The sequence below is a fragment of the Paenibacillus sp. J53TS2 genome (genome assembly GCF_018403305.1).
Classification (GTDB): Bacteria; Bacillota; Bacilli; order Paenibacillales; family Paenibacillaceae; genus Fontibacillus; species Fontibacillus rhizolycopersici.
Map to the genome: position 1 here is coordinate 461,370 of NZ_BOSK01000002.1, position 57,086 is coordinate 518,455.

56 protein-coding genes (2 of these 56 cut by a window edge) are annotated in these 57,086 nt (G+C 53.9%); 25 read left to right on the forward strand and 31 right to left on the reverse strand.

Going from position 1 to position 57,086, the window contains the following annotated elements; all coding sequences use genetic code 11:
- The 3 genes from KJS42_RS06680 to KJS42_RS06690 all read right to left on the reverse strand — a co-directional run.
- On the reverse strand, positions 1-69 hold the 5' portion of the coding sequence (locus tag KJS42_RS06680; protein WP_213622375.1) for an MFS transporter. The gene continues 1,155 nt to the left of window position 1, outside the view; only the first 69 of its 1,224 coding nucleotides appear in the window; the start codon lies at positions 67-69; its stop codon lies off the left edge, out of view.
- Positions 70-86: 17 nt separating this feature from the next.
- The gene (locus KJS42_RS06685) at positions 87-1,118 is read right to left on the reverse strand and encodes an ROK family transcriptional regulator (protein WP_213622376.1); all 1,032 of its coding nucleotides are present in this window, start codon (positions 1,116-1,118) and stop codon (positions 87-89) included.
- A gap of 100 nt (positions 1,119-1,218) precedes the next feature.
- Positions 1,219-1,755, reverse strand: a complete 537-nt coding sequence (locus KJS42_RS06690; protein ID WP_155604713.1) for a hypothetical protein — start codon at positions 1,753-1,755, stop codon at positions 1,219-1,221.
- A 107-nt stretch (positions 1,756-1,862) separates the two neighbouring features.
- Between KJS42_RS06690 and KJS42_RS06695 the strand changes: the two genes are divergently transcribed.
- The gene (locus KJS42_RS06695; RefSeq protein ID WP_155604712.1) at positions 1,863-2,780 is read left to right on the forward strand and encodes a phosphatidate cytidylyltransferase; all 918 of its coding nucleotides are present in this window, start codon (positions 1,863-1,865) and stop codon (positions 2,778-2,780) included.
- A 110-nt stretch (positions 2,781-2,890) separates the two neighbouring features.
- Complete coding sequence (locus tag KJS42_RS06700; RefSeq protein WP_155604711.1) at positions 2,891-3,415, forward strand: isoprenylcysteine carboxylmethyltransferase family protein; 525 nt, start codon at positions 2,891-2,893, stop codon at positions 3,413-3,415.
- 20 nt (positions 3,416-3,435) lie between these two features.
- On the opposite strand, the gene KJS42_RS06705 is transcribed toward KJS42_RS06700, so the two are convergent.
- The 3 genes from KJS42_RS06705 to KJS42_RS06715 all read right to left on the reverse strand — a co-directional run bounded on the left by KJS42_RS06705 (position 3,436) and on the right by KJS42_RS06715 (position 5,875).
- The gene (locus KJS42_RS06705; RefSeq protein ID WP_213622377.1) at positions 3,436-4,152 is read right to left on the reverse strand and encodes a zf-HC2 domain-containing protein; all 717 of its coding nucleotides are present in this window, start codon (positions 4,150-4,152) and stop codon (positions 3,436-3,438) included.
- Complete coding sequence (locus KJS42_RS06710; RefSeq protein ID WP_213622378.1) at positions 4,149-4,637, reverse strand: RNA polymerase sigma factor; 489 nt, start codon at positions 4,635-4,637, stop codon at positions 4,149-4,151. The genes KJS42_RS06705 and KJS42_RS06710 overlap by 4 nt, the downstream gene beginning before the upstream one ends.
- Before the next feature lie 140 nt (positions 4,638-4,777).
- Entirely contained in the window at positions 4,778-5,875 is a 1,098-nt protein-coding gene (locus KJS42_RS06715) for an MBL fold metallo-hydrolase (RefSeq protein WP_213622379.1), read from the reverse strand.
- 227 nt (positions 5,876-6,102) lie between these two features.
- On the opposite strand from KJS42_RS06715, the gene KJS42_RS06720 reads away from it, so the two are divergent.
- Both KJS42_RS06720 and KJS42_RS06725 read left to right on the forward strand, forming a co-directional pair.
- A complete protein-coding gene (locus tag KJS42_RS06720; RefSeq protein WP_244868402.1) occupies positions 6,103-6,819 on the forward strand; it encodes a glycosyltransferase family 2 protein in 717 nt (238 codons plus the stop codon).
- The gene (locus tag KJS42_RS06725) at positions 6,819-7,514 is read left to right on the forward strand and encodes a glycosyltransferase family 2 protein (RefSeq protein ID WP_213622381.1); all 696 of its coding nucleotides are present in this window, start codon (positions 6,819-6,821) and stop codon (positions 7,512-7,514) included. The genes KJS42_RS06720 and KJS42_RS06725 overlap by 1 nt, the downstream gene beginning before the upstream one ends.
- Before the next feature lie 57 nt (positions 7,515-7,571).
- Here the strand turns inward: KJS42_RS06725 and KJS42_RS06730 are convergent, their stop codons facing one another.
- The 3 genes from KJS42_RS06730 to KJS42_RS06740 form a co-directional block, all read right to left on the reverse strand.
- Positions 7,572-9,062: a protein adenylyltransferase SelO gene (locus tag KJS42_RS06730; RefSeq protein WP_213622382.1), complete on the reverse strand. Its 1,491-nt coding sequence runs from the start codon at positions 9,060-9,062 to the stop codon at positions 7,572-7,574.
- A 55-nt stretch (positions 9,063-9,117) separates the two neighbouring features.
- Positions 9,118-10,290, reverse strand: a complete 1,173-nt coding sequence (locus tag KJS42_RS06735) for an MBL fold metallo-hydrolase (RefSeq protein ID WP_306433129.1) — start codon at positions 10,288-10,290, stop codon at positions 9,118-9,120.
- Positions 10,291-10,396: 106 nt separating this feature from the next.
- The gene (locus KJS42_RS06740) at positions 10,397-11,383 is read right to left on the reverse strand and encodes an SseB family protein (protein ID WP_244868403.1); all 987 of its coding nucleotides are present in this window, start codon (positions 11,381-11,383) and stop codon (positions 10,397-10,399) included.
- Between the two features lie 322 nt (positions 11,384-11,705).
- Here KJS42_RS06740 and KJS42_RS06745 point away from each other — a divergent pair, with 322 nt between their 5' ends.
- The 3 genes from KJS42_RS06745 (at position 11,706) to KJS42_RS06755 (ending at position 13,298) form a co-directional block, all read left to right on the forward strand.
- On the forward strand, positions 11,706-12,062 hold the full coding sequence (locus tag KJS42_RS06745) for a hypothetical protein (protein WP_213622384.1): 357 nt from the start codon (positions 11,706-11,708) through the stop codon (positions 12,060-12,062).
- 29 nt (positions 12,063-12,091) lie between these two features.
- The gene (locus KJS42_RS06750) at positions 12,092-12,859 is read left to right on the forward strand and encodes a class I SAM-dependent methyltransferase (RefSeq protein ID WP_213622385.1); all 768 of its coding nucleotides are present in this window, start codon (positions 12,092-12,094) and stop codon (positions 12,857-12,859) included.
- 166 nt (positions 12,860-13,025) lie between these two features.
- On the forward strand, positions 13,026-13,298 hold the full coding sequence (locus KJS42_RS06755; protein WP_213622386.1) for a hypothetical protein: 273 nt from the start codon (positions 13,026-13,028) through the stop codon (positions 13,296-13,298).
- 637 nt (positions 13,299-13,935) lie between these two features.
- Here KJS42_RS06755 and KJS42_RS06760 read toward each other — a convergent pair.
- From KJS42_RS06760 to KJS42_RS06775, 4 genes are all read right to left on the reverse strand, one after another.
- Positions 13,936-14,268: a nucleotide pyrophosphohydrolase gene (locus KJS42_RS06760; protein ID WP_213622387.1), complete on the reverse strand. Its 333-nt coding sequence runs from the start codon at positions 14,266-14,268 to the stop codon at positions 13,936-13,938.
- 199 nt (positions 14,269-14,467) lie between these two features.
- On the reverse strand, positions 14,468-14,929 hold the full coding sequence (locus tag KJS42_RS06765) for a DoxX family protein (protein ID WP_213622388.1): 462 nt from the start codon (positions 14,927-14,929) through the stop codon (positions 14,468-14,470).
- A 43-nt stretch (positions 14,930-14,972) separates the two neighbouring features.
- Complete coding sequence (locus KJS42_RS06770) at positions 14,973-15,434, reverse strand: DUF2269 family protein (RefSeq protein WP_213622389.1); 462 nt, start codon at positions 15,432-15,434, stop codon at positions 14,973-14,975.
- 6 nt (positions 15,435-15,440) lie between these two features.
- Complete coding sequence (locus KJS42_RS06775) at positions 15,441-16,055, reverse strand: TetR/AcrR family transcriptional regulator (RefSeq protein ID WP_213622390.1); 615 nt, start codon at positions 16,053-16,055, stop codon at positions 15,441-15,443.
- A gap of 137 nt (positions 16,056-16,192) precedes the next feature.
- Here KJS42_RS06775 and KJS42_RS06780 point away from each other — a divergent pair, with 137 nt between their 5' ends.
- Positions 16,193-16,717, forward strand: coding sequence for a ClbS/DfsB family four-helix bundle protein (locus KJS42_RS06780; RefSeq protein ID WP_213622391.1), 525 nt, complete (start codon positions 16,193-16,195; stop codon positions 16,715-16,717).
- Between the two features lie 14 nt (positions 16,718-16,731).
- On the opposite strand, the gene hprK is transcribed toward KJS42_RS06780, so the two are convergent.
- From hprK to KJS42_RS06800, 4 genes are all read right to left on the reverse strand, one after another.
- Positions 16,732-17,649: an HPr(Ser) kinase/phosphatase gene (gene hprK / locus KJS42_RS06785; RefSeq protein ID WP_213622392.1), complete on the reverse strand. Its 918-nt coding sequence runs from the start codon at positions 17,647-17,649 to the stop codon at positions 16,732-16,734.
- A gap of 15 nt (positions 17,650-17,664) precedes the next feature.
- Positions 17,665-18,462 (reverse strand): AAC(3) family N-acetyltransferase, encoded by a 798-nt coding sequence (locus tag KJS42_RS06790; protein ID WP_213622393.1) that lies wholly within the window; start codon positions 18,460-18,462, stop codon positions 17,665-17,667.
- Complete coding sequence (locus KJS42_RS06795) at positions 18,459-19,280, reverse strand: sugar phosphate isomerase/epimerase family protein (RefSeq protein WP_213622394.1); 822 nt, start codon at positions 19,278-19,280, stop codon at positions 18,459-18,461. The genes KJS42_RS06790 and KJS42_RS06795 overlap by 4 nt, the downstream gene beginning before the upstream one ends.
- A gap of 175 nt (positions 19,281-19,455) precedes the next feature.
- Positions 19,456-20,010 carry a TetR/AcrR family transcriptional regulator gene (locus KJS42_RS06800; protein WP_213622395.1) on the reverse strand — a complete coding sequence of 185 codons (555 nt, stop codon included), beginning with the start codon at positions 20,008-20,010 and terminating at the stop codon, positions 19,456-19,458.
- 186 nt (positions 20,011-20,196) lie between these two features.
- On the opposite strand from KJS42_RS06800, the gene KJS42_RS06805 reads away from it, so the two are divergent.
- The 5 genes from KJS42_RS06805 to KJS42_RS06825 all read left to right on the forward strand — a co-directional run bounded on the left by KJS42_RS06805 (position 20,197) and on the right by KJS42_RS06825 (position 27,545).
- The gene (locus tag KJS42_RS06805; protein WP_483311272.1) at positions 20,197-21,675 is read left to right on the forward strand and encodes a DHA2 family efflux MFS transporter permease subunit; all 1,479 of its coding nucleotides are present in this window, start codon (positions 20,197-20,199) and stop codon (positions 21,673-21,675) included.
- A 495-nt stretch (positions 21,676-22,170) separates the two neighbouring features.
- A complete protein-coding gene (locus KJS42_RS06810; protein ID WP_483311273.1) occupies positions 22,171-24,420 on the forward strand; it encodes a bifunctional 2',3'-cyclic-nucleotide 2'-phosphodiesterase/3'-nucleotidase in 2,250 nt (749 codons plus the stop codon).
- Between the two features lie 217 nt (positions 24,421-24,637).
- Entirely contained in the window at positions 24,638-25,501 is an 864-nt protein-coding gene (locus tag KJS42_RS06815) for an EAL domain-containing protein (protein WP_213622397.1), read from the forward strand.
- 27 nt (positions 25,502-25,528) lie between these two features.
- Positions 25,529-26,467, forward strand: coding sequence for a GGDEF domain-containing protein (locus KJS42_RS06820; protein ID WP_213622398.1), 939 nt, complete (start codon positions 25,529-25,531; stop codon positions 26,465-26,467).
- A gap of 130 nt (positions 26,468-26,597) precedes the next feature.
- Complete coding sequence (locus tag KJS42_RS06825; RefSeq protein WP_213622399.1) at positions 26,598-27,545, forward strand: DUF4405 domain-containing protein; 948 nt, start codon at positions 26,598-26,600, stop codon at positions 27,543-27,545.
- Positions 27,546-27,598: 53 nt separating this feature from the next.
- Here the strand turns inward: KJS42_RS06825 and KJS42_RS06830 are convergent, their stop codons facing one another.
- The 6 genes from KJS42_RS06830 to KJS42_RS06855 all read right to left on the reverse strand — a co-directional run bounded on the left by KJS42_RS06830 (position 27,599) and on the right by KJS42_RS06855 (position 35,244).
- On the reverse strand, positions 27,599-28,084 hold the full coding sequence (locus KJS42_RS06830; protein ID WP_155604688.1) for a pyridoxamine 5'-phosphate oxidase family protein: 486 nt from the start codon (positions 28,082-28,084) through the stop codon (positions 27,599-27,601).
- Between the two features lie 188 nt (positions 28,085-28,272).
- Positions 28,273-30,657, reverse strand: coding sequence for a phosphoketolase family protein (locus tag KJS42_RS06835; RefSeq protein ID WP_213622400.1), 2,385 nt, complete (start codon positions 30,655-30,657; stop codon positions 28,273-28,275).
- Between the two features lie 266 nt (positions 30,658-30,923).
- Positions 30,924-31,652, reverse strand: coding sequence for a GntR family transcriptional regulator (locus KJS42_RS06840; protein WP_155604687.1), 729 nt, complete (start codon positions 31,650-31,652; stop codon positions 30,924-30,926).
- Between the two features lie 508 nt (positions 31,653-32,160).
- Positions 32,161-33,108 carry an SMI1/KNR4 family protein gene (locus KJS42_RS06845; RefSeq protein WP_213622401.1) on the reverse strand — a complete coding sequence of 316 codons (948 nt, stop codon included), beginning with the start codon at positions 33,106-33,108 and terminating at the stop codon, positions 32,161-32,163.
- Between the two features lie 98 nt (positions 33,109-33,206).
- The gene (locus KJS42_RS06850; RefSeq protein ID WP_213622402.1) at positions 33,207-34,130 is read right to left on the reverse strand and encodes a PadR family transcriptional regulator; all 924 of its coding nucleotides are present in this window, start codon (positions 34,128-34,130) and stop codon (positions 33,207-33,209) included.
- A 430-nt stretch (positions 34,131-34,560) separates the two neighbouring features.
- Positions 34,561-35,244 (reverse strand): histidine phosphatase family protein, encoded by a 684-nt coding sequence (locus KJS42_RS06855; protein ID WP_244868404.1) that lies wholly within the window; start codon positions 35,242-35,244, stop codon positions 34,561-34,563.
- Between the two features lie 114 nt (positions 35,245-35,358).
- Between KJS42_RS06855 and KJS42_RS06860 the strand changes: the two genes are divergently transcribed.
- Positions 35,359-35,979, forward strand: a complete 621-nt coding sequence (locus KJS42_RS06860) for a TetR/AcrR family transcriptional regulator (RefSeq protein ID WP_213622403.1) — start codon at positions 35,359-35,361, stop codon at positions 35,977-35,979.
- 315 nt (positions 35,980-36,294) lie between these two features.
- On the forward strand, positions 36,295-36,939 hold the full coding sequence (locus tag KJS42_RS06865; protein ID WP_155604683.1) for a peroxiredoxin-like family protein: 645 nt from the start codon (positions 36,295-36,297) through the stop codon (positions 36,937-36,939).
- Here the strand turns inward: KJS42_RS06865 and KJS42_RS06870 are convergent.
- Entirely contained in the window at positions 36,926-38,824 is a 1,899-nt protein-coding gene (locus tag KJS42_RS06870; protein WP_213622404.1) for a heavy metal translocating P-type ATPase, read from the reverse strand. The two genes, KJS42_RS06865 and KJS42_RS06870, sit on opposite strands and share 14 nt — an antisense overlap.
- Positions 38,808-39,044 (reverse strand): heavy-metal-associated domain-containing protein, encoded by a 237-nt coding sequence (locus tag KJS42_RS06875; RefSeq protein ID WP_155604681.1) that lies wholly within the window; start codon positions 39,042-39,044, stop codon positions 38,808-38,810. Before KJS42_RS06875 ends, KJS42_RS06870 begins: the two co-directional genes overlap by 17 nt.
- Positions 39,045-40,073: 1,029 nt before the next feature.
- On the opposite strand from KJS42_RS06875, the gene KJS42_RS06880 reads away from it, so the two are divergent.
- The 3 genes from KJS42_RS06880 to KJS42_RS06890 all read left to right on the forward strand — a co-directional run bounded on the left by KJS42_RS06880 (position 40,074) and on the right by KJS42_RS06890 (position 43,350).
- Positions 40,074-41,327, forward strand: coding sequence for a saccharopine dehydrogenase family protein (locus tag KJS42_RS06880; RefSeq protein WP_059041383.1), 1,254 nt, complete (start codon positions 40,074-40,076; stop codon positions 41,325-41,327).
- Between the two features lies 1 nt (position 41,328).
- Positions 41,329-42,456 (forward strand): carboxynorspermidine decarboxylase, encoded by a 1,128-nt coding sequence (gene nspC / locus KJS42_RS06885; protein ID WP_193418919.1) that lies wholly within the window; start codon positions 41,329-41,331, stop codon positions 42,454-42,456.
- Between the two features lie 174 nt (positions 42,457-42,630).
- Positions 42,631-43,350 (forward strand): DUF4386 domain-containing protein, encoded by a 720-nt coding sequence (locus KJS42_RS06890; RefSeq protein ID WP_213622405.1) that lies wholly within the window; start codon positions 42,631-42,633, stop codon positions 43,348-43,350.
- Here KJS42_RS06890 and KJS42_RS06895 read toward each other — a convergent pair.
- Complete coding sequence (locus KJS42_RS06895) at positions 43,347-43,940, reverse strand: Crp/Fnr family transcriptional regulator (RefSeq protein ID WP_213622406.1); 594 nt, start codon at positions 43,938-43,940, stop codon at positions 43,347-43,349. The genes KJS42_RS06890 and KJS42_RS06895 overlap by 4 nt on opposite strands.
- Before the next feature lie 349 nt (positions 43,941-44,289).
- Here KJS42_RS06895 and KJS42_RS06900 point away from each other — a divergent pair, with 349 nt between their 5' ends.
- From KJS42_RS06900 to KJS42_RS06925, 6 genes are all read left to right on the forward strand, one after another.
- Positions 44,290-48,270, forward strand: a complete 3,981-nt coding sequence (locus KJS42_RS06900; protein WP_244868405.1) for a carbohydrate-binding protein — start codon at positions 44,290-44,292, stop codon at positions 48,268-48,270.
- A 131-nt stretch (positions 48,271-48,401) separates the two neighbouring features.
- Positions 48,402-48,647 carry a spore gernimation protein GerQ gene (locus KJS42_RS06905; RefSeq protein ID WP_213622407.1) on the forward strand — a complete coding sequence of 82 codons (246 nt, stop codon included), beginning with the start codon at positions 48,402-48,404 and terminating at the stop codon, positions 48,645-48,647.
- A 13-nt stretch (positions 48,648-48,660) separates the two neighbouring features.
- Positions 48,661-49,047, forward strand: coding sequence for a spore coat protein (locus KJS42_RS06910; protein WP_193418917.1), 387 nt, complete (start codon positions 48,661-48,663; stop codon positions 49,045-49,047).
- Positions 49,044-50,180, forward strand: a complete 1,137-nt coding sequence (locus KJS42_RS06915; RefSeq protein WP_213622408.1) for a zinc-dependent alcohol dehydrogenase — start codon at positions 49,044-49,046, stop codon at positions 50,178-50,180. The genes KJS42_RS06910 and KJS42_RS06915 overlap by 4 nt, the downstream gene beginning before the upstream one ends.
- A 33-nt stretch (positions 50,181-50,213) precedes the next feature.
- On the forward strand, positions 50,214-50,432 hold the full coding sequence (locus tag KJS42_RS06920; protein ID WP_155604674.1) for a hypothetical protein: 219 nt from the start codon (positions 50,214-50,216) through the stop codon (positions 50,430-50,432).
- Positions 50,429-50,725, forward strand: a complete 297-nt coding sequence (locus KJS42_RS06925; RefSeq protein WP_155604673.1) for a spore coat protein — start codon at positions 50,429-50,431, stop codon at positions 50,723-50,725. The genes KJS42_RS06920 and KJS42_RS06925 overlap by 4 nt, the downstream gene beginning before the upstream one ends.
- A 78-nt stretch (positions 50,726-50,803) precedes the next feature.
- Here the strand turns inward: KJS42_RS06925 and KJS42_RS06930 are convergent, their stop codons facing one another.
- The 5 genes from KJS42_RS06930 to KJS42_RS06950 all read right to left on the reverse strand — a co-directional run bounded on the left by KJS42_RS06930 (position 50,804) and on the right by KJS42_RS06950 (position 56,065).
- Positions 50,804-51,475, reverse strand: coding sequence for a GNAT family N-acetyltransferase (locus KJS42_RS06930; protein ID WP_155604672.1), 672 nt, complete (start codon positions 51,473-51,475; stop codon positions 50,804-50,806).
- 16 nt (positions 51,476-51,491) lie between these two features.
- Entirely contained in the window at positions 51,492-52,169 is a 678-nt protein-coding gene (locus KJS42_RS06935) for a GNAT family N-acetyltransferase (RefSeq protein WP_155604671.1), read from the reverse strand.
- Positions 52,170-52,207: 38 nt separating this feature from the next.
- Positions 52,208-53,065 (reverse strand): carbon-nitrogen hydrolase family protein, encoded by an 858-nt coding sequence (locus KJS42_RS06940; protein WP_213622409.1) that lies wholly within the window; start codon positions 53,063-53,065, stop codon positions 52,208-52,210.
- Between the two features lie 113 nt (positions 53,066-53,178).
- Positions 53,179-53,865 carry a DNA/RNA nuclease SfsA gene (sfsA, locus tag KJS42_RS06945; protein ID WP_213622410.1) on the reverse strand — a complete coding sequence of 229 codons (687 nt, stop codon included), beginning with the start codon at positions 53,863-53,865 and terminating at the stop codon, positions 53,179-53,181.
- A 172-nt stretch (positions 53,866-54,037) separates the two neighbouring features.
- Entirely contained in the window at positions 54,038-56,065 is a 2,028-nt protein-coding gene (locus KJS42_RS06950) for a beta propeller repeat protein (RefSeq protein WP_213622411.1), read from the reverse strand.
- A 258-nt stretch (positions 56,066-56,323) separates the two neighbouring features.
- Between KJS42_RS06950 and KJS42_RS06955 the strand changes: the two genes are divergently transcribed.
- Positions 56,324-57,086 carry the 5' portion of an NCS2 family permease gene (locus KJS42_RS06955; protein ID WP_213622412.1) on the forward strand. It continues 527 nt past the right edge of the window, so only the first 763 of its 1,290 coding nucleotides appear in the window; its start codon is at positions 56,324-56,326; the stop codon falls past the right edge of the window.

Genomic DNA, 57,086 nt, shown 5'->3' on the forward strand with positions numbered 1-57,086 from the left:
CAGCAGCGAGTCGGGCAGCCCCAAGCTGATGAATGCCAAATAGATAATCAACAAAAAGAATGTCGCCATGTTTCAATCTCCTTCTCCTATCCGCTTGTCGAAATCATCAATTGTCGTCCTAGATGCTGCAGTCCATTCAAATAATCCCGCCGCCAATCGCTCATCATTAGCCGAGGCAGATGCTCGGCTGGAACGTACCGCGCACTCCTTGCCTTGATTTCGTTCAGCAAGAACACGCTAACTTCATCATGGCAAAACACTATGGTATGCGGGTTGATCAATGCGGTACAGGTCGCGACCAGACGGCTGACCGCATCCACTCCTGCGGTGCCTATTCTGGCCTGGCCGGGCCCAAGATGGGGCCGCGCCTGTAAGGCCTGGCCGAAATTCTTTTCCTCATATTGAGGAACGTAAGAAACTTCTCCTGTGAAGAACGTGCTGCCTCGAACGACATCGCCGTTGATCAAGATCCCTGACCCCGGTCCATTCTGACCGAAATAGAGATAGACCAGTGAGGGATTATCGCTCGTATCGAGATGATGGTAATACCCCAGCACCGCGGCGTTCATGTCGTTCTCCACGATAGCGGGAAGTCCAAACCGCTTCTCCAGAGCGCCCTTCAAATCGAAATTTTGGAGCGCACCGTAGGCCGGGATATGAATGATCCGCCCTTGATTGACCGCCCCCGGAACGCCGATTGCCAGCGAACGAATCTTTGGAAATCGGCTCATTTGCTCCTCAATCAGCTCGGCCAGACTGTCGCCTGCATCTCCCAGCATGCTGGGGGCGTGGCCCTCTTCCTTCACTTCGCCGGAGCAATTATAGATGACGTAATTCGTTTCCGTTCGCTCGAGAAATACAGCAAGCCCCAGCATGACATCCGGATTGTACACATACCGCTCCGCCCGCCTGCCGCCGCTGGAATCGTCCATCCCGATGGCCGTAATCTCCCCGGCCTCCTTCAATTCGGCCAGAAACTTGCTGACCGTCGGAAAGCTGACGCCCAATTTCCCGCTTAGCTCCGCCTTCGTCGCGCTGCCCATGGCCAGCAAGGTGGAACGGATGCCGCTGCGAATTACCTGCTTCATCTCTTTAGGTGTAGCCGGCAGCTCGTTCATGGGGCACCTCCTTCCACTTTTTAAACAACTTTAATAAGTTGATATCAGGGTACCACAACCCTACGGGGAGAGGAAGGGGACGGAAGAAATTTTCTCTATTCTACGGCTCGTATTCGCTTAGCTTTCCTTCATAAATAAGCTGCAGCCGGTCGCACTGCCGAAAATCATCCGGCGTCACCAACGCAGAAAGCTTGTTCCATAGCTTGATCCCCGACCGCTCCAGAATTTCCGCAACGAATTGCGAGCAGAAATACGAGTTGCTGAACTCGATCGGCTCCTTCAAGGCGATCCCAATGATACCTAGGATGTTGTATAAGAACTTTTGCCGCTTGCGGATAAACAGCTGGAGCACGCGCTCCATTTTCTCCACCTCGCGCGGGGTGACCTTCAATTCGTAGATGACACAGGTTGTGTTCGGATATTTGCTGAATGTACCGGTCTTGATATCCTCTTTCACAAATCCGCCGTTCAGCGGGTTGTTCGGGTGTTTCCGCCCAAAGCTATACAGCTCCGACAGCTCGCGGTTAAACGAGATCGAAGCATGATTATAGGGCGCTCTTGTGTATCCCTTGATCATTTTGGTGAAGAGCGTACCCGTATTCGTTAGCAAAATAAACACCGAGCGATCCGCGGCCATCGACTTTAATTCCCCTTATCTACGGTAGACTATTTGTAGACTATTCCTCCATAATAACATATGATTCCTTTGGTGGAATCTACCTCCTAAGGAAGTTGGGATTTAGCATGTTAAACCCTCTGCAATGGACGATGATCGTGATCTTTGTGGTCTTGGCGGTCATTCATTCCATCTGCTTTATACAGGACCGGAAGCATCCCGGCGAGGGGTTCCCGGCCTTTCGGCAACGCCTGCGCACCTGGTGGGGCATGTGGCTGATCCTCTGCCTCGCGACCTTGTTTAATCCGGTCGTTTCGCTGCTGGCGGTGATGCTGCTGTCTTTTTTCGCGTTAAAAGAATACTTCTCCATGATCCGTTCGCGTAAATCCGAGCGTCGGCTGTTCTTATGGGCGTATCTGGCGATTCCCGCGCAGTTTTACTGGATCCTGATCGAGTGGTACGGCATGTTTATCGTTTTTATCCCGGTGTACGTGTTCCTATTCCTGCCGCTCCCCCGCATGATTAACAAAGGAACGGCCGGATTCTTGCGCAGCGTCAGCCGGGTCCAGTGGGGACTGATGCTGATGGTGTTCGGTCTGAGCCATCTCGCGTATTTCCCGTTCGCCACGCCGCAATATGGTGCGGGACTGGTGCTCTTCCTGGTTGTCCTAACCCAGTTAAACGATATCGCCCATTATGCGGCTTCCTCGTATCTCGGCAAGCGCAAGGTCGTGCCAACGGCGAATCCGTACGTAACCTGGGAGGGCTTTGTTTGCTCGTTTGCGGTGACGTCCATCGCCGCTTCCCTCTTGGCCCCGATCCTGACGCCGCTGGGTTCCAAGTTTGGCTTGTTCGCAGGCATGCTAATCGGGCTGGGCGGCTTTATCGGCAGCACCACCGTCTCCGTCCTGAAACGGGATTTGCTCATCGGCGACGACGACAAAGCGCAGGCCTTGAAGAAGAGCTACCTGAGCCTGGTCGACAGTCTGACGTATACCTCGCCGATCTTTTTTCACGTGACGCGTTATTTCTTTGATTTCATGTAGGATGATGAAGTCCTGGCCGACGCCTGAAGCGCCTTTTTAACATAACCCTAACATTCAGGCAGTATAGTGGATAAGCGTCTCTCATTCGCACGACCTAAGGAGGAACAGATATGGTGACCGGCATGATTCTGATTGTACTTACTTTGCTGCGCATCCCTTCGGCCATCATCTCAGGGCGCAACGAAGCTCGAATCAAAGCACACGGGGGCCTCGAATACGGCAAGACCAACAGCCGTGCGCTCATCGTCGTGCAGTTTCTGATTTACCTCGGCACGATGGGTTATGCCTTCATCGAGGAAGTACCTATCGGCACGCACACCTATATCGGCCTGGCCGTATATGTATTCGCCATGGCGGTGCTTGTGTATGTCATCCGTACGCTCGGTCGCTTTTGGACCTTCAAAATCTATATTGCCAAAGGCCACCAGCTCGTGGAAACCCCGCTGTTCAAGCGCATCAAGCACCCGAACTATTATTTGAACATTATCCCGGAGGTGCTTAGCTTCGCGATCATTTCCCAGGCCTGGATCGTGTTTACGCCGTTGTTCATACTGCATCTGATCACCTTGTTTAACCGCATTCGGTTGGAGGAGAAAATCATGAAGCAGACGTTCCGGGAGTATGGAAAGGGATGAGGGGCTGACGGTGTCGCCCCTTAGTTAAACTGGAACTGTGCTTCAAGCGCGGCACTTGCCGGAGGCAGCTCGATTCCTTGTTCCCAGAGCAGAATCGGCTCTTCCGGTGAACCATAATAAATCGCCCGGACATCGGGTGACTTGCCCATCGCTTTCCGGTTGGCGCGGATTTGTTCAAGATTGAGGGTATCGTACGTGTTCGCAAGGGATATGTCGGCGAATTTCCGCGTTTTGATCAACGGACGAACCGGAACCAAGTATAACCGGTCGTCATCCCATACCCCTTTGACCTGGTTAACGGCGTAACCGTCCGTCATTTTAACGTGGTAAGCAATTCTTCCGTTGTGCAGTTGGCTCACCTCCGTGATCCGAATGACTTTCGAAGGGACCCGCGTGATGTTCCACTCCGTTAGACCTAAATACCCCAAATAGAGAATGGCGCAGGCCGCCGCAGCCAGCAGAAATCCTCTGACGAAGGCAAATGTCTTGGAACGTTTCCAGGAGGCCTGGATCCGTCTTAACCCGTTCTCCTCCAACTGCCGAGCATTCAAGCTCGTTCCCGGACCGCTTTCCGGGAGGGGCAACGCGATGTCCCCGCTCATTTGATCCAGCAGCTCCCTGCATTCAGCACACGTAGTGAGATGTTCTTCCACCAAAGCCCGGGAAGCCGAGCTGCACACCTTATCGTAATAGAGCGGCAGTAAATCCTGAATGACCTCGCACGAGATCCGACTCATCCTTGTTCCTCCTTCCACAATCCTCTGATTTTGTACTTGGCGCGGTGAAAGATCACCCGGGCCCAGCTTTCGGTTCTTCCGAAGATTTGGGCAATTTGATCAAACGACAATTCCCCGAAGACCCTTAACATAAACACTTCCTTATAGGGTTCGTCCAGGCCATGCAACAACTTATGCAGGTGCAGGGCTTCCGTCTTGTCAACGAACCGTTGCTCGAAGCTGATCCGGCCGTCGGCACGCTCCAAGCTCCCTTCCGGGTCCAACCTTCTCTGCTTGTCCAGATAAGTGAAATACGTGTTCTTGGCAATTTGACATAACCAAACGCTTATTTTGCTAGTGCCCTGGAACCGATCCAGCTGCTGAAGCGCTTTGAAGAACGTCTCTTGCGTAATCTCCTCCGCCACCTGCTCATTTCGGCTTAACGACAAGGCAAACCGATACACGTCCCGAAAATAAACATCATAAATTTGTTCAAGTTCGTCCAAGCGTTCACCACCTTACCCAACATAAGACTCGCAGATCGTGATTTCGTTACAACCTTTATGAAAATAAAAAACGGCCCCCCCAAGGCGCAAACCCTTCTCGGGCGAAGCCGCTAATTGTTTGTTTGCTGGCAGGCTGCCGTTTAGGCCCACCAAGCCTCCTTGGGGTAGGCCGGGTCTCCGATATCCACCGGCTCGCCGATTTTCGGCGTGGCGACGGGCACGTTCCGGCGTTCGGCTTCCGCGGTTGCCCGGCGGACCGGGTCATTCCAATCATGCAGCGACAAGGTGAATGCCCCCCAATGGATCGGTAGGAGCACCCCGCCCCGTACATCCGCGTGGGCCTGAACCGTCTGTTCCGGCAGCATATGGATGTCGCTCCAGCGCGGATCGTATTGGCCACATTCCATCAAGGCCAGATCAAACGGTCCATACTTGTCGCCAATTTGCTTGAAATGCGGACCATACCCGCTGTCCCCGCTGAAGAAAACCTTCCGCTCCGGCGACGCGATCACCCAGGAGCACCACAAGGTACTGTCCCGGTTCGCAAGCCCCCGGCCTGAGAAATGACGGGCCGGAGTGCAAGCCAGCCGCAAGCCGTTCCAGTCGAGCTCCTCCCACCAATCATGCTCGCTGATCCGCTCCGGCGCAACGCCCCACAGTTCCAGGTGGCTGCCGACACCCAGCGGGACGATGAACCGTCCCACTCGGTCTTTCAATTTCCGGATCGTGCCGTAATCCAAATGATCGTAATGGTCATGGGACAAGATCACCGCATCGACCTCCGGCAGGTCTTCCAGATCGAACGGCAACTGCCGGTTATACCGCTTGCCGCCGAAGGGCGGGACCGGTGTTGGCGACGGGCCCAGCATCGGATCAAGCAGGAGGCGCTTGCCCCCGAGCTGCAGCAGCAGCGCCGAATGGCCCAGCCAAACGACCCGGTCGCGATCCCGGCCCTCCAGCGCGTTGCGCCCCAGCTTCACGACCGGCAGGATCCGGTCCGGTCTCACCCGCGGGTTCCCGCGCAAGTAATCCCGCAACAGTGAAACCATGTTGCCCGAGGAAGGCTCGAAGGAAGAAGTGGGCTCGGTGTAGGCGAACTTCTTGCCCTGCCATTGAGGAGATTGCGCATAACGCGCCCGCTTGGCGGGGGAGGCCTTCCCGCCGAAGGCCGGATACAGCCTTAGAAACAACATGATGCCAATCAGGAGAACCAACACGATACCTAAAGCTATATACATGTATAATACCGCCTTTTCTTACGTAAAGAGTTGATCATGGATCGATTCAAGGAGAGTATACTGCATCGCGGGGCGTGTTGCCAAATGGAGAAAAGGTACTTCCCCATTTTGCGGGTAAGCCGTTACCCTTGTTGCTATGAGACATATTGTGGAAGGGAGAACCATGGGTTGGCAAGACCACGAGCCAGAGGAGCGATGATATGGAGACCGGCCGAGGAATCCCCAAAATGAAACAACAACATGGAGTTTCCGTGATCACCTGCACCAATCGCCGAAGCTATCTCAAGAATATGTTTCATAACTTCAACCGACAGCTCTACCCCGTGAAAGAACTGATTATTGTCATCAACAAAGACAACATCCCGCTGGAGCCTTATTTGCGCATGGCGAAAAAATCGAAGAACATTCGCGTCTTTCGCGCTCCTGAATCTTGGTCCCTCGGCGCCTGCATCAACTTCGCCGCTATAAAAGTGAAATATGCTTACATTGCCAAGTTCGATGACGACGACTACTATGCCCCCTATTATCTTACGGCCAGCCTGCAGGTCATGCACAGAAGCCAAGCAGACGTCATTGGTAAACGAGCGCATTACATGTACTTAAACGGCTCAAAGACGCTGATCCTGCGTTTTCCCCATGACGAGAACCGGATTACTTCTCGGTTGCCCGGCGCAACGTTAGTATTTCGGAAGGCGGTCATAGATCGGGTTCCATTTCCTAAGCTGAATGTGGGGGAAGACGATGTGTTTTGCCTCCACTGTAAGAAGAAGGGATTCAAAGTGTATTCCGGTGAGAAAAGCAATTTCGTGGCGATCCGCCGCAAAAACTCCCAAGGGCATACCTGGGTCATCAGTGAGCAAGAGTTGATCTCCCACCACCGAAAGATTCCGAACGTCCGGAATTACAAGAAATTTGTACATCAAAAACCAAAGGGTGTTCTGTAATGAAAACCGGAGTTTCGATCATTACCTGTACCAAACGGCGAAACTGTATGGACACGTTGTTCCGAAACTATGCCCGGCAGGAGCATCCGCACAAAGAGCTGATCGTGATCTTGAATCACCCCAGCCTGCGAATCAGCGAGTACGAGCTGGCAGCCCGTCGGTTTCCGAACGTCAGAATCGTCAGCGTGCCGGATTCCGTCTCCTTAGGGGCTTGCCTGAACTTAGGGGTCAAGCTCGCCAAGCACCCGTTGATTGCCAAGTTCGATGATGACGATTATTACGCACCCCGTTATCTGACGGACAGCGTACGCATTCTTCGCCAGACCAAAGCCGACATTGTCGGAAAAAGAGCCCATTACATGCAACTGAGCGGCGAACCGCGCCTGCTGTTCCGCTACCCTGCGATGGCCGGTCGTTACGTCCCTTTAGTCCAGGGTGCTACCCTGCTGGTTCGACGTCGGGTGTTCAAACAGGTTCGTTTTCCCGACCGAAGTCGCGGGGAATGCGTTCGATTCTGCGCGTCCTGCCGGGCGAAAGGCTTCAAGATCTATGCCGGCAGCCCACGGCATTTCCTTGCCATCCGTCAACGCAACTCCAAAGACCATACCTGGATCGTCAGTGATAAAGCATTATTGAAGCGCAATGTTCGGTTGTTGGAGGTAGACGATGCGCGGCAGTTCGTGGGCGGAACGTAAAAAAGCTGTCTCCGCAGGTCTTACCGTGACCTGAGAGAGACAGCTTTGGGGTTGGATTCAGGTTCCGCAAAACGTGCGGTACGGCCGGTCGCAGGCCTTCGGCAGCTCCGCGTATTCCGCCTGCTGCGGCGTATGCGCAAAGGGCTGCGCCAGCGCCTCAAGCAGGCGCTGCATCACGCCATAATCGTCCCGCTCCACGGCGGCTTCTAAAGCTTCCTCCACCCGGTGGTTGCGCGGGATGACCGCCGGATTGCTGCGGCGCATGAGTTCCCGGGCCGCTTCTTGCGATTCGGCCTGTCCGGCGAGCCGCGCCTGCCAACGCGTAAGCCACCCCGACCACTCGGGGGTACCGGCCATCGGCAGTTCCTCTAGCCGATCAAAGGTCAAGGCGAGGAACGTATTGGTGAAATCGGCGCGATGCTGGTGCATCAGGTCGAGCAGGTCTTTGACGAGGGCGGCATCCTCCTCCTGTTCGGAGAACAAGCCCAGCTTCGACCGCATGCCTTGCAGCCAGGCCGCTTCAAATTGCCAGCCAAAGCCATGGAGCGCCTCTTCGGCGAGCTTGACGGCCTGATCTTCCTCCTCATGCAGCAGCGGCAGCAGGCTCTCGGCGAGTCTCGACAGGTTCCATACCGCGATGTTTGGCTGATTGCCGTAGGCATATCGGCCCTGACGGTCGATGGAACTAAATACGGTCGCGGGGTCGTACGCGTCCATAAAGGCACAGGGCCCATAGTCGATCGTCTCGCCGCTAAGGGCCATGTTGTCGGTATTCATCACGCCGTGGATGAACCCGACGAGCTGCCACTGGGCGATCAGCGCGGCTTGGCGCTGAGTTGCCTCCCTTAACAGCGCCAAGTAGCGCCCGGACTCGCCGATGTCGGCGAGCTCGGCCAGCTGCGGGTAATGGCGCTGGATCACGTAGTCGGCGAGCGTGCGGACGTCCGCCGACTCGCCGAATTGCGCGGCGTACTGGAACGTGCCGACGCGCACGTGGCTGGCCGCAACGCGGGTGAGAATCGCCCCGCGTAAGCCCTGTTCCCGGACCACCGTCTCCCCGGTGGTCACCACCGCCAAGCTGCGGGTCGTCGGAATGCCCAGCGCGTGCATCGCCTCGCTGATGATGTACTCCCGCAGCATGGGACCCAGCGCGGCGCGCCCGTCGCCGCCGCGCGAATACGGCGTCCGGCCGGAGCCCTTGAGCTGGATGTCGAAGCGATCGCCGCGAGGCGCGATCTGCTCGCCGAGCAGCAGGGCCCGGCCGTCCCCCAACATCGTGAAATACCCGAACTGGTGGCCCGCATAAGCCTGGGCCAGCGGCTCCGCCCCCGGCGGCAGCCGGTTGCCGGCGAAGACGGCAACGTTGGCTTCGCTTCGCAGCGCGGCAGGGTTCAAGCCGAGTTCCGCCGCGAGCGAGTCGTTCAGCACAACCAGCTCGGGCGAACGGACCGTCTTGGCCTCTTGCTTCGTGAAGAAGAACTCCGGCAAGCGGGCATACGTATTATCGAAATTCCAACCGGTATTCGGATTCTCGTGTGATTGGCTCATCGGCTTCTCCTTCCTTAGGGTTGTCGTCCCGGCCGGATCTCCCTGCAGGACGTAATTACTTCATTGTACTGGATGGACGCGCTCCGCGAAACCCACCCACTTTACGCGCTGATTCTAGTGTTTTCCACCAAGCTTCCGTCGGATATTCTTCCGATGCCCCGATCCGAACGGGTTCCCCGAGCTTTGGCGTGGTTAGCGGAATGCCCCGCTGCTTGGCCTCCATGGACAGCTGACGGACCGGATCGTACCAGCTGTGCATCGCCAGCGAAAAAGCCCCCCAATGAATCGGAAGCAACACATTCCCTCTCACATCGAGATGAGCTCGCGCCGTTTGCTCCGGCCGCATGTGGATATCCCACCACCGGTCATCGTACTGGCCGCATTCCATGAGGGTGAGGTCAAACGGGCCGTATTTTCCGCCGATTTCCTTGAAATGGGGTCCATATCCGCTATCCCCGCTAAAATAGACCCTCCTCTTCGGCGTGACAATCACCCAGGAGCACCATAGGCCGCCGCCGCCTTGTTTGAACAGCCTCCGCCCTGAAAAATGCCGGGCCGGCGTGCACGCCAGCCGGACGCCCTGGAGCTCCAACTCTTCCCACCAGTCGTATTCCTCGATTTGTCCGGGGGCCACGCCCCACCGTTCCAGATGGCAACGGATGCCGAGCGGCCCGATGAAGCGACCTACCCGGTCCTTCAACTGCAGGATCGTGCCGTAATCCAGATGATCGTAATGATCATGGGACAGAAGAACAACATCGATCGGCGGAAGCTCATCCAGCGAGTCGATGGGCAGCTCGCGATTGAATCTTTTGCCACCGCCGAGCGGCGACGTGGCGGGCCCAAGCATCGGATCCAGCAGGAACCGTACTCCCCCAAATTGTAGGAAAAGAGCGGAATGGCCGAACCAGACAACCGTATCCTCCTGCAGCTCCTCGAACGTCTGCCGATCCAACTTGACCTGTGGCAACGGCCGATCCGGTTTCAGTTGGGGTCTCCGCTGCACATACTCGCGCAGCGCCGTAATCATGCTGCCCGGCGAAGGCTTGAACATTTTCGTCTCCAGGGGATATTCGAATTTCGTTCCTTTATAGTTTGGAGATTGCCGATAGCGCTTCAGGTCTGCAGGTGACGGCTTACCGCCAAACGGCGGGTACAGCTTCTGGAACAAATTCAATCCAACGGCTAGGAGCACGACGAGACAAATCAGAACAAATAACCACATCATCGGGTGGATCGCCTCCTCTGAACGAATCACTTCATCCAGGAAGGTTGTGCCAAAGACCGGCGATTTATGCAAAAAGATAGGCAACTGCTGGCTGCGCGGACTTCTGCTACTGTATGCCTCGTTCCTGACGGAAAGCCTCGATCCGCTCCCGGTTGTTCGCGTCGATTCGCAGCGAAATGCCCCGGCTATTGAGGACGATGCCATCCATATTTTCGGACACCGCCAGCAGGTCGTCGTAAGCCGCGATGTTGCTGCTCCAGACCGTTTTGTCGTAAACTTTCTCGAATTCCGGCCAATCGGTAAACGCCGGCAGCCAAGCCGAACCGTCCTCCGCGCTTAGCACGCCGAATTGAAGGATGGCCCCTTGCTTCAACGTCTTCATGCCTTGCTCATCCGCGGGCGAAGGATCGGACTCCTTCAATTGCATGGGCAGCAAATACTTCGCCTGCAAAAGCTCATCAAGCATTTCCGCCTCCAGCGCGTTCAGCTCCCGCCCGCGTGCCTCCGGGTCACCCGTCGGCGCATGCAGCGTCTGGAAGAAACGGATCATCGCCCGCTGCAGCCCCGGATTGGTCACGGGAATGCTGATCTCCGGTGTCCCCGTCCAATCCGGCGGCGGCACGATCTCATCCCGGTTCAATTCGATGTGATACTGACCGTTGTCCACAAGGATTTTCGGCAATCCCAGAAGATGAAGCTGCCCGAACGTCCTCAGCACATCCTCCCCGCTGATCGGTTTCATCTCCAGCATCAAGTGCTGCTGACGGAAATAATCCTCCGCGTTCGCGGCATACGCCTCCTGCGAGAACATCCACACCCGGTCTTCCCCGTCCAAGTAAGGATATCCGGTTGCCTGATCACAAGCGAGAACCAGCGTTTCGGCCTGCTTCACTTTTTCGTAGAGTACGCCCGTAAAGGCCTTGATCCGTTCGTCCAAATACACATCCGGGAAAGCCTCTTCCGCCTTGAATCGCTTGGCGGCATGCACCAGAAATATCAGCTCCTGAATCTCCAGCCCGCCGAGCTCTTCCCGCGAAATCTCCGGCGTTAACAGAAACCTCCGCCCGACCTCGTCTTTCCGTTCCTCGTTCATCCGGCACCTCATTTCCCCTTTGTTTGAATATAGTATAGCTTATAACGATGTCGAGAAAGTAAATCATTGGTATAATCACTTCAATGACGAAAGGAGGATCTATTCATGAATTGATGATCATGGAAAACCCTTTTCCCATCCGGCTGATCCGCACGGCGCTAAAGCTAACTTTGATACGAATAAACATAAACTACACTCCACCGGTGTCCCCGGGTTTTGGAGACAAACCACAAATCTGCTGATTTTAGCCGGGGTCATTGCTGTAATTATTCTGATAAGCAGAATTCTATAGACGAACATACAAAAAAGGGGGGGCGATTGGATGCATAAATACAGCAATATCATTTGCAGCTTGATTCTATCTGCTGCGTTTCTAGGTGGATGTTATCTGCTGGCCGAGCGAGGAGAAGATAAGCCCGATCCGGCTATACAGGAACAGAAAGTCAGCGAAGATAAGTCGATATTGACGGAAAGCGAATTAGCCGATTACCTAGGAATCACCAGGAGTGAGTTGCAAGACATTCTGGAATTGGACCGGAAGAAGCGGGGAAATTTCAATGGGAACGTTTATGATACCTACTCGTTTTTGCCTCGCATGGAGCTCCCCAACCGGAGTTATATTTTCTTAAAGAGCGAAATTGAGAAATGGGTCGAGTATCATTCTTCCAAATTGGATTGAATCACGAGGTGTGAAGGGGGAAGTTATTCATGGATTTGCGTCTGAAGTTTAATGAGGACGTCGAAAACTATGAGAAGATGCGCCCCACGTATGTGGAGGAGCTTTTTCAGGATGTGATTCGGTATTCAGACCTCAACCAGGGTAAGAGGGCCCTTGAAGTCGGCATCGGAACGGGCCAAGCCACCCTTCCTTTCTTGAACGCCGGCTGCGAGATTACCGCCATCGAACTCGGAGAAAATTTGGCCAACTTTTCTGCGGAGAAGTTTTCGGGGTTTCCCCATTTCTGCGTGATTCAGAGTGATTTTGAAAGCGTCAGGTTGGAGCCTAAGCAATACGATTTAATCTACTCCGCCACGGCGTTCCACTGGATCCCGCAAGAAATCGGATATCCCAAAGCGTATCAGCTCTTGCGAAGCGGAGGCGTGCTTGCGTTATTCTGGAATCGTCCGTTCCCGGCCCGGAAAGACGACCTGCATGAAGCCATGCAGCACATCTACGCGAAATACGCGCCCTCCTCGAAAGAACCTGCGCCGCATACCGAACAGAAAAGCTTAGAAATGGTTCATACCCTCGAACAATATGGTTTCGCCGACGTGAATTTCAAAATCTATCATCAGACCCGAACTTTTGATGCGCCAAGCTATGTGGCCCTCCTAAATACGTATTCGGACCATCGGGCTTTCCCGGAGGAGCTCCGCGTGCGTATAGAGCAAGAGATGATTGAGGCCATCAACCATTACGGCGGAAAGGTTGAATTACACGATACCCTCGATTTGTATTTAGCCAGGAAGCCGTAGCGAATTAGGGAAAGGAGGACGACATTTGAAGCGGAGATTGATTCTATTAACGATGGTGTTAGGCGTCAGTGCTATTATTCTTTTCCTGTACCTGTACCCTCAACTCGGCAGAAACACGAAATATGATCTTCAACTTGGACACGTTCCAAATCAGGAGTTCGCCAGGATGAATGATCATTCGGATCATTTTAAAAACAATGCCGTTCTCATCGCCATGGCCATTTACCCGGACAAGAAGGAGAGCCTTCGTCAGGCTCAGTTATATGTAACCAAACGCGGGGACAGCGAAGTTCTTCAAGTTCAAAAAGAAAGAGAAACGGCTGACTTGGCTGTCTTTGAAATGCGACTCAAAAATTTGGAGTGGGGGCCTGGGGAATATACGCTGTATTTCAAACGCGGATTGGAAATTCAGATGAAGCTTGATTTTACGCTGGAGTAGCTGATGCTTCACATAAAAGAAAATAACCCGTCCAGGTTAGCGCCAGGGGTGCGGGTTATTGATCCAAGCACTTTGAGGTTTCCCACCCAAAATGTTGTGCGGGGAGTCGGATGGCCGTCCGGCTCCTTATTTCTGTCCTAGGCCCTGCCCAGAGAATAAAAGATGCCGGTTCCCGCCTTCGCTCAGCCCCCCAACCCATGAATCAAGGTCTGCACGATCGGACTGTTCCCAAACGCCACTAAAGCCAACCAACCACTAAACACGGTCCACGACAACTAAAAACTTAGTCGACTATGTTGAGGGCTATCTATCATCTCGGAAATTACCTGGAGCAGGTTTAGATAAATCAACAATAGCTAATGTTGTTCTCAATAGTTTAGAAGAACGAAATGAGGCCTTTAATTAATCTTTTTAAAAAATAGCACTCCAAACCCGCTTCATTAAGCGGCGACCCTGCAGTTATAATCCAATCGGTTGGACTCCAACATTACATCCTCGAAGTCCCAACCGACCACCTCCTCGTGTTTCGCAATCATTAAATTTCCCAACAACTCCAGCATCACGGACATGCAATGTCTTTACCAATCATGCTCGGTTTCTCAAACTCGCACCCATATTCATTAGCTGTACATAACTCCTATAGCTCGTTATATTTCGTCATCTTGCCAAAAGACTTGTCCACCGGATACTTGGCGCCGTTCCGCCGCATTTTGTCGCGAATGATCTCCTCGATGTTGAGGTCCAGCGCATCGGACAGATACACGGAGTAAATCAGCACGTCGGCCAGTTCGTCGGCGATGTCTTGTCTCTTCTGCGATACCGCCTCTTCGGACGATTTCCATTGAAAATTCTCCAGCAATTCGGACGCCTCCAGGCTTAACGAGATCGCCAAATCCTTCGGATTATGGAATTGTCCCCAGTTCCGCTCCTCCCGAAAAGCGAGCAGCATTTGGATCAGCTCTTCATTCATGTTTGTACTCCTATCCTTGGTGTAATAGCGTTTGAGCCGCGCGTAAACGGCGCAAAAAAGAGGCGGTCCTCCCCCTTGATGATTCGGGGCCCGCCTCTTGTCGTCTCTTGGTGTGGCCATGCTTTGGCCCTTGGTACATTCTTCCTACTCCCAAGTTATTACGAAATGGAAGATTCGTCAAATCCCGCCTAAATCCGTCTTACGAGTTCGGGGTTCGATGCTGCAAGTAATAAACCATAATGGCCAGAGTCGCTGACAGAAAGACGATTTGCATCAACGTACGGGGAAGCACCGCATCATGCGCGGCAGTCGCCATGCCGGAAAGGGCATAATTTACATTTGCCGGAAACATGCAGAGGAGGAGAAGCGAGAGCCCTCCCGCCGCCCAGATGATCGTCGGGCGCCACAGTAAGCCAATAGCTCCCGCCAACTCCAAAACACCGGTGAGCGTGACAATAAATCCAGGGTAAGGCAAAATGGGCGGCACCATGCTTATAAGCTCCTCCCGCATCCAAACGAAATGCACCGTACCGGTCAACACAAACATCGCTGCAACCCCGCCCCGGAGGGCAATCGGCCAAGTTCGCAGTCGTTTGACTCCCGCAGCTCCCAAGGCAAGGATCACCAGCGTAACAACGATAAGGGTAATCAGGGGTTCCATGAGCAGACCTCCGTTATTTTCAGATTAAGCGAATCCCATGGCATTAGAAACCTTTGGTGATCATGAGAAAAAGAATCCCGAGCGGCAGCAAGGTAGCCATCGTGCCATACACCGCCCAATTTCGAGAGGCCTTATGATATTCCGCTGTGACGGTGCCACTCTCAATGCCATCGGCGCTCAGGCGGATCATTTTGCGCTGCATGGGAATGAGGATAAGCAGCCAGATCAGTCCGGTCACGGCAAACAAGCCTAAGGAGAAGGTCAGCCAATTGAGACCCGCCAAAGAGTAGCCCAAACTCCCCGTCATCATGCCGCCGGAAAGGACGATCAGGGCAAGCCCGGGAATCGTAAAAATATAGTCCGCAATCATTACATTCTTAGCTGCATCGTGCATGATTAGTGGATTTCGAGTCCGGTCGGCCCGTATTTTCCAAAATGCCGCCGTTACGATATTCCCAACCATCAGTAAGACACCAAGAACATGCAAGGTTAACCAAATTCCCACGCCCGCTCATCCTTTCTCTTCCCGTTTTTTGCCGGGGTTCAAAATGTCCGTCATTAGCGCGGTTAAGTCCTGCGCTTTAACTATCGCCTGCACATTCGGAATTCTTGCGCGAATTCGGAAGCCGAGTGTCACCAAGGTGAACCATTCCGCCGTTTTGTCCGCCTCAACCGTTTTGGGAATGACGCCGTGCTGCTGACCTGTTTCAATCCAGAGCTGCGATAGAAATACGGTTCGTTCGTAATACTGCTTCAAGGCCTCCGCAACCGCCGGATCCTCCTCTTTGCCGAACAAGTACACGAGCACTTTGTTGGTCACGTTCTGCGGATTTTCGTATTCGACAATGCTGTCCTTGATTTTCTGCATCGGATCATCAAAGTTCCGTCGACCTTCCTCGATCTCATTCATGAAGCGTCTGTTGGTTTCTTCAAGCCCTCCTTGCAGAAGCATCACAAAGAGTTCATCCTTACTGTTGACGTAGTGGAAAATCGCGCCTTTAGACAGGCCGGATCTGCCCATGATGTCCTGCATCGTAATCGAATGGCATCCCTTCTCCTGAATCAACGCTTTCGTTGCATCGATCAGCTGTCTTAACGTTCGTTGTCTGCGCTCCTCCTGTTTCAAAACCAACCCTCCAGATCATACTTCAAATTTTATGTAATTTCATTATAAATACCGACCGTTGGTTTGTAAATAGTGAAACTTAACTGATCGCTGAGAGTTATAATAGGTATAAAAATCGCACATGGAGGAACCTACCCATGCCAGCATACGCCAGTAAACAAGCCTTAATCTCTGAAATCCAAAAAACCGCTCAGCTTTTTATCGCGGAATTCGAAGGAATCCCCGAAACGGATAAAGCCTTGCGGTTGGAGGAAGTGGACCGTACGCCACAGGAGATGATTGCCTATCAGCTGGGCTGGATCAATCTCATTCGCGGGTGGGATCGCAACGAACTGGAAGGCAAAGAAGTCGTTACTCCCGCGCCCGGATTTAAGTGGAATCAATTAGGTGGTTTATATCAAAGCTTCTATGACCCGTATCGGGACCAATCCTTATCCCAACTCAAAGCGTTGTTTATAGCGGCTGTCGATGAGCTGACGCCCTGGCTTGAGAGCTTCAGCGATGAAGAATTATTTGCGCCGGGAGGCAGAAGGTGGGCCGCTTCAACCCCATCCAACTGGCCGATTTGGAAATGGGTCCACATCAATACCGTAGCGCCTTTCAAATCCTTCCGCAGCAAAATCCGCAAGTGGAAGAAAGAGTACTCGTCGATGAAGACATAGGCGCTCCCCCGTCCCTACGACCCCATCTCCCCCTCAATCCGCTTCATAAACTCATCTACCGCGCTGTAACCTAGTTGCTTCAAGTACCAGTTGTTCGCCGCGGCCTCGATCAGGCCGGCGACGTCCCGGCCGGGTTGGAGCTGGATTTCGATATGCGGAATCTGGACGCCTAGATATTCCGTGAACTGCGGCACCGTCTCCAGTTCGTTGTTGAGGGCATTTTCCTGCCACGGCACCAGCTCGATATCCAAGACGATCCGCGTCTCATCCTGAAAAGCCCGGCGTCCGTATTGGCGGACCACGTTAATCAGCCCGATGCTGCGTAATGCCAGGAATTCGCGGGTTGTCTCGTTATGGGTTCCGAGCAGCGTGGTGGGGCTCAATTTCTTCAACACCACGATATCGTCCGCGACAAAACGGTGCCCCCTGCGGATCAGCGTATGCGCCGTTTCGCTTTTGCCGATCCCGGACTTGCCGCGAAGCAGGATGCCGATGCCCGATACGTTCACGCACACTCCGTGGATTGAAATTTCCGGAGCCAATGCCTTGACCAGGTAACCGTCCAGCTTGGCGATAAACTCCGTCGCCGTTTCCTCGGTACGCAACAGCGGAATGCCCTCCTCCTCGCAGTACAGCTCCAAATAAGGAATCTCTTGTTGCCCGGACGTCACAATGAAGCACGGAGGGTGATATTTGACGATATTCCCGATATGCAGCTTGCGTTCCTCCACGCTTAAAGTCAGCAAATAATTGATCTCCTTACGTCCCAGCACCTGCACTCGGTTCATTGGAAAAAAATCGAAATATCCCACGAACTCCAGCCCCGGCCGATGCGCCCGGGGACGATCGATCTCGCGACCCAGGTGCTCCTCCCCTGCCAGCACTTCCAAACGGAACGTGTCCACCAGCTTCTGTACGGTGATCGTTTTCATCTGATTCTCCTCCTGCTATTCAATATGCGATGTTCCCATCCAGCGCTCCGGGTTCTTCAACGGCTCGTTATCGGAGAACAAATCCGGCTCCTCCCTTAACATTTCCGTGATCACTTCCGCCACGGCGGCCGCATCGCAAACTCGAACAACCGCATCCCCCAGTTTGCCCTTACGCATCGCGCCGCGAACCTCAAGGACTTCTTCGACTTTCCAAAAATGTTCCGACCAAGGCAACCCGCAATGCCTGCGGGAAGGGACCGGAATCTCCGTGCCATCCGGTGTAATCGTGTATAACATCTCGTGGTCGTCCGTCATTCTACCCGGGATATCCGCCCATTCCTCGACGCCATGAATGAAGGTATTCCGTTTCAAATCAACCCCCACCAGCAGAATCGTCGCTTTGCGGTCCAACAGCTTCCCCCACGAGGAACCTCGGGCACAAGGCGTATCGAACAGATGATCCTCCGCCGTAAACGCCTCGGCCTCCCGCCCCAACGCGGCGACCGAATGAGTAGGATGCCACGAGCGAATGACCCCCGGCCTTTTACGGAAGAGTTCCGGTAGAATGCCCACACACACCGGTGAATTTTCGACCTCGAACCGAGGCTGATCGTGATTGATGTACGACCAGGTATGGGTAGGCAACACGAGCAACCCTTGCTCCATATACGCCGAAAAAGCATCCAACACGGTATCCGCTCCGCCCTCCACTTCGCCTAAGCTTTTCATGGAGGAATGGACCAGCACCGTTCCCGTACCGTCCAGGCCTAACGCCTCCAGTTGCTTGAATAAACTCTCTTTCGTATGCCTCATCCTTGCGCTCTCCCTTCGTGTACGAATCTTGCTGCCTCGGCGCACTGCTCTTCTGTCACGCCTTCCAATGTTACGAATCCACGCGGTTTGTGTTGCTCCAGCAGCTTCCAAAACAGCGGGTAATTCAACTCCCCAAGCCCGGCGGCGGTTTCGATCAGCAAGCCGTTCGGGCTGCGCTGCAAATCCTTGGCGTGGGCGCTCACGATGCGGGGGCCCAGCAGGTCGAAGGCCGTTTGAATGACTTCATCCTGGCGGGTAAAGTTATCGGCATTCATCAAGTTGCAAGGATCGATTACTACGCCAACGCAGGAGGACGGGAAGCGTTCCAGGGTTTGCGCCATCGTCTCCGGCGAATCGATGAAATGACCTTGGGCGGCTTCGAGACCAATGGTCACGCCCCAGCGCTCCGCTTCTTCTACAAGCTCCTCCAACGCGCGGATGAGGCGCTCCTCATACTCCGGCAGGCGGCTTCGATCCGCCGGCTTGCCCACCTCCGTCGCCACGATCGGCGCGCCGAAATGCCGCGCATGCCGCAAATGCTCTTTAAACCGGTCCACGTTGTGCCGGTAACTCTCGTCATCCAAATCGATCAGGCTGGCGTAGCAGCCGAGTACGGCAATCCGGACGCCCCGATCCGCAAAAGCGCCACCGATCTCGGAGGCCAATCCCGGGCTTATTTTTCCCAACGAGCAATCCACATCCGAAATGGCCTTGGACAAAGCCAACTGCACATACGGAAACTCATATGCGGCTACCTTCGCCGCCAGTTCCCGAAAGGGCTGCTTCCCGAGCAAATGCGCTAGAATGCCTACCGACATCCATCTCTCCTCCTTTGGGCTTCAATCCATACGTACTCCTCCGCTAAAGGATACATTCGACTTCTCTCGGTAAACTCCTGTGTCAATGATGTGAAGTAGCTCCTCTAGCCAAAAGACCTCACCCGCGCTTCGCAGCGATCAAGCAAGGTCTTCTTCGCAAGCTTTCTGCAGCCGATCACTTTCTTCGATACATCTGGTTGATTTGGTCGGCCAAGTAGCTTGGACTATACGGGGTGCCTTCTTCGATCCACCAAGAAACGATGCCAAGCGATGAGGCGGCAACGATTTGGATGGGAACCTGCTTCGCGGGATCCGCCGTCTTCCTCCGCTCCCTTCGAATCGAAACGATGTCGGTGAGCATCGCGAACAACCGGTGGCGGAACTCCTTATTTTCCATGAGGACCTGAAATAATGCCGCGTTCTCGAAAATTTGCTCCAAAAACGAAACCAGCGGCGATTGCTCCTTAGACGGGCCGCTCTCGGTGAGCGGGCGCATTCTTCGGGCCAGCTCGTCCAGCACTTCCCTCGTTAACTGCTCCAACAAATCCTCCACGTCGCGGTAATGCAAATAAAACGTAGCCCGGTTCAATCCCGCACGACTCGCCAAACCCTGGACTGTGACTTTATGCGGATCGGCGCTCTCCTGCAGCAACGAAATCAGCGCCTCCCTGAACAGGCGTTTCGTTCGCGTGACCCGAGGATCTACCTTCTCTTCTGGATTGGTCGACATCTCATCTCTCCTTTGATGATCATCTGCAACTTATTCGACACCGTCCCGCCCCTCTGTCGCATAGTCTACACTTCTCCGTAAAGTGTAAATGGCCTTTTGCCGGCTCGCATGATACTATGTTTTATCGACAGAGTATCAATTAGTCGACGTTACGTCAATAAATGACCTTTTGAAAGGAGCCCGACCTTGAATCCCTCAACCCCACAGGTGAATAAAAAAATCCTGATGCCCGTCCTGCTATTGGGCTCATTCTTATCTATCCTGAACCAAACGATCCTCAACGTCGCGTTGCCCGATCTAATGAAGGAATTCGCGATTACCGCGACGACCGTTCAGTGGCTGATTACTGGCTTCATGCTTGTAAACGGGATTTTGGTGCCGGTCACGGCATTCCTCATGCAACGGTTTACGACCCGCCAGTTGTTTATCTGCTCCATGCTCCTACTACTGGTCGGAACATTCATCAACGCCATCGCGCCAAGCTTTCCGTTTCTCTTAACAGGACGGCTGATCCAAGCCGCAGGTGCCGGCATTATCATGCCCCTCTTGATGATGGTTGTGTTGGTGGTGTTCCCCAAAGAAGGACGCGGAGCGGCCATGGGGCTCATCGGCCTCGCCATGATCGTCGCTCCAGCGATCGGGCCAACCTTAGCCGGCTTCGTCATCGAGCATCTATCATGGCGCTGGATTTTCATCGGGATGGTGCCGCTGGTCGCCCTCGTCATTCCGTTGGCCCTGAAATATTTGGTGAATGTCTCGGAGACCTCGAAACCGAAGCTGGATCTTGTCAGCATCGTCTACTCGACCATAGGCTTTGGCGGTATTCTGTTTGGCTTCAGCAACGCGGGCAATAAAGGCTGGGGGAGTGCCGAAGTGCTGGCTTGTCTCCTCGTCGGTGGTATTTTTCTGTTCCTGTTCTGCCGGCGACAGTTGAAGGATTCCACCCCGCTTATGAACTTGAGAGTGTTCCAGGACAAGATGTATACGGTCACGACGATCATCAGCGTAATGATTATGATGGTCATGTATGCAGATATGATCTTGCTGCCGATTTACTTGCAGGCCAGCCGGGGATTTTCGGTGCTGGAGACCGGTTTGCTTCTGTTGCCGGGGGCCTTGATCAACGCATTATTGTCACCGGTTTCCGGACGCTTATTGGATAAGTTCGGGGTCAAGCCCATCGCCATCATCGGTTTGCTCTTCACGATTCCCGCCATCTGGGGAGTGACGCATTTAACCGAAACGACGACCTATACCTATTTGGTCGTGCGAACGATCGTCTTGCGCATCGGGTTGAGCTTCCTCACGATGCCGCTCAACACCGCTGGATTAAACGCCCTACCGAAGCACATGAACACGCACGGTTCCGCCGTGACGAACACGGTCCGGCAAGTGGCGGGGGCGATCGGAACGGCGCTGGTCGTCACGATCTATACGGCGAGAACCAAATTCCACGCCGCCGATTTGTTGGAATCGGGCCGGGCACTTTCCAAGGCCCAACTGAAGGAGATGTCATCGATCCTTGGCACGAACGACGCCTATCTGTGCATGGCTGTGCTAAGCGTCTTGATACTGGCGGTCACGATCTTCATGCCCAACCGAAAAGGAGCGGCCGGATCGAAAAAAACGGAAGAGATGGCAGCACAACCCGCTGAAGAATACTAAAGTGAAGGCGATCGGACTTTAACCTCCGGTCGCCTTTCCTATTTCCGGGCTTCCAACGGTAATCTATTCGATTTTTCATATCCAATTTGATAGAAATACCGGAAATGGCCGATTGTACGCGATTTTTCATATAGAATTCATCGGAAGTCTGCGGAAACGCCTCATTCTATTCGGTTTTTCATATAGATTTCCGATTCCATTCATCCAAAACGAAATTGTGTATGATTTTTCATATCAAATGCACTAGCGAACGACGCCTCGCCCTTGCAGTCTGGCCCATGATGACCTTCCACACTTGCACCGCACCTTGCCGCAAAGGATGTGATCCCCCACCTTGTACCTCCTGCACAATCTGTTTTGTTTCTCGTGAAATAGAAATTTCCCCCATGACAATCCCTACCAATTCATATAAAATATTAAAGTCAATTTAAACTAATTTTTCGGCACAAAGCTTCGCATGACCCCTGTCAGGGAGTACCCAAATTCGAAGGAGGAATGAAATTGAACAAACCTCGCAGTCTGAAATTCATCCTGATCTCATCCCTGTTGGCAGCTAGTTTGGCAGCCCTGCCGTTCTCGGCATCTGCAGCGGACAGTACCGGAGCGGCGACCGTCGAGCTTCGCATCCTGGAGACCACCGATCTGCACGTGAACATTGTTAACTATGATTACTTTGCGGACAAGCCAACCGACGAGTACGGCTTGGCTAAGACGGCTACGCTGATCAAACAAGCTCGCTCGGAAGCGAAGAACAGCTTGCTCATCGATAACGGCGACCTGATTCAGGGCAACCCGCTGGGCGATTACGTTGCAACCGTGGACAAGCTGCAGGAGGGCGAGACCCATCCCGTCTACAAAGCGATGAATTTGCTCGGTTATGATGCCGGCAACTTCGGCAACCACGAGTTCAACTATGGCCTCGACTTCCTCAAGACCGCCGTCAAAGGCTCGAATTTTCCTTACGTCAATGCCAACATCTATCTGGACGATAAGGATCAAGATCCATCGAACGACAAGAACGCCTTCACCCCTTATCTCATCCTCGATAAAGAGGTAACCGACAGCACGGGCGCGAAGCACAAGCTGAAGGTCGGAATCATCGGCTTCGTACCGCCGCAAATCCTATCCTGGGACAAAGCGCATCTCGAAGGGAAGCTGGTCACGAAGGATATCGTGGAGACGGCGAAGAAATTCGTGCCTCAGATGAAAAAAGAAGGCGCCGACCTCATCATCGCGGTGCCGCACTCCGGCTTCGAGGACATCCCGCAAACGCCGCTGATGGAGAACTCGGTCCTGTACCTGAGCAAGGTAGAAGGCATCGACGCGATCTTGTTCGGCCACGCGCATAAGGTATTCCCGGATGCCTCTTTTGAAGGTAAGACGGGCGTCGACTTGGCCAAAGGCACGATCAACGGCGTACCGGCCGTCGAACCGGGGTATTGGGGCAACAACCTCGGAATCATCGACCTGACGCTGGAGAAATCCGGCGATGCCTGGTCGGTGAAGAACTCCAAAGTGGCCGTGAAGCCGATTTACGACACCGCCAACAAGAAGTCGCTGGTGGACGCGGACCAAACGATTTGGGACGCGATCAAAGAGGATCACGAGCATACGCTCGAGTATGTCCGCGGTCCGGTGGGCAAAACCAGCGCGCCGATCAATAGCTGGTTCGCTTTGATCCAAGACGATCCCTCGATCCAAATCGTGACCAATGCGCAGAAATGGTATGTAGAGAAGCATCTGCAGGGCACAGAATATGAAGGTGTGCCGGTGTTGTCGGCCGGAGCCCCGTTTAAAGCCGGCGGACGCCAAGGCGCGAACTACTACACCGACATTCCGGCAGGCGACATCGCCATCAAGAACGTGGCCGACCTGTACCTGTACTCCAACACGGTGAATGCCGTGCTGGTGACCGGCGCTGAGCTGAAGGAATGGCTCGAATGGTCTGCCGGGCAGTTCAACCAAATCGATCCGGCCAAGACGGAAGCTCAAGAACTGGTTAACTATGACTTCCCAACGTACAACTTCGACGTGATCGACGGCGTGACGTATCAAATCGACGTGACGAAGCCGGCTAAATACGACGCCAAGGGCGGCGTGTTGAACGAGAAATCGAGCCGCATTGTGAACCTGTCTTATAATGGCAAACCGATCGATCCGGCGCAAAAATTCGTTGTCGCCAGCAACAACTACCGCGCGTCGTCCAGCAAATTCGCGAACCCGGACGGCAAACGGATCATTCTAGCCTCGCCGGATGAGAACCGCCAGGTGATCATCGACTACATCCGCGAGAACGGCACGATCAACCCGACCGCGGACGGCAACTGGTCGCTCGCTCCGTTCGGCAAGGCCAACGTCACGTTCGCAACTTCACCAGCCGCCAAAGAGACGGCTTCCAAGTCGGGCAGCTTGAAGTACCTGGCCGACACGAAGGACGGTTATGCCACCTTCCAGCTGAGCTCGACTACCGAGTCGGCCAACCCGGCACCGACACCGACGCCTGCGCCAGCTCCATCACCTGAACCGGCTCCTGCTCCTGCTCCGGCTCCGGCGAAGCCGACGCCCGTTCCCGCTCCCGCTCCTTCGGCCGGGACGGACACCGTCTACATCGTCAAGAAAGGCGACACCCTGTACGACATCGCGCTGGAGCACGGCACAACGTGGCAGGCTCTGGCTAAATACAACAAACTGTCCAACCCGCATCTGATCCGGATCGGACAGAAGATCGCGATTCCGGTGAAATAACGATCCCCAAGGCACCACTCGTCAAGAGAGCCGCCGATCGAGTTAGTCTCGATCGGCGGCTTTTTTCCACATTCGACATGGGTGATGACCAGATTTTTTACGCGACGCTAACATTCCGTTTACGCTAAAAAGGTCGGAGCGTGATACGATCGGACTATAGAGACAAGCTTTGCGAAGTCCCGGTCTCGATTATATGGAACTAAAGGATGAATCCGACATGAAAACGCCGCTCTCTCCTACCGAGGTGAATAGCGGTCTGTATCATTACATGACCTATTTTTATCACGCCACCCGCCAATATTGGCTGTCTTCCCGAAGGTTCTACGCCCTGCAGCAGATCATCCGCAACCAAACGCTGACGACGTTTTTCCAACCTATCTTGAATCTGCAGAACGGAACCTGCCTGGGATATGAAGTGCTGAACCGTCCGCCGGTATCGGCCTTGTTTCCCCATACCGAATCGTTCTACGACTTCATCGGGCAAACGGACCAGGTGTTTGCCTTCGAACGCTTTTGCCGCGATATCTCCTTCAACCGCTTCCGGCTTGCCTTGATCCGTTCTCGCAAACCGGCGGACACCATTGTATTCGTTAACATTCATCCGCAGGTGCTGTCGGACCCCGGTTACCGGAGCGGCGAAACGATCCAACTCTTGTCCCGGTACGGCTTATCGCCGCAACAGGTTGTGTTTGAACTGACGGAGAAACAAGCGGTACACGACTACGTTGCCTTCGAGCGCATTTTATCTCATTACCGTTACCAAGGGTTTCGCATCGCCATCGACGACGCCGGCTCCGGTTACAACAGCCTGAAGGCCATCGTGAGCTTGAAGCCTGAATTTATTAAAATCGACAAATCCCTGATTCGCCATCTCCACCTTCACCCGAATCAACAACGTATCGTGATGCTGCTTCAGGAGTTTGCGGCCGAATCCGGCACGCATATCATTGCCGAGGGCATTGAGGAGCCGGAAGAACGAATATTTCTCCAACGGGTGGGTATCGAATATGGGCAAGGATATGCACTTGGTAGACCGGCTACGGAAATGGGTAATGACGCTTTGCGAGAAATCGTACAGTAATGGTGGATAAGAGGGAGGGTTTACGACTTGTTGACGAATATCGGCGAAATTGCGGAGACGATCCCGATCGTCGCTCCCGACACGAAATGCGGCTTGGTCAACCATCTTTTTAAGCAAACTCCCAAACTGGAAGGCATAGCGGTTGTTGACGAAAACGGTCGTCCGGCACTATTGATGCGAGCTCGGTTCTACCAACTGCTGGGCACACAATACGGCTACCAGATTTATATGGGCCGCCCCGTCATGCTCGTCGTAAACCCTCATCCCCTCGTCGTTGAATGGGACGAGCCCATCACGGAAGTCAGTATCCGGGCGATGAACCGTTCTGAGGAAGAGCTATACGAAGGCGTTCTGGTCCTGCGGGACGGGAAGTTGCATGGGTTTGTCAGCATCCGACGCCTGCTATTGGAAGTTGCCAACATCCGAGCGGAGATGGCGAGTTTCCTGAATCCACTGACCGGGCTCCCCGGCAATCGACTGATCGACGACCGCCTGCAGCAATCTTCCGGGCAAGAGCAATTCAGCGTCCTCTACATCGATCTCGATCATTTCAAATCCTATAACGACAGTTACGGCTTCAAAATGGGTGACGCCCTCATCCAGGCGACGGCGAATTTGCTGCGAGAGCCCTTCTCCGGCCAGGGGTCTTTTCTCGGCCATATTGGCGGGGATGATTTCATCGCCATCTTGAACCATCACAACTATCCGTACGCATGCACCAAAATCATCGATGGCTTCGAAGCCCTGAAGAAGGAGTTCTATAGCAAAGAAGATCTGAAGAACAACTACGTCCTGGGCGAGGGTCGTTCTGGGGTTTATGGCCCGATTCCCCTCGTATCGATCTCTATCGCCGTGGTAACAAACCGGACCCGCAACTTCGAGAACATGGAACAAATCGTTGAGGAAGCCACCCGAATGAAGAAAATTTGCAAATCTCGGCCCGGCAGCATCAGCATCGCCAATTAGTTACTCGGTCGATCCCTCCTTAACCTTCGGTTCATTGTGATGTGCCCCTTCCCGTTTTTAAGGTTCATTAAAGGTTCGCAGCGTATCCTTGGTCCAGATCAAGAACTTCGCCAAGGAGGCTGAATAGTCCATGCAGGAACGACAGACCCCACCGCGGGATCGTAAGAAAAAGGAAATCATGTACGTCAAATTCGGACTAGATCTGCTGATGGCGTTGACGTTTGTCCTTTTCTTCAACAAACAGGTGCTGGGCGGGCTCCCTTTCCATGAAATCGCCGGTGTCGCCATGGGCGGCGCGATTCTGACCCATATTTTGCTGAATTGGCGTTGGGTAGCCAAGATCACGAGGAAGCTCTTCGACCGCAAATTGCCGCTCAAAACGCGAATCAGCTATGTCCTGAATTTGCTTCTGCTGGTATCCATGGGATTCGTGATCATCAGCGGGATCTTCATCTCCCGGGTGGTATTCCCCAATATCCACGTCGGTAACGAGTCCTGGTTTAAACTGACCCATATGTCCGTGTCCTACCTCGTCTTGATCCTGGTGGCCATACATATTGGCCTGCATTGGAAATGGGTCGTGGGCGTGTTCCACCAAATCATTCATTACCGCATGAAGAAACCTAGGTTAGGGGTCCTCGCCAAAGTGGCTGTGGCACTCCTTCTGGTATTTGGGGTTTATCAAATGTACGCCACAAACTTCGTCGGTCATGTGCAGAGCATCAGTAACGTATTTGGCTTGAAATCGATGACGGCACACGCGGGTGACTTCGGTGACCGGGAGAGAGGCCAAATGGATGCGGATGGTGATTTCGATCGGGAGAGCGGCGAAAGACCTCAATGGCCTGACGGCGACGAAGGAGGATCCCGCGAAGGCTTGGGCCATTCCGGGAAACCCAGTGGCGGATTACGTGGCGAAGGGCGCGGCATCGGATCGGTCGGATCGGGTCCGAACGTTTTTGGCGTAATCGCCGAATATTTGGGAATCATCGCCGTAATGGTCATCGCCGTGTATTACCTGGAGAAATGGCTGATGAGGCGAAAAGCCCTTCGGAAGCTGCCACTTCGCAACGAATAGGATGAAAAAAGAGCAGCGGGATAAAAAATCCTGCTGCTCCTTTTTGCGAGGTACTACAACTTCACCGTCTTATTCAATTCGGCTTCCGTTTCCTTGCCGGTCAGTTGGGAGAACATGCGCTTGACCATCTTGACGAGATTGCCGGTTTCCCAGTATTCCGCCGCCTCGGCCTTCACTTTGATCAGGACTAGACTCGGGTCATCGCTGGTGGTGTGCAGGAATTTGGCGTAGGCCGCATTCCAGAATTGGTCGATCTTCGCCCGGTCGTTGACCACCTCGGCAGTTCCGCGTACCGAAACGTAGGAGTTCCCCACGTACGACACGTTGACGCTGGGATGCTGCTTGAGTTGGGTGTATTTATCTGTCTCCTCTTTCGTCAGGAACCAGAGGTCGCCGTCGAATTCGACCTCCTGGGTTTTCATCGGACGCGACACCAGCCCTTCCTGCGTGACGGTGGTCAGCATGGCGATCTCGATGCCTTTGATCAACTTCCGGACGGTTTCCACGGCTTCCTGGTGCGCCGTTTGGTCGTTTGTCATATCTAGTTCACTCCATGTTGGTTATTGGGGGTGGATGGGTACTGCTTGCTACCCCGTTAGGGTGAACCGAGAAGGGCAAAATTAACCATTCTGGGCGCGGATGGCGGAACAAATGTTGTATGTGTTGCAACATTTCGAACATAAAAGCCCGCCCCCCCATAGGGGAGCAGGCTTAATCATGCATCCGCTTATTTCAGCGGTTTCCAAACCCAGTTTTCCACTTCCGGCAAGTCGATGCCTTCCTCGCGGATGTACGCGTGGTGCTTCTTCACCATCGCATCCATTTCGTCGGCGATCGAAGCGTATTGCTCGGCGTTCGGCAGGTTCAAGACCGCTTCTTTGACCAGGTCGAACCGGTCCATTTGGTTCACTACGCGCATATCGAACGGCGTTGTGATGTCGCCATTTTCCCGGTAACCATGCACGTGCAGGTTATGGTTGTGGCGGTCAAAGAACAGGTCCTTGATCAGGCCTTCATAACCGTGGAACGCGAACACAACCGGTTTGTCTTTGGTAAAGAATGCGTCGAATTCAGCATCGGACAAGCCGCGTGGATCCAGCTTCTGGCTTCTCAGCTTCAACAGGTCGACAACGTTGATGTAACGGATTTTCAGATCCGGCAATTTCTCATGCAAAATGCTGATTGCAGCCAAGCTCTCCATCGTCGGCTCCGTGCCGGAGGAAGCGAACACGATATCCGGCTCGCCGCCTTGATCGGTGCTGGCCCAGTCGATCACTTTCAAGCCTTTTTCCACCAGTTCCGCTGCTTCGTCAGCCGTAAACCATTGCGGACGCGGATGCTTGGAGGAGACGATCAAGTTGATCTTCTGACGGTCGTTCAGGATCGTATCAAACACGGCCAGCAGCGTATTGGCGTCCGCCGGCAAATACTCGCGGATGAACTCCGGCTTCTTGTCAGCCAGATGGCCCAACAAACCTGGGTCTTGGTGCGTATATCCGTTGTGATCCTGCTGGAACACCGTGGAGGTTGCCACGACATTCAAGGACGGGATCTTCCCGCGCCAACCATGATCGGTTGCTTTGCGCAGCCATTTGAAGTGCTGGGTGATCATCGAATCAACTACGCGCAGGAACGCTTCGTAGCTGGCGAAGAAGCCATGGCGCCCAGTCAGCACATACCCTTCCAGCAGACCTTCCGCCTGATGCTCGGACAGCTGCGAATCGATGACGCGACCATAGGAAGCCAGGAATTCATCGTTTGGCTCCTTCACGGCGTCCAGCCATTGGCGTTTAGTGACGTCAAACACCGGTCCGAGGCGGTTGGACATCGTTTCGTCCGGGCCGAAGATGCGGAAGTTCTTGTTCGCTTCGTTCAGTTGAACGACCTCGGCTACGTATTTACCCAACACAGCCATGTCCTGAGCGACAACTTTACCCGGTACGGAGTTATCGAGGGCATAATCCCGGAAATTCGGGAGGCGCAGATCCTTCACGAGACGGCCGGCGTCGGTAACTGGATTTTTGCCCATGCGGCGGTTGCCCTTCGGCAGGATTTCGGCGAGTTCGTCTCTCAAACGACCGTTCTCGTAGAACAGCTCTTCCGGACGGTAGCTCTTCATCCATTCCAGCAAAGCCGGAGCGTGTTGCATGTTCTTCTGATCGACCGGAATCGGTACTTGGTGGGCACGGAACGAATTTTCGTTCGGTACGCCGCCCCATTCCTTTGGTCCCGTCCAGCCTTTCGGGGAACGGAATACCAGCATCGGCCATACCGGACGAGTAGCGTCCCCGGTTTCGCGCGCATGCTTCTGGATGGCTTGGATTTTCTCAACGATCGTGTCCAGCGCCTTCGCCATCGCCGGATGCATCAACTCCGGATCTTCGCCTTCTACGAAAATCGGTTCCCAGCCCATGCCTTTGAAATAAGCGGTCATTTCCTCGTTCGTTTGACGAGACAGGATCGTTGGGTTGCTGATCTTAAATCCATTCAAGTGCAAGATCGGCAGAACAGCGCCGTCCGTGATCGGGTTGATGAACCGGTTGGAGAACCAAGAAGCCGCAAGCGGTCCGGTTTCGGCTTCCCCGTCGCCTACGACGACCGCCGAAATGAGGTTCGGGTGGTCCAAAATCGCGCCTGCGCCATGCGAAAGCGAATACCCCAATTCCCCGCCTTCATGAATCGACCCCGGCGTCTCCGGTGCTGCGTGGGAAGCAATCCCGCCCGGGAAGGAAAATTGCTTGAACAACTTCTTCATCCCTTGAAGATCCTGCGTAATTTCCGGATAGATTTCCGTGTAGCTGCCATCCAGGTAAGAGTTCGATACCATCACTTGCCCGCCGTGACCCGGTCCTTCGACGTAGAACATATCCAGATCATATTTGCAGATGACCCGGTTCAGGTGGGCGTAAATGAAGTTTTGGCCCGGAATCGTGCCCCAGTGCCCGATCGGCTTGACCTTCACATCCGAATCCTTCAACGTTTCCAGCAGCAGCGGGTTGTCCTTCAGGTACAACTGCCCCACCGAGATATAGTTCGTTGCGCGCCAATAAGCGTCCAGCTTGGCCAGGTACGTTTTGGAGGAATAATCGACTTGCGTCATCGTAAATGCCATTTCTTCCACTCCCTTTGTTTTTTCTTTCTCTGATCTTGTTCTGTTGCGTTCGATTCTAACCTTGTGAATGTTTTCACCTATACTTCTATAATAACGACCTTTTCAAAAATTGATACGGTCCAATTACGTGAAATATTGAACATACTATGAAAATTGATCGGTCCGCCGCTGCATCTTTCAGTGCCTTTAGCATGCCCATTTTCCCGTCACCGGATAAAAAAAGCAGGCCGAACCTAGGTTCAGCCTGCTTGGATGTCATTCCGCACTTATTTCTCTTGTACCGAAACGAACGTATTAAATTTCGAATATTTATAGTGGAACCGCATGTGCGAGAACTCGAACGGCGTGCCGTTATCTAAGAAAAAGATCCCCTCCATAATGCTGACCGGCTCATTTGGTGCCAAATGCAGCAGCTCCTGGTCTTGCAAATTGGACGGCTCGGCGTAGATCGACAGGAACGACTTGGTCACGGCCAAGTTCCGCGAGTCCTCCAAATAGTTGAAGATCGATCCCTCGATAATCGTCTGGTTCAGGTCCTGCACAATTTTGATGGGGATGTACCCCGTTTCGATCATAAACGGCTCCTCGTCGAAGAGGCGCAGACGGACGATTTTGTACACGAAATCATGCGGCTCCAGAAACAAATCGCGCTGCAATTCCTCGGTCGGCGGAATCACCTCAAAGCTGAGCACCTTCACCTTCGGCTTCTTGCCGTGCATCTGGAAGTTGTCGGTGACCCCAAGATTGGAGCCTTCATAGTTGAAGATGGACTCATTTTTTATGTATAGGGGATTGATGAACGTGCCGGAACCGCGCTTCTTAAAAATAATGCCGTCATGCTCCATCTTCGTCAGCGCGCGCTTCACCGAACTGCGGCTCACCTGGTACGTCTCGCTCAGGCTGCGCTCGTCTGGCAGTCTCATATTCGCAAACTGTCCGGAGAAAATCTTCTCCTTCAGGTCGTCTATGATTTGCTTATAGACTAATTGTGCCATGGGGTACCTCTCCTTCTCCTCTTATTCTACCCTTTTTAGGCGGAACGAGGAACTCCCTATTCCCTATTCTCAACGAGAGTCGAGAGGATTATCTATGAAATTTCGAGTATAATGGGCTATTCGGCGATGATTCGCCATATTGTATTCGAAAAATCATATACAATTGCTCGTCTGAAGCGGAAAAGGCCTATTGTATATGAAAAATCATATATAATAGGTCGCTGAAAGGGCAAAGTGGCTTATTGTATACGAAATATCATATACAATGGGCCCTTCGGTGATGATTTCCCATATTGTATTCGATAAATCATATCCAATTGCTCGTCTGAGGTGGAAAAGGCCTATTATATATGAAAAATCGACTCCATGCGGCAAAAAGGGACCGCCAGGACCTAGGATCCTGACGACCTCTTTGGGAATCCGGACCCACACTCGCGCACGGACCGCCGCATTTTAAGCGAGCAACTGTCACACACTCGCGTGACCCGTCATGGTTTGAACCTGGCGGCTAACCTTGCTGCGCCCCGCCCGTCAACCCGCGGACGAACGCCTCGAAGCTCGGCGCCAGGCGGGTGACTTTCTTGCTCGCTTTCTCGACGTAAACCACTTCGGGTTCGCCGTCGTTGGCAGATTCGCGGTAGTCGAGCATAACCACCCCGGCGTCGGATGGCGTATCGCAGAGGACAACGCCGAATTCGGGATACCCCTCCCGCTCGATCGTCGCGCGGCTCCCGGCGGCTCCGCACAGCGAGTGCGGTTTCTCGCGCCCGATGCCCATGAGACCTAAAATTTCGACGGTCTCGCCGGATTCGCTCCGGAAGTATCGGCCCCGGGGGATTCCGCCATTATGCACTTTCATCAGGTTCACGTAAAAAGCCGGCAGACGGAAAACAAGCGACTCCTCCACGGACTCGATTAATGCGTCAGTTGGCGGTGCGGAGACGTACTTTTCGGCCGCGGGATTGCCGTCATCCCAGAAGCTCGCCGCGTCGAAGTCACCTTCGAAATTAACCGGTGCCGCCAAGGTTTGTCCGGCCTCCGGCTTCGTCGCTTCCGTCTCAGATGCTGCCTCGTTTGGAGTCGCTTCCGATCCAGATGCGCCCTCGGCCGTCTTTTCCTCGATCCAGTTCAGGAATTCCAGGGTGTCCTCGTCTCCCGGCTCCAACCGATCGGCGTTCTCGAACGCCGTCCGCGCTTCGTCGTACCGGCCCAAGTAGTAATACGCCAAGCCGATCCGGTAATGCCAAAGCGGATCCTCTTGGCCCTCCGCGGCAACAGTCAGGAACTGCCCGACCGCCTCATCATACCGCTCCAGATTGTTCAGCGCCCGCCCTAAATGGTTAACGAGCTCATAATCTCTTTCCTCCGCCGGCACGTCCATAATGGCTTGAACGATCTGTTCGTACTCATCTTCTTCATGCCACGTTTGCAATTGTTCCAATAGCTCTTCTCTCATCGATTGGCCTCCCAAGCGCATTTTCCATAAGCAAATTATACCATCTCCGGGACATGCATCACCAGCAAGGCCCACTTGGGAGGCGTACAAGCCTCTTCTTATTCTCCCGCCAACCATTCCTCCGCTTCGGCTTGACTGGCAAATACTCGGAACAGGTTGCCTCGATTGGATTCGGCGAGCAGCTCCTTCATCCGCCCTTTAATCAAGCTCCCGTCGGCAACAATAATGGCGGCGCGGAGCGAGAAGTTCACGAATTTCTGCAGAATTTCTCCGGCCACTCCTGTTCTTAACTTAAAAAAGTCCTCAGACAACGCCTCGGCATGAACGGCGATCCGTCCTGCGTTATGCTCGACGCACACTTCGATCAGGCCAATGGCGTCCTTACCGGTCGCGATCGGCGGTTCGGTGGACGACACGACGACGATCGTTTGATTGTTTTTTTCCACAAGTTGATAGTTCATGGTATGGTTCTCCCCTTCCTTCGGATGACGGATTCCCAGGTCTTCGCGCAGTTGGCGGATCCAGTCGAGTTCGCTCCGGTATTGCTCCAAGACACGGCCGTGGATTTGCTCCCATAGATAGGTTTCGCGGGTTGTGCGGCGCGGTGAGAATTCACCCCTGCGCAGCTTCTCCTCTTCTGCGGCGATCTGCAGGTAAATTTCCTGCTCATACCCCGTGAGGAGTGAATTCAGCTCTTTGGGATCTAGCGAATCCGCCCAGGCGAGGCGCACCAGGAAGGTGTTTTTGAACTCCGGCAGCTCCGGCGGAGACAGCACCCAGGCCTTCAGCTCTTCCCGCCCGGCATCGGTGATCGTATAGATCTTCTTCGACGGGGCGCTGTCCTGATGGTGCACCTCGTTGGTCACCCACCCCTCTTCCAGCAATTCCACCAGTGCCTTGTAGATTTGATTGTTGTTGCCCGACCAGGGCATGAACGGCGAATCCTGGATGATCTTCTTCAAGTCATAGCCAGTCAGGGAACGGGCGCTCAGCATCCCAAGAATCGCATAGTTGATCGACATCCGACTCACTCCTGTTTTCGTTAACCTATGTTAATAGTAACATATGTTTCCGAAAACGCAAGTATATAAAGCAGAAGGCTATGATGAACGGGTGGTGTAAAGACAATAGGCGATGCCGAGGAGTAAAGAGGGAGGGTTAAACCAAGCGACTTGGGGAATGGGGTTAAAAAGCAAGGGGCTAACGGACCGGAGAGCCGTTATTGGCGCTAAAAGACACGCTCCCCAAATCTAACGGACACCAAAGACCTTATAGGCTCGAAATGGATGCGAATTTAGCTAGCGTCCTTGAAATAACGTCATTCCCGTCCGTAAGCACGGGAAATCTCCGGGAAATTGGACAATAAAGTCTTTACGGTCCGTTAGCGGAATGCTGCCTTGAAAAAAAGCTTCAGGCCGCCTCAATAGCGGCCTGAAGCTTCTGCGGGTTTGCCTACCGGGCCGGCAGGCTGGCCCAAGCGTCCAACGGGACGCGGGCCACGAGATCGTAGCCCTGCCCCCGGCCGCGCGGGTGCACGATGACCGCTCCCAACTCAGGGAGCGGTCCAAACCCGACGCCCGGCGGGAAGCTGTGGGCGACGATCACGCGGTTGGCGCCGACCGGAGGCGGCTCCTCCAGCCGCGCGTCCAGCGCGCGCAAGGTCGCCTCCCGCTCCGCGGGCGCTGCCGCCCCGCCGGGGGCGCCTAGCCGCGCCAGCCCGAGCAGCGCCGGCACGGCCTGCACCCGGGCGGGGCCAAAGGCCAGCGCGGCGGTTTCGCGCGTCCGGCACAGCGGGCTGGCCAGCACCGGCGTCGCCACCGGGATACCACGCGCCCGCAGCGCGTCGCCGAATTGGCGCGCCTGGTCGCGGCCGACGGCGGACAAATTGCGCTGCGTCGCACAGTCCTCCGGCCGCAGCCCTGGCTGGTCCTCGCCGATGTTGGCTTCGCCGTGCCGGACGTAAATCACGTAGCCGCCCTGGCGCAGCGCTGCCGACAGTGAGGCCGAGATGCCCTCCCCCTCCGGCCGTGAAGCCTCTGCGCTTCCCGCCTCGAACGAAAGCGAAAATGCCAACAGGGCAAGCAGCATCGCCAATCTCCCTATGAGACGGATGCCGCCCCTTGCTTCAAGTTTCATTTGTTTGACCTCCTTTGTGACACATATCTCGATCCCTAGTGTGCACCGGAAAGGCGTCATTCATTTCTGGATGGATAACTCCATTTTTGATATACTAAGCTCATGAAGAACACGATGACAACAATCAACTCGGAACAGAAACTCACAAAGAAGGGAAAAGAAACGCGCAGCCGCATCGTCGCGGCCGCCGCCGGACTGATGTTCGAACGCGGCGTTGCCGGAACGAGCGTGGAGGATGTACAGAAGGAAGCCAAGGTCAGCTCCTCCCAGCTTTATCACTACTTCAAAGAGAAGCGAGAGCTGGTGCAGGCCGTCATCCTGTTCCAGACGGAGCAGGTGCTGGGCGCACAAGAGCCTTTGCTTAGCCATCTGGACAGCATGGAGGCGCTGCAAACCTGGCGCGACGCCGTTATTCAACTGCAGGTTGACCGAGAGTATCAAGGCGGTTGCCCGATCGGTTCGCTGGCCAGCGAGCTTGCGGACATGGAACCGGCAGCCCGCACGGCGCTTGCCGCGGGTTTCCTGCAGTGGGAGCAGGCGATCAGCCAAGGGCTGCGCGCGATGCATGCACGTGGAGAAATGCGCGCTGATGCTGACCCGGACCGGCTGGCGTTGGCGCTGTTGACTGCCTTGCAGGGCGGCCTGCTGATGACGCAGGTCCGCAAGGATATCTGCGCGCTAGAGGCTGTGCTCGATGCGATCTTGGAGCATATCCGTTCCTATCTCGTAGGATGACGGTGCGCCGTTCGGTCTCCCGGTAAAAAGAGACAACCCGGGCTTGCACCCGGAATCGGCCACAGCAAAGGAGGTTAATCTACGTTTTTAATGGACCCCGTAACCGGCGGTAAACGCCGGGTTGCGGGGTTTTTGTGTGATCTGCGAAGGAGGAACATCCTCCTTTTCTGAAAAATGGAGTTGACAATCCAAAAAAATTTAAATAAAATGAGATCAGCTTAAAAATGGAGTAGTCACTCCAAAATAGAACGAACGGAAGTCCCCACCCCGTACAGCGGAAGGGCCGCCGTATCTACCTAAATGAGGTGTATGAAGATGACATTCACGCAAACCCTGGATCAAATGAGACAAGAGTTTATTGCAAATACCCCAGCCGATGTGTATAACGAGTTATTCCGCTTGATCAATGGGCAACAGCAAGCGGGCAATGCGTTCGGTCTGTCGGAGGGCCAAAAAGCTAAAGACTTTACTTTAAACAACTCGCTTGGGCAAGCCGTGAATCTTTACGACGAATTGTCCCAAGGTCCGGTTGTGCTGACTTTTTATCGGGGAGGCTGGTGCCCCTTCTGCAATATGCAGCTACGTTCGTATCAGAAGGTGCTTCCGCAAATCGAAGCCATCGGCGGCCGTTTGATTGCCGTTAGTCCGCAAAGTCCCGATAATACACTGACTCAGCAAGAGAAAGAAGATCTTCAATTCCAGGTCCTGAGCGATACGAACGGATTAACCGCGGCGGCTTATAACATTCTGTACGATGTACCGGACTACATTCAGGACATCTTTCTTAACAAATTCAACCTGGATCTAGCTGAATACAATGCTACCAACCGCTGGATCTTGCCAGTTACATCCACGTTTATGATCGACGAATCGGGTATCGTCCGCTCCGCCTATGTCGAGCCGGATTTCATGAAACGCCCCGATCCGGAGGACATCCTGGAGCAACTTAGACGCCTGTAATTGCCTTGGGTTCTGCGTCCCGCCCCTTATTCCGGCCGGAACTGCGCCCGCGCCGCGTCAAGCGAAGTGCATTCAGAATCACCAGCAGCACGCTGAATTCGTGAATAAACATACCGGAAGCCAGATAAATATGCTCCGTTAATACGCCTGCCAGCAACAGAACCACCACCGCCACGGCAAACGATACGTTTTGCTTCATGTTGCGGACCGTGCGTTTCGCCAGCTGGCGGGCGTATACCAGTTTATCCAGCCGATCGGTCATGATGACGGCATCCGCCGTCTCAATCGCAACGTCCGTTCCCGTCCCTCCCATTGCCATCCCGATGTCAGCAGCGGCGATGGCCGGAGCGTCGTTGATGCCGTCGCCAAGCATGGCGACGCGGTACCCCTGACGCTTCCATTCCTGGATATGCGCCACTTTATCGGCCGGTAAAAGCCCTGCGTAAACCTGGTCGATCCCCACCCGATCCGCGACGTGTTGGGCGGCATGTCGATTGTCGCCGGTCAGCATCAAGACCCGCTTCACCCCCTGCCGCTTGAGTTCCCGGATCGCTTCCTTCGCTTCGGGCCGCACAGGGTCGGTGATGGCGACCATGCCGATCAATTTCTCGTCAGTTGCCACAAACACGACGGTATAGCCCTGCTTCTCTTGGCGTTCGGCCTCCGTCCACGCTTCCTTGTTCTTCGCAACGCCTAAATGATCCATCCACTCCCGTTTTCCAACTAAAACGGCCTTTCCGCCAACCGTTCCGCTAATCCCGCTTCCTTTGTGTACTTCCACCCGCTCCGGCCGCTCGGCGGGCTCGACTTCCCGCTCCTTCGCCGCGTTCACGATGGCCTGGCCAAGCGGATGCTCCGATGCAGACTCGACTGCGGCGGCCAGCATCAATAGCTCGCGTTCCTGCGTGCCGCCATAGGTGTGTACCGCAACCACGCCCGGTCTGCCTTCCGTCAACGTTCCCGTCTTGTCGAATACGATGACTTCCGCCTTTGCCAGGTTTTCGAGAACCTCTCCGCCCTTGACCAGCAATCCGTTCGCGGCTCCGTTACCGAGTCCGGCCACCATGGACACGGGAGCGGAAATGACCAGTGCCCCAGGACAAGCGATCACCAGAAACGTTAGCGCCAGCTCCGGATTTCGAGAGATAAAGTAAACCAGAACCGCTAGCGCCAGCATGCCCGGCGTATAGTAGGAGGCAAATTTGTCGAGGAACTTTTGCGTCTTTGCCTTGGACTCCTGAGCTTCTTCGACAAGCTCGATGATTTTGGCAAAGGTCGTGTCTTCGCCAACTTGCTCCGCGATGACTTCAAGGTATCCGGTATCCACGGTCGTTCCGCTGAAGACGCGGTCGTGAACCTGCTTAGCGACGGGAACCGGCTCTCCAGTGATCGCAGCTTCGTTAACGAGGGCCTGACCGGAAGCGACCTGGCCGTCGACCGCGATTTTGCTGCCCGAAGGCAGAAGCACCCGGTCCCCCCGGGCCACTTCGGACGCGAACAACTTGACCTGGGTGCCGTCCCGCAGGACGATAGCTTCGGCTGGGGCCAGATCGACCAACGCCTTCAAGGCGGAGCGCGTCTTGCCTAGCGTAATCGCCTCGAGGTACGCCCCCAGCCGGAACAAGAAGGCCACTGCGGCCGCCTCAACGTATTCGCCTAGGATCACCGCTCCGATCATCGCGATCGTCACCAACAGCTCGATGCTGAAGGCGGACATCCGAAGCGATTGAACTGCCTTGACCGCGATCGTCCATCCGGATATCGCAGACGCCAGCAGCAACGCCCCATTCTGTGCAACCTCCCAGCCCAGGAGGTGGAACCCGCCCGCCAGGGCTAGAAGCAGCCCAGACGCCAACAACGCTGCCGCTTTACGAGGTTTGGCCATCGCTCTGACCTCCCCCAATGACCGGGTAACCCAGCTTCGCCATTGCGTTTCTCAGTTGCTCCTCCTGCACCTGTTTCTCGTCAAACTCAACTTTCACTTGGCTGGAGTGGAACAACACTTTGGCTTCCTGTACCCCCGGCTGTTTCGTCAGTACGGTTTCGATTTTCTTGATGCAGCTCGGACAAGTTAACTCTTCTACTTTCCATTTCACGTTGACCATTTGGCATATCCCCTTTCGGTTATCGATGGCTTCATCGTAACCTGGATGCCAAAGGGTTTCCTTGATTCGCGTCAAGTTGGTGATTAGGGATGTGCGACGGGGTGCGATGGGGGGTACGGAGGGGTACGGAGGGGTACGGAGGGTTACGGGGGGGTTACGGGTTCGACTGGGTGTGACGGAATGAGCCTAGTCGTGTAACGCTTGTGACAAACGCTATTCGCGCCAAAATGGAAGTTTTCTACGCGTAACGCTTACCTGGAACTCTATTGGGTCGATTTTACGAGTTCTACAGCGTATTTTCCGTCCATAAGCTCGCTGACAAGCGTTAGTACGCCAGCCCCCCTGTTTTTTGCCAAATAAGACTCGTGGCAAGCGTTAGCGCAGACGGACGCGCAGACAGATGAGCAGACGAACGGGCAGATGGATGGGCAGACGCGCGGGCAGACGCGCGAACAGACGAACAACCCACGTAAAGCACCCTAAAACTCAAGAAAAATTTATTTTAAATTAGCTATTGCCGTCCGAAACAGTTCCTGCTAATATAAAGGAGCATGATTTTTGGAAAGGTTGTATTCAATATATCGCGAGTCTTTCCAAGCAGATAATTTTTGACCACTTTCCTACAAGAGAGTTAAGGCCATACGGACAGCCGGGTCAAATGCCGATTGGCAACTTAGTTGCCTTATTGATTGAGTTAAAAGCTCAAATTTTATAAGTTGGTTACTTTACAACCAGTGCATATGCACATCAACTTGTGAAACGGTCAATAAGAGTGGTAAAGGCGAATTATTTGCTAAATAGACTCTGATCAAAGCATGATATATTGAATATTAAGACTTCCACTACGTGCGTTCGTGCGATGGTTTCGTACGGCGATGCAGACGGGCGTTCGTCCGTCATTCTGGAGCTTACTTAATATTGACTATATCAGAAGCAAGTGATGATGCGCAGGTATGCGTATGTTCACTTGCTTTTTTTACGTTTCACGCCCGCTATGCCAAAATTCGAAGAAGGTTAGGAGATGGAAAAATGGGAAAAGCACTGATCATCGGCTGCGGCGGCGTCGCTGCTGTAGCCATCCACAAATGTGTTCAAAACAGCGAGGTTTTTGAGGAAATCTGCATTGCCAGCCGCACGAAGTCGAAATGCGACGCACTGAAAGCGAAGCTGGACGGCGGCAAGACGAAAATCACGACGGCGCAAGTCGATGCCAACAACGTCGACGAACTGATCGCGCTGATCAACGAAGTTAAACCGGACGTGGTGATGAACCTGGCTCTGCCGTATCAGGATTTGACGATCATGGACGCCTGCCTGGCAACCAAGACGAACTACATGGATACGGCGAACTATGAGCCGGAAGATACCGCGAAATTCGAATACAAGTGGCAATGGGAATACCGCGAGCGCTTTGAGCAAGCCGGCATCACCGCACTGCTGGGCAGCGGCTTTGACCCAGGCGTAACCGGCGTATTTTCCGCGTATGCCCTGAAACATCACTTCGACGAAATCGAGTACATCGATATCCTCGACTGCAATGCGGGCGACCACGGCTATCCGTTTGCGACGAACTTCAACCCGGAGATCAACATCCGCGAAGTGTCCGCGAAGGGCAGCTACTGGGAGAACGGCGAATGGATCGAAACCGAGCCGATGGAAATCAAACGCGTCTACAACTTCCCTGAAATCGGCGAAAAGGATATGTACCTGCTGCACCATGAGGAAATCGAGTCCCTGGCCCTTAACATTCCAGGCATTAAACGGATCCGCTTCTTCATGACGTTTGGCCAAAGCTACCTTACGCACTTGAAATGCCTCGAAAACGTCGGCATGACTTCGATTGAGCCGATCGAATTCGAAGGCAAGCAAATCGTGCCGCTGCAGTTCCTGAAAGCCGTACTGCCGGATCCGTCTTCGCTTGGACCGCGTACGAAAGGCAAAACGAACATCGGTTGTATTTTCAAAGGCAAAAAAGACGGCAAAGATAAGCTGTACTATGTATATAACGTGTGCGACCACGAAGAATGCTACAAAGAAGTCGGCTCCCAAGCCGTAGCTTACACGACCGGCGTTCCGGCGATGATCGGCGCAATGATGCTGATGAACGGCACTTGGAACAAACCAGGCGTTTACAACATCGAGGAGTTCGATCCGGATCCATTCATGGATGCGCTGAACAAATGGGGTCTGCCTTGGCAAGAAAGCTTCAATCCGGAGCTGGTAGACGCGTTCCCGGAAGAGGAGACCTCCGCAGAGCGCAAAGAAACGGAGTACGTTAGATAATATGCGCTTCGAGGAACTGCCAACACCTTGTTATGTGGTCGATGAGAAACTTTTGGAACAAAACCTGAAGATCCTGGGCGGCATCATGGAGCGGACGGGCGCGAAGATTATTTTGGCGCAAAAAGCATTTTCGATGTACACCACTTATCCGCTGATCGGCCAGTATTTGAGCGGGACGGCATCCAGCGGCCTGTTCGAAGCCCGGCTCGGTCACGAGGCGATGGGCAAGGAGAATCACGTCTTTGCCCCGGCCTACCGGGACGATCAGATGGACGAAATCATCGAGCTCTGCGATCACGTGATCTTTAACTCGTTCTCCCAAGTGGAGAAATATCGCGATCGGGTGCTGGCGGCCGGTAAAAAAATCGGCCTGCGCATCAACCCGGAATGCTCCACGCAGGTGGGGCATGACATCTACAACCCTTGCGCCGTCGGATCGCGGTTTGGCGTGACGCTCGAGCATTTCCGTCCGGAACTGTTGGAGGGCGTGTCTGGTCTTCATTTTCATACCTTGTGCCAGCAGAACTCGGACGATTTGTCGACCACGCTGGATGCGATTGAAGAGAAGTTCGGAACATGGCTGCCGCAAATGGAATGGATCAATTTCGGCGGCGGCCATCACATCACGCGGGAAGACTACGATATTCCGTTGCTGGAAGCGTGCATTCGGCGGATGCAGGACAAATACGGTTTGGAAGTGTATCTGGAACCGGGCGAAGCTGTGGCGCTGAACGCCGGTTACCTGATCACGACCGTGCTGGATACGATGAAGAACGGCATGGACATCGCCATTGTTGATGCCTCGGCCTCCTGCCATATGCCGGACGTGCTCGAGATGCCGTACCGTCCACCGCTGTTCGGTTCGGGCGAAGCCGGCGAGAAGCCGTATACCTATCGACTGGGCGGGCCAACTTGCCTGTCCGGGGACAATATCGGCGACTATTCGTTTGACCAGCCGCTGAAGCCTGGCGACCGCCTGGTGTTCGGCGACATGGCGATCTACTCGATGGTGAAGAACACCACCTTCAACGGCATGCCGTTGCCAGCACTTGTGCTGCAGCATAAGGATGGCGACTGCGAAATCCTGCATGAGTTTGGATATGAAGATTTCAAAATGCGGTTGGCGTAAGTCGCCGCTTAAATGAAACGGAACCGCCTTTTCGATCGAATGGGGCGGTTCCGTTTTTGATATGGATTAGAAATTGCGAACCAAGAATGAAAAATTAACTTAAGTTAATGCCCCTTCCAGCCCCTTTGGCTAAAATGATGAATGATTTCAAGTCATTTTAGGGGGTTGTATGAAATGGAAACGTTGGAAAAGGAACGAGGGTTTCGGCACCAAGCGGCTCGAATCGGAGGTGCGGCACTGCTCCTCATGGCCATCGCGGCATCGTTCTCCTATGGTTTTGTCCATGAAAGCCTAACGGGCCATGGCGACGCCAGCGCCACATGGAATCATCTTCGATCCGCCAATCTGCTGTTGAAAAGCGAAATCGCGGGCTGGATCCTCATCCTGATTTGCGATATCGTAGCCGCTTGGGCCATTTATGTTTTCCTGAAGCCTGTTCATGAGGCCTTGGCCTTGCTCAGCGCTTGGTTTCGACTGACTTACGCGGCAATCTTAGGAGTTTCCATATTGAATTTATTGTTCGTGTCGCTGCTCTCTGGTTCTCCAGAAAAATTCGCCGGGTTGGGCCAAGGACAGCTTCCCGCCGTTACGATGCTATTCCTGGATGCGTTCGAGTCCATCTGGTCGGTAGGGCTGATCATTTTTGGCGGACATCTCCTGATTGTGGGTTATGTGGCTATTTCATCGGACCATATCCCGAAAATCATCAGTATTTTATTGCTTCTGGCATCCGCCGGTTATATTCTCATCCATCTCGCTCCTATGTTTCTATCCGCATCCGATCCTATCGTTGTCGTCATGGAGTATATCTTCAAGGTGCCTATGATCTTCGGCGAATTGGGTTTTGGTCTCTGGTTACTGTTTAGGGGAGGGAAGGTGACCGCAAAGAACTAAGGGTTTCTACCGGCGTTTAGCGGGACCTTTTTTTTCATCCGGCTTAGCGACTCGGGGGTCATGCCTAGGTAGCTCGCCAATTGATGCTGCGGTACCCGGTCGGCGAGCCCGGGCCGGCTCAGCAAAAGGTTTTTGTAGCGCTCTTCGGGCGTGGAGGCGATAAACGCGGCGAACTGATCTTGCACCTCTCCAAAGTTCTCTTCGATCATCCTTCGCGTCATCGTCTCCAATTGCTTATATTTTTCATACATCCCTTGTTCCGCGTCTAACTGGCCCACAACCAAAACGCAAAATTCCAAACAGATCAACGAATAATCGGAAGTGCTGCCCTGTTTAGGTCGATTGAAGTACGCTATGGCTTGTTCTTCTGTATAGAAGTTGGACGTAACCTCTTTCCCGTCCTCATCCACCGAATACTGCCTCACGCAGCCGAGCAATACGAAATAACACTTATCCAGTGGTTCCCCTTGCCGTAAAAGGAGAGTTCCTCTTTCAAATTCCTCCACCCGGCGATCTGAAAGAATGGCCCGCTGTTCATCTTCCGTTAAGGAGGTAAACTTGTTCATGTACTTCATCAGACGTTCTTTCATGCCTATCCGCTCCTCCCGGGAATCCCTTCTGATTTCATTATATCTATCCTCTCCTTGAACGGGGCAAGAATCTGAAAACCGGCATACATCCGTTGGGATAGCCAATGATCTTAATCCTGCACACCATTCTCATAGAAATACACCTTTATTTGGAAATCAATCCTGATTTATGATGGGGATGCGGTACCTATACCGATTAGCGTGAATAGGGGGGAATGCGTCTTTTTCTGATATCGCTTACATTGGTATATTGTGCAGATTTCGTAAAGTAAGTCCCCGCTGGTCCACCACGAAGACTCTACCAGATGTAAGACTCGTAAGATCTTTATTCTGAAAGGAGAATGAAATCGTGAAAAGCCAAAGACGCATCATTGCCTGGATTTGTGTCATGACCCTGTTCGCAGCAACGTTCTTCAGTTCGGCAGGGTGGACCGCACCGGCCCATGCGGCAGGCGGCCCGAATTTGGCTGCAGGAAAACCCGCAGCGGAATCCGGCCATGCTGATGTATACCATGCTTCCAATGTAACCGACGGGAATGTCGCCACGTATTGGGAAAGCACGAATAATGCTTTTCCCGGGTGGGTACAGGTCGATCTCGGCAGCGCTGTACAGATCGATCAGGTTGTCTTGAAGTTACCGTCCGGCTGGGAGAGCCGTTCTCAGACCTTATCCGTGCAAGGAAGTACGAACGGATCTAGCTTCACTGATCTGAAGGCCTCGGCCAGCTATACGTTTGATCCGAGCGCCGCCAACACGGTGACGATTAACCTTACGTCCGCCAGCGCGCGCTACGTGCGAATTCAGATCACGGCGAACACCGCCTGGCCGGCAGGGCAACTCTCTGAAGTAGAGGTATACGGCGCTTCCCCGGCTACCCCTTCCACGATTCCGGGCAAGATCGAAGCCGAGAACTTCAGCGCGATGAACGGCATTCAGACGGAACCCACCTCGGATACGGGCGGCGGGCTGAACGTCGGCTGGATTCATGCCGGGGATTGGCTGGATTATAACGTAAACGTCCTCAATGCAGGCACGTACACCGTGGAATATAGAGTAGCGAGTAATGCCGGGACAGGAGCAATCCAGCTGCAATCCGACGGGACGACGCTAGCTACGACTGTAGTGCCGAACACCGGCGGCTGGCAAAATTGGCAGACCGTGACCGCCAGCGTCACGCTAAATGCAGGCTCTCAAACCCTTCGCGTCTATGCCAGCGGAAATGACTTCAATATCAACTGGATCGGGTTTACTTTGGGGAACAGCGGTGTAGATACCCAGCCGCCAACCGCTCCGGCCAACCTGGCGTTCACGCAGCCGACCTCCAGCTCCATAAAACTGACCTGGAGCGCCGCAACCGATAACGTCGGCGTAACCGGATACGACGTCTACGCCAACGGCCAGCTTCGCGGCAGCGTCAACGGATCGACGTTGACATACACGGATACGCAACCCGCCGACGTTACAGTGACCTATTCCGTCGTAGCCAAGGATGCGGCCGGCAATGCGTCGACACCAAGCAATACCGTGACGCGGACCGGATCGGGAGGAGGAGACGGATCCAATCTCGCCATTGGCAAGACGATGACGGCTTCCTCATCGACGTTCACATTCGTCGCGGCGAATGCCAATGATAACGATACGACCACCTATTGGGAAGGCAACGGTCACCCGAGCACGCTCACCGCGGACCTTGGCGCCAACGCCAACATCACGTCGATTGTCCTCAAGCTGAATCCTTCCAGCGAATGGGCGACACGTACGCAAACGATTCAAGTGCTGGGACACGACCAAAATTCGACGACCTTTACGAACCTGGTCTCGGCGACTTCCTATACATTTAACCCAACTTCACAAAATACCATCACGATTCCTGTCAGCGCCACGGTGAGTCAGGTACAATTGCGGTTTACGGCCAATTCCGGCGCACCGGGCGGACAAGTGGCTGAATTCCAGGTGTTCGGTACGCCTGCGCCGAATCCGGATCTGACGGTGACCGGCATCTCCTGGTCGCCGGCATCCCCAGACGAGACGCAAGCCGTTACGTTAAACGCCACCGTTCGCAATGCAGGTACCGTTGCATCGAGCGCTACCAGCGTGAACTTCTACCTGGGCAGTACCCTTGTCGGCACGGCTTCTGTTGGTGCGCTTACTCCTGGCGCTACGGCTAATGTCTCCGCAACGATCGGAGCGAAGGAAGCCGGTTCTTACGCCGTCACCGCCAAGGTAGACGAGAGCAATGCCGTTATCGAAACCAACGATGCGAATAATAGCTACACCCACGGTTCGCTGTTGACGATTGGCCAGGTGCAAAGCTCCGATCTGATCGCGACCGCGGCATGGACGCCATCGAATCCAAGCGCAGGCAACACCGTCACTTTTACCGTGAATCTGAAGAACCAGGGGACAATCGCTTCGGCGGGTGGTGCACACGCCATCACTTTGGAGCTGAAGACTAGCTCAGGGACAACCGTGCAGTCGCTAAACGGTTCCTACAGCGGAGCCCTTGCGCCGGGAGCATCAGCCAACGTTACCCTGGGAACCTGGACCGCAGTCAACGGCAGCTATACAGTAACGACTACTGTAGCAGCAGACGCAAACGAAGTCGCCGTGAAACGGAATAACAATACCGGCACCGCGAGCTTATATTCCGGACGGGGCGCCAACATGCCGTTCTCCATACTGGAGGCTGAAGCCTCCTCGAACAGCACGAACGGAACCAAACTCGCTCCGAACTTTACGCCGGGCGACTTCGCTGGCGAGGCATCCGGGCGATCGGCCGTTCAACTTGATGCTACGGGGGAATACGTGGAATTTACCTTGACCTCGCCAGCCAACGCATTCGTATTACGTAATGCCGTAGCCGAAAACACCACCGGTACGGTCAGCATTTACGCGAACGGCGTGGACAAAGGCAACTTCACCGTAACGTCCAAATTCTCTTACTTGTATGCAACGCCTTCCACGCTCGGACGGCTTGGCTATGATAACTCGGGCTCTAAGGCTTACTGGTTGTACGAGGATTCCCAGCTCATGCTCGACCAAGTCTATCCAGCTGGAACCAAGATCAAGATCCAGAAGGACGCCGGGGACGTCCCCTGGATTTACGTAGATATGATTGAAACGGAGAATGTTGCTCCGCCGGCAACCAACCCGGATCCAAGCAAATACGTTCAGGTGTCGAGCAACAAATCGATTGAACAAGCGCTGAACGAATTCCGTCAGGATTCGTCCAAGAAGGGGATCTTCATCCCGGCAGGGGAGTGGACGATCTCGTCCAAGATCTTCTTGTACGGCCGGGCGACGGAGATCATCGGGGCAGGCCCTTGGCACACCAAGCTGGTCGCTCCGCAAGACCAAACAAACACGGACGTTGGGTTTAATATCAGCTCCGCCGCCAACGGATCAACCATCAAGAACCTGTCCGCCTGGGGTAACTATATCTACCGTCAGGACGGCCCAGGCAAATTCATCGACGGAAACGGCATGCAGAACGTGACCATCGAGAACGTTTGGGCGGAACACTTTGTCTGTCTGTATTGGGGCGTAAACTCCTCCTACAATACGTTTAAAAACAACCGCATCAAGAACATGTTCGCAGACGGCATCAACATGACCAACGGCTCCTCCTATAACGTAATCGACAATAACTATGCCCGCGGTACGGGCGACGACTCGTTTGCGTTATTTAGCGCGATTGACGCTGGAGGTTCTTATAATGTGGGCAATAAATATACTAACCTCACCGCCGTCAATGTACGCCGAGCCGCGGCCTTCGCCGTCTACGGCGGCCAGAACAACCTGTTCCAGAACCTGTACGGCGCCGATACGCTCACTTATCCCGGCGTTACCATCAGCAGCTTAAGCTTTGGCTACAATACGCTGGGCTTCGGCGACCAGGACACCGTGATTGACGGCGTCACGCTGGACCGCACCGGCGGGGATTTCTGGACCAGCGTTGGGGCCGACGACAAGATCAACGATTATCAGAACTTCGGGGCCATCTGGTTCTTCGGTGGCGACCGAGACCTTAAGAACATCGTGGTGAAGAACGTGGACATCAATAACCCGGTCTATTTCGGCCTCATGTTCCAATCCAAATCGCCGGAGAATCTGCCGATGCAGAACGTTCGCCTGGAGAACATTACGATCAACAACCCTACCCGCTATGGCATTAAGCTGGTCGTCAAGGCCGAGGACGGGCAAGGGCCCGCCGTCGGTGAAGCCCGCTTCACCAATGTGAAGGTAAATAACCCGGGCGTCACGGCCATTTATGGTGAGAACCAATCGCCGAACTTCCACATCATCCGAGGAGCGGGGAATAACTGGTGATCCCGATTTAACAACGTAATAAAGACGGTGCCGGTCCATGACGGGTACCGTCTTTTTTATATCTATTCTCGGCATAACTCTCCAAACCCAGGGAAAGCTATCCCTTAAAAACAGGAGGTTGTCCGAGCCGCATGAATAAGCCAGCTTTAGCCCCCCATGAATCGATAGATCTTCATGAAATCCTCAATTTCAAGACATTGTGCTTGGCGAAATCCAAATTGATGCAAGGTCTCGTATTCGATCAGGAGCTCAAGGATTTGATGCAAAAGGACGTGGAGCAAACGCTCCAAGCCCTTCAGGATCTGCAGGCTTTATATGGCCAGGTTCCTTTTCAAGCCCCCGTTCCCGAAAGCCAGCCCGAGCCGATTATCCAATAGAAGGAGCGTCGAGATGAACAACGATCATTTGGATCCGATAAACGCGCTAAATATGCCAGAAATCGCTGACATGACCTTCGCTGTCGACTTCCTGATGCGGGCCAAGGAAGGTGTGCGCAATATTGCGATCGCCCTGACGGAAACTGCCTCACCCGAAGCCCGGATTTTGCTGCGCAACCTGCTAAGGCAGGGCATTGCCATGCACCAGGAAATCACCGAATTGATGATGCGCAAGAAATGGTTCCATCCCTATGATTTAACCGAGCAATACCAACTGGACCAACTTTCGGCTAAGAACACCATCCTCATTGGACAGATGGATTTATTCCCTGCGGATACACGGCGCATCGGCATGTTCGATCGGACGCCGGACGAGCATTTGGAGGGGAGCCAAGCATGAAGGCCGTAACCTATCAGGGAATCAAAAACGTGATCGTCAAAGAAGTCCCCGCCCCGAAGATCGAAAAACCCGATGACATGATCATCAAAATCACCAGTACGGCGATCTGCGGTTCGGACCTTCACTTGATCCATGGGATGATCCCGAATTTGCAGGAGGACTATATCATCGGTCATGAACCGATGGGGATCGTGGAAGAGGTCGGCCCCGAGGTAACCCATCTGAAGAAGGGGGACCGGGTCATTATCCCGTTTACGATCGCTTGCGGGGAATGCTTTTATTGCAAAAATCAGTTGGAGAGCCAGTGCGATAACGCCAACGAACACGGTGATATGGGCGCTTACTTCGGTTATTCCGGCAATACGGGCGGTTATCCCGGTGGCCAGGCCGAGTATCTGCGCGTGCCGTACGCGAACTTTACTCATTATAAGATACCAGAGAGCTGCGAACAGCCTGACGAGAAGCTGGCGCTCATCTCCGATGCGATGCCAACGGCCTATTGGAGCGTCGATAACGCAGGGGTGAAGGAAGGAGATACCGTCATCATATTGGGTTGCGGTCCGATCGGACTGCTTGCACAGAAATTTGCCTGGTTGAAGGGCGCGAAACGGGTCATTGCCGTCGATTACGTGGATTACCGGCTGCAGCATGCCAAGCAGACGAATCAGGTGGAAACCGTCAATTTCGAACAATACGAGAACGTCGGCTCCTATCTCAAGGAAATCACGAAAGGCGGCGCAGACGTCGTCATCGATGCGGTGGGCATGGACGGAAAAATGACGAACCTCGAATTTCTGGCCAGTGGCCTGAAGCTGCATGGGGGAGCCATGAGCGCTCTGGTGATTGCTTCGCAAGCGGTCCGCAAAGGCGGAATGATTCAAATTACCGGCGTATATGGCGGCCGATATAACGGGTTTCCGCTTGGCGACATCATGCAACGCAACGTGAACATCCGGGCCGGTCAAGCTCCGGTCATCCACTATATGCCGCACATGTACGAGCTGATCTCTTCCGGCAAGGTCGATCCCGGTGACATCATCACCCACGTGATCCCGCTAGATGAAGCTAAACGCGGCTACGAAGTGTTTGATACGAAGACCGATGCTTGCATCAAGGTGATTTTAAAGCCGTAACTCACCAACACCAAAGCAGGAGGAGGAACCCTCATGAATATAGCGAATCAAGCTTTACATGAAACCCTGGAAGTCCACGAGCTGGCCGCCGCTAAAACGATTGCCTTAACCAAGGCAAAAACGATGCAGCTGCTGGTCTCGGACCCGGAGCTAAAACAGATTTTGCAACATGACGTTCAAGTATCCACGCAGCAATTGCACGAACTAAGCGGTCTTCTGTCCCCGGCTCCGTCGGGAGGGAGGGACCTATGAACCCGGTGCTCGAACACTTGATGGGGTTCGATAAGCTGACCGACGAAGTCATCGCTATGGACTACTTGCTAAATGCAAAGACCTCCGTCCGAAACTATGCCATGGCCGTCACGGAGTGCGCCACACCGGAGGTCCGGAATGTCTTGACCAAGCAACTAGAGGAGGCCATCGACGCTCATGAGATGATTATGGGCTACATGATGAGGCGCGGCTTCTATCAGCCCTATGAACTTCAGGATCAAATCGGGCGGGATTTGCAGAATATTCAAACTGCGCTGAATATCCCTTCCTGAACCCGTTGCAAGATAGGAAAAGGTCGATCAGGGGGCGTGCTCCTGATCGACCTTTTTTGTTTCCTGCAATCCCATGAATTAGATAGGCCGCAGCTTTATATTATTTTGAGCTCTTAGGCCTTCCACCATGTCGTACCAGGCCTGCGGTTTGTTCTCCAGCACCGTGTAATACCGCTCCAGGAATTGAACGATCAACCCCGATTCCAGGCTATCGTCGCTGCCGTCCATCGGCAGGAAGCAAAGATCGAGCCCGCTGACCGCTTCCCCGTCATTATTCCAAGACGGATGCACGTATGGGAAGTCCAACCGCATGTAACCAAGGTGGGACAATACTTCGCGGCGCACGTACGGATCCATCGGCTTCACTCCGCCGAATTCGTGATGCTCCACCCGGTAAGGATCGTAGATTTCCGCGAACATGCCACGCAGCTTCTTCCCGTTTGCCTCCGCCAAGGCGTGCAAATCGCGCAGCCGGCGATCCGCCAGGAACCGACCGATGCCAAGGCCCGCTTGGCCGATAATGGTGAAGTCGGTCATCGCCACATTAAAGTCCTCGTAGTACCGATACTCCGTTGCTCCGACAACCCGCCCTTCATGCACCGCGACGAATACGCGAATGCCGGGGTCTTCCAGGGGCTCCTTCCAAAGGTCGAATTCCAGCACTTCCTCCGGTGGGAATACGTCTTGCATCAACTGATGCATGGATTTAAACAAAGGGTCCTGAATATTCGTGATTCGAGTAAATTCCATGGGCTTCTAACGCCTCCTATTCAAGTAGAGATTGGATAAATGGATTCTTCCATTCCATCAGTGCCGCGTAATTTAGCGATTCCTCATCTTCCAAATAATCGGGTACAACCGCAACGGGCGTACGGCCGCATCGCAGCAAGAAGGTGATCACCGGATCTTTCAGCTCGCCGCTCACGACTGCGCCCAGATATTGCTCAGCCGTCATCTCTGCCGCGTGCTTGTGGTACCCCGGCATTCTCCCGCCGCCGAGCAAACGCTGGAGACCTTGGTGTACCACCCGCTCGTACATGGACAGCATCAACCATTTTCCCAGGCCCCATTGCCGGTAAGCCGGTCGCACGCCGATATCAACAACGTATAACGTGTTCCCCTCGGGGCGGTGGTTCCTTATGTACCCGTTATCGGTGATGTCCGCCCAGGAATGCTCCGGCTTGCCGGGATCGAAGTCGACCTTGAGCCCGGTCATCGATCCGGCCAACTCGCCGTTCACTTCGACGCACAACGCGCCTTCCGGGAACAGCTGAACATGATGGCTCAGCTGTTCCTCCGTCCACCATAACTCCGAAGGAAAAGGGGGCGGAAAGCTCTCCTGCTGAATGCGGATCAACCCCGGGAAATCCCTCTCTTCATAATTTCGAATCACAGCCGGCACGGGCCGGCCTTGATCAAACACATACCATTCCTTGCGATACATCGCGTCTCGCCTCCACGGACAATTGCGTTATTCTAGATTTATTTCCAGTCGGGATACAGATCCGTTCGCCGGTCCCGCCAGGTCGTGACGGAGCCTTTTTCTCGAACCTGATAAAGCAGTTCTAAATCCAGATCGGCAGTCACGATCATATCGTCGTTGATCTCGCCCTCCACCAGGATGCCGCGCGGCGGGAACGAAACGTCATTTGGCGTAATTACTGCCGCCTGTCCGAAGTTGCCCCGCATGAAATCCACCGTCGGCAGTGAACCAACCGTACCGGTGGCGACGATGTACACTTGGTTCTCGACCGCTCTCGCATGGCAGCAATAGCGCACCCGATGGAAGCCATGGCGGTCGTCCGTGCAGGATGGACAGAAAATGACATCCGCGCCTTTCGCTTTGGCCATCCGGACGATCTCCGGAAACTCGATGTCATAGCAGGTCAACATGGCGATTTTGCCCTTCTCGGTTTCGAACACCTCCAGGCCGTCGCCCGGCGTCATGTTCCATTCGGTTACTTCGGTGGGGGTAATATGCAGCTTGGCTTGCTCCGCGATTCTCCCGTCAGGGTAGAACAGATGCGCCACGTTGTACAACTGATCCCCCTTACGAATCACATGCGTCCCGCCGATGATATGCATCCCGGTTTGCCGGGCCAACCCGCTAAACAGGGTGCGGTATTGCTCCGTGAAGTCCGGCAGCTCCTGGATGGTCAGCGCTCTGCCGTCCGGCGATCCGATGGACATGAGCTGCGTGGTGAAAAACTCAGGGAACAGCACGAAATCCGCGCTGAACTCCTCCGCGGTTTTAATATAATGTTCGGCCTGACGGGCGAACTCGTCGAAGCTGCCAATGGTGTGCAGATGATATTGGACAGCGGATACTCTTAATTTCATGGGGATCCCCTTTCCTGTTCGCAATAGGCTCAGATCGGCGAAAAGTCCGCCTTCGTAAATTTCATCATAAAGTCAGGAAGATTGCAATTCGGCCGCCTTGCTACAGACAACACTCACAGACGAACCGGGAGGCTGCCGCCTAACACGATCTCCCGTTCCGTCACGATGGCTTCATAAGCCAAGATACGGACGCCTTGCCGGGAGGCCTCTTTGAGCGCATCCGCAAAGGCCGGATCCATTTCCCGGTAAGGGGTAAACGCGTGACAGCCCTTCATTTGCACAACGAACAGAACTGTCCCGGCATACCCTTCTAGGATCGCCTTGGCCAGTTCCAACACGTGTTTGGTTCCCCGCGCCGTTGGGGCGTCCGGGAACATGGCGATGCCTCCCTGTTCGAGCGTGACACCTTTAACTTCAATGAACCCACGTTTCTCCCCCTGTTCGTAATACAGGTCAAACCGAGAGTCCCCATACGTAACTTCCCGCTTTGCACGGGTAACGGGGCCAATTTCTGCGATACTCCCCGCATTCAGCGCCTCGAACGCCACCGGGTTAGGTGCTTGCGAGTCTACGTTCACCCAGCCTCCGTCATGGGCAGCCGCGATCAAGGAATAATTCGTCTTCCGTTCCGGACGATCGGAGGCTTCTAACAAGACCTCGGTATCCGGCAGCAAAAGCTCTTTGAGCCTGCCGGTATTTTTTACGTGTACCTGTTCCACGGCGTCGCCCACCATAACCTCGGCAATAAAACGGTTCACCCGCCGCTGTAGCCGGCCCTGCACGATGTCCCTATACTTCATCTATTCACATCCCTAATCGTCTACCGTAGTTGTTCGATCCAATTCACGCTGCGTTATGATCCAGCCATAGTCATTCATGGAACACACACCTCTGATTATACCAAACCCGATATCACCGCAAAAAAAGGATGGGTTATGAGGTCCCCCCATGCCCATCCAGCTTTCATCAATTCTACTTCGAGCCCGTCAGCCGGTCTACGTACATGATCTCGTCATTTCCGCCAACGAAGATATATTTGCCATAGACTTTGATTCCATCGAACATTCTTTGCGTGCCGGCTCCGTCAATCCCTTGATAGATTGGGGGAATCGCTACCTTCTTCCACTGCACTCCGTCTTTGGACAGATAGTACACGCGGTAAGGAACATACTCCCCGTCCCCGTTAACCTCATCATAGTCCGTTCCCATTGCGAAGAAGTTACCGTCGAATGAGGTTAAGAAGTCCAAGGCATCAAAACTGCCGTTCGGGAACGTCATTTGTTTCTTTGACCAATTCAATCCGTCCTTGGACACCCATGTGTTCGTAGAATTATATAGATCTAATGCCACATAGGAACTGCCGTTCCAAGCCAGGTAGGTCTGATTCAAATCGATCGTCTTCACCAGCTTCCAATTCATCCCGTCCGTCGTCTGCATCAGCTTGGTTGTCCCGACGCCGGTGTTGTAGTTATGCACGCGGAAAGCAGCTAGCAGACGCTTGCCGTCCCAGACCATCGAGGTCAGCCAGTTTCCATTGCTCACGCTAGCCACCCGAGTCCATTTCACCCCATCCTTAGATGTATAAGTGCCATAGGATTGATCCGACGCTACAAAAAACTTACCGGTCCACAAAATATTGCGCAACTGACCATACTGATCTTTGAGAGGTACATTGGCCTTCTTCCAGCTATAGCCGTCCGTGGAGTAGTAAATACCGTAATGACCGGTTGCAACGAACTTGTTTGCTCCCCAGACCACATCGTATAAATTCGGTCTACCCAGCCTGTCCCGATAGGCAAACGGATTGCCGCCCCGCCAAGTAATCCCGTCATCGGTATAGATTACGTTGCCAGCCAACCCAACGGCCACGGTTCTCTTCCCGTTGGTCGCGATGCCTCCCAGCTCCCCACCTGTCTGCGAGCCCGTCAACCGGTAGCTCCACGAGCTGCCGTCTTTCGTATACAGAGCGTAGGTGCTATCGGGGAAATCCTGCCGATCATTGGAACCGATTCCTGCAAAACCGCTGGCTACCGGATAGATGATGTAGATATTCGCGTGAAGATAAGAAAGATCCGTCTTCTTCCAACTCACGCCGTCTTTGGATGTATAGGCTACATTTTTGTTGACCCCGCTCGTTTGACCTGCAGCACCGGTAACGATGTACAGGCCATGTCCGGAGGTAATCGTCATCAGCTCGGCGCCGCTTGGGGACTTCGCCTGTTTCGTCCAAGTAAACCCGTCGGGCGAAGTATAGATACCGTTACCAACACCCAGGTATTGCTTCCCGGTCCAGATCATATCCTGAATCCCGGCGGATGCGTTATAGGTTTTGGCGGACCAATTCTGCCCATCCTTCGAGACGAGGACAAATGGATCTTCGTATTGGTTGGAAATCAAATAAATCCCGTTCACATACCTCAGGATATCCGCGCCATAATCGTTAAACAGCGTGCGTTTGGTTTCCCAGTGCTCCCCATCCTTGGAGTAGAAAATATGCTTTTGCCCCACCGCGACAAATCCGGATTCTCCCCATGTCAATTGGTAGATTGTCTCGCCCGGATCAAAATCAATCTTCGTCCATGTTAGGCCGTCCGTGGAGGCAAATCCCTCAGAGGGCTTCTCATACAGGCGACTAGCATATTCCGTGTTGCTGCCGAACATTACGTATTTGGAGCCATCCCAGTCGATGGCGGTAAAATGATAACTCCCGAACTTCGACAAGGCCTTCCAGGCAACCCCGTCCGTAGACTTCATCACCGTGCCGTAAGGGCCAACGGCGAGGTACTCCTTTTTCCCCTTAGCTAACGCATAGGGGGCATTCGAATTAAAGCTTGCATTAACGGTCCAGCCCTCTCCAATCGAGAAAGGCGACTCCCTCAGCGTAATCGATTCAATCGGCTTGTAATCGGTGCCAGCCTGAACCGGAGGCCCAGATGAAACCCAAAACGACAAAACCAACGACAGACAAACTACCCATACGAACGAACTCTTTCTCTTCATGTTCCCCTCCTGATGTTAAAAATGTCATGATGTTGACACATCTTGTTATCGGTAGTTTGGTCCTATTTTTTTACGGGACTTAAGACTCAATCGCCGTCATGCCTTCATTCGCCGGACCTAATCCCCACCAAGGAACAACTTGTAAAAGGCAATCCGTCATAAACCGTGGTATAATAGCCTCTGGCATAAACGAAGTAACTCAGGTTCATTTCGTTTGATGCGGGTGGGAGAGGGATATTTTGAAAGTGTGATTGATTCATGAAAGGAGTATTTCAGCTTAAGCAACACCAAACGAATGTGAGAAAAGAACTTGTCGCAGGATTAACCTCGTTCTTCTCCATCGTGTATATTATCGCCGTCAACGCCAATATCCTGAAGGATGCGGGGATTCCGCTCGAGGCCGGGATCTTGGCCACCGTGCTGTCTTCGCTTGTCGGCTGTTTGCTGGTTGCGTTCGTGGCGAACGCGCCATTAATTCTCGTTCCCGGCATGGGGATCAACGCCTTGTTTACCTATACGATCGTTGGTTCGATGGGACTCAGCTACCAAGAAGCCTTGGGTGCCACGGTGCTTGCGGGCATCCTGTTTGTCGTGGTCGCCTTTACAGGCTTGTCCTCCCTGATTTCCAGGGCTATTCCGGTTTCCCTAAAGGAATCCATTTCCGTAGGAATCGGTCTGTTTATTGCTTTTATCGGCTTGCAGAAGAGCGGCATCGTCACCGGCAACACCAGCCACTTTGTGGCGCTCGGCGACCTATCGGCCCCGCTGGTTCTGGCTTCGATCATCAACCTGATTCTTACGCTGTTTCTGTTCTTGAAGAAGGTTCCCGGGAATTTTCTCATCAGCATTATTGTAGGAACGCTGGTGGCCTGGTTGTTCGGGATCGTGGATTTGGGTTCGTTCGCCTCGGAGCCGATTTCGTTTCAAAGCTACGGTAACGTCTGGATGAGTGCGGACTTCCGTCATATGGCCAGCATTCCGTTCTTAACGGCTTGCTTCTCGCTGGTTCTGGTATTGGTCT

Excerpts from the sequence above, each read along its gene's own strand:
- KJS42_RS06685 (WP_213622376.1), bottom strand. The coding sequence starts at position 1,118 with ATGAACGAGCTGCCGGCTACACCTAAAGAGATGAAGCAGGTAATTCGC.
- KJS42_RS06690 (WP_155604713.1), bottom strand. The coding sequence starts at position 1,755 with ATGGCCGCGGATCGCTCGGTGTTTATTTTGCTAACGAATACGGGTACG.
- KJS42_RS06695 (WP_155604712.1), top strand. The coding sequence starts at position 1,863 with ATGTTAAACCCTCTGCAATGGACGATGATCGTGATCTTTGTGGTCTTG.
- KJS42_RS06700 (WP_155604711.1), top strand. The coding sequence starts at position 2,891 with ATGGTGACCGGCATGATTCTGATTGTACTTACTTTGCTGCGCATCCCT.
- KJS42_RS06705 (WP_213622377.1), bottom strand. The coding sequence starts at position 4,152 with ATGAGTCGGATCTCGTGCGAGGTCATTCAGGATTTACTGCCGCTCTAT.
- KJS42_RS06715 (WP_213622379.1), bottom strand. The coding sequence starts at position 5,875 with ATGTATATAGCTTTAGGTATCGTGTTGGTTCTCCTGATTGGCATCATG.
- KJS42_RS06720 (WP_244868402.1), top strand. The coding sequence starts at position 6,103 with ATGAAACAACAACATGGAGTTTCCGTGATCACCTGCACCAATCGCCGA.
- KJS42_RS06725 (WP_213622381.1), top strand. The coding sequence starts at position 6,819 with ATGAAAACCGGAGTTTCGATCATTACCTGTACCAAACGGCGAAACTGT.
- KJS42_RS06730 (WP_213622382.1), bottom strand. The coding sequence starts at position 9,062 with ATGAGCCAATCACACGAGAATCCGAATACCGGTTGGAATTTCGATAAT.
- KJS42_RS06735 (WP_306433129.1), bottom strand. The coding sequence starts at position 10,290 with ATGATGTGGTTATTTGTTCTGATTTGTCTCGTCGTGCTCCTAGCCGTT.
- KJS42_RS06740 (WP_244868403.1), bottom strand. The coding sequence starts at position 11,383 with ATGAACGAGGAACGGAAAGACGAGGTCGGGCGGAGGTTTCTGTTAACG.
- KJS42_RS06745 (WP_213622384.1), top strand. The coding sequence starts at position 11,706 with ATGCATAAATACAGCAATATCATTTGCAGCTTGATTCTATCTGCTGCG.
- KJS42_RS06750 (WP_213622385.1), top strand. The coding sequence starts at position 12,092 with ATGGATTTGCGTCTGAAGTTTAATGAGGACGTCGAAAACTATGAGAAG.
- KJS42_RS06755 (WP_213622386.1), top strand. The coding sequence starts at position 13,026 with ATGAATGATCATTCGGATCATTTTAAAAACAATGCCGTTCTCATCGCC.
- KJS42_RS06760 (WP_213622387.1), bottom strand. The coding sequence starts at position 14,268 with ATGAATGAAGAGCTGATCCAAATGCTGCTCGCTTTTCGGGAGGAGCGG.
- KJS42_RS06765 (WP_213622388.1), bottom strand. The coding sequence starts at position 14,929 with ATGGAACCCCTGATTACCCTTATCGTTGTTACGCTGGTGATCCTTGCC.
- KJS42_RS06780 (WP_213622391.1), top strand. The coding sequence starts at position 16,193 with ATGCCAGCATACGCCAGTAAACAAGCCTTAATCTCTGAAATCCAAAAA.
- hprK (WP_213622392.1), bottom strand. The coding sequence starts at position 17,649 with ATGAAAACGATCACCGTACAGAAGCTGGTGGACACGTTCCGTTTGGAA.
- KJS42_RS06790 (WP_213622393.1), bottom strand. The coding sequence starts at position 18,462 with ATGAGGCATACGAAAGAGAGTTTATTCAAGCAACTGGAGGCGTTAGGC.
- KJS42_RS06795 (WP_213622394.1), bottom strand. The coding sequence starts at position 19,280 with ATGTCGGTAGGCATTCTAGCGCATTTGCTCGGGAAGCAGCCCTTTCGG.
- KJS42_RS06800 (WP_213622395.1), bottom strand. The coding sequence starts at position 20,010 with ATGTCGACCAATCCAGAAGAGAAGGTAGATCCTCGGGTCACGCGAACG.
- KJS42_RS06810 (WP_483311273.1), top strand. The coding sequence starts at position 22,171 with ATGAAATTGAACAAACCTCGCAGTCTGAAATTCATCCTGATCTCATCC.
- KJS42_RS06815 (WP_213622397.1), top strand. The coding sequence starts at position 24,638 with ATGAAAACGCCGCTCTCTCCTACCGAGGTGAATAGCGGTCTGTATCAT.
- KJS42_RS06825 (WP_213622399.1), top strand. The coding sequence starts at position 26,598 with ATGCAGGAACGACAGACCCCACCGCGGGATCGTAAGAAAAAGGAAATC.
- KJS42_RS06830 (WP_155604688.1), bottom strand. The coding sequence starts at position 28,084 with ATGACAAACGACCAAACGGCGCACCAGGAAGCCGTGGAAACCGTCCGG.
- KJS42_RS06835 (WP_213622400.1), bottom strand. The coding sequence starts at position 30,657 with ATGGCATTTACGATGACGCAAGTCGATTATTCCTCCAAAACGTACCTG.
- KJS42_RS06840 (WP_155604687.1), bottom strand. The coding sequence starts at position 31,652 with ATGGCACAATTAGTCTATAAGCAAATCATAGACGACCTGAAGGAGAAG.
- KJS42_RS06845 (WP_213622401.1), bottom strand. The coding sequence starts at position 33,108 with ATGAGAGAAGAGCTATTGGAACAATTGCAAACGTGGCATGAAGAAGAT.
- KJS42_RS06850 (WP_213622402.1), bottom strand. The coding sequence starts at position 34,130 with ATGTCGATCAACTATGCGATTCTTGGGATGCTGAGCGCCCGTTCCCTG.
- KJS42_RS06855 (WP_244868404.1), bottom strand. The coding sequence starts at position 35,244 with ATGAAACTTGAAGCAAGGGGCGGCATCCGTCTCATAGGGAGATTGGCG.
- KJS42_RS06860 (WP_213622403.1), top strand. The coding sequence starts at position 35,359 with ATGACAACAATCAACTCGGAACAGAAACTCACAAAGAAGGGAAAAGAA.
- KJS42_RS06865 (WP_155604683.1), top strand. The coding sequence starts at position 36,295 with ATGACATTCACGCAAACCCTGGATCAAATGAGACAAGAGTTTATTGCA.
- KJS42_RS06870 (WP_213622404.1), bottom strand. The coding sequence starts at position 38,824 with ATGGCCAAACCTCGTAAAGCGGCAGCGTTGTTGGCGTCTGGGCTGCTT.
- KJS42_RS06875 (WP_155604681.1), bottom strand. The coding sequence starts at position 39,044 with ATGGTCAACGTGAAATGGAAAGTAGAAGAGTTAACTTGTCCGAGCTGC.
- KJS42_RS06880 (WP_059041383.1), top strand. The coding sequence starts at position 40,074 with ATGGGAAAAGCACTGATCATCGGCTGCGGCGGCGTCGCTGCTGTAGCC.
- nspC (WP_193418919.1), top strand. The coding sequence starts at position 41,329 with ATGCGCTTCGAGGAACTGCCAACACCTTGTTATGTGGTCGATGAGAAA.
- KJS42_RS06890 (WP_213622405.1), top strand. The coding sequence starts at position 42,631 with ATGGAAACGTTGGAAAAGGAACGAGGGTTTCGGCACCAAGCGGCTCGA.
- KJS42_RS06895 (WP_213622406.1), bottom strand. The coding sequence starts at position 43,940 with ATGAAAGAACGTCTGATGAAGTACATGAACAAGTTTACCTCCTTAACG.
- KJS42_RS06905 (WP_213622407.1), top strand. The coding sequence starts at position 48,402 with ATGAATAAGCCAGCTTTAGCCCCCCATGAATCGATAGATCTTCATGAA.
- KJS42_RS06910 (WP_193418917.1), top strand. The coding sequence starts at position 48,661 with ATGAACAACGATCATTTGGATCCGATAAACGCGCTAAATATGCCAGAA.
- KJS42_RS06915 (WP_213622408.1), top strand. The coding sequence starts at position 49,044 with ATGAAGGCCGTAACCTATCAGGGAATCAAAAACGTGATCGTCAAAGAA.
- KJS42_RS06920 (WP_155604674.1), top strand. The coding sequence starts at position 50,214 with ATGAATATAGCGAATCAAGCTTTACATGAAACCCTGGAAGTCCACGAG.
- KJS42_RS06925 (WP_155604673.1), top strand. The coding sequence starts at position 50,429 with ATGAACCCGGTGCTCGAACACTTGATGGGGTTCGATAAGCTGACCGAC.
- KJS42_RS06930 (WP_155604672.1), bottom strand. The coding sequence starts at position 51,475 with ATGGAATTTACTCGAATCACGAATATTCAGGACCCTTTGTTTAAATCC.
- KJS42_RS06935 (WP_155604671.1), bottom strand. The coding sequence starts at position 52,169 with ATGTATCGCAAGGAATGGTATGTGTTTGATCAAGGCCGGCCCGTGCCG.
- KJS42_RS06940 (WP_213622409.1), bottom strand. The coding sequence starts at position 53,065 with ATGAAATTAAGAGTATCCGCTGTCCAATATCATCTGCACACCATTGGC.
- sfsA (WP_213622410.1), bottom strand. The coding sequence starts at position 53,865 with ATGAAGTATAGGGACATCGTGCAGGGCCGGCTACAGCGGCGGGTGAAC.
- KJS42_RS06950 (WP_213622411.1), bottom strand. The coding sequence starts at position 56,065 with ATGAAGAGAAAGAGTTCGTTCGTATGGGTAGTTTGTCTGTCGTTGGTT.